The organism is Caulobacter sp. SSI4214, assembly GCF_012184455.1.
Lineage (GTDB): Bacteria > Pseudomonadota > Alphaproteobacteria > Caulobacterales > Caulobacteraceae > Caulobacter > Caulobacter vibrioides_E.
In genome coordinates, this window is the sequence record NZ_SZWJ01000005.1 from 57672 (window position 1) to 105564 (window position 47893).

The following is a 47893-nucleotide window of genomic DNA, read 5'->3' on the forward strand; positions in this document are numbered from 1 at the left end:
AGGTCGCTTCGCTGATCCTTCGCGGCATCTTCCTGGGAAGCCAGGAAGACCTACTCTACATGTACCAGGGCAACGCCGCGACCTTCGCCGAAAAGCCCTACGCCCTGACCGAGCCCGGCGCCTACATCGCCTATCCCGACGAGTGGAAGGCCTTCGTCGAGGGGATCGAGCCGGCTCGGCGCGGCGACATGATGGGCGCCTACAAGGCCATCTTCGACAGTCGTCCGACCAATGACGCCGAACGCGAGCGTCAGCTGCGCGCGGCCTTGGCCTGGTCGGTCTGGGAAGGCGCGATCTCGAACATGATCCCCGCCGACGAGGATCCGGGCAAGTTCGGCGAGGCCGAGTTCGCCCTGTGCTTCGCGCAGATCGAGGCGCATTTCTTCGCCAACAACCTGTTCCTGAAGCCGAACGAGATCACCGACAACGTCGCGCGTCTGAAAGGCGTGCCGGTGCATATCGTCCATGGCCGCTTCGATCAGGTGTGTCCGCTGACCCAGGCTTCGCGGCTGGTCCAGGCGCTGGAAGCGGCGGGTCAGCCGCCGACGACCTATGTCCGGACCGACGCGGGCCACAGCGCCATGGAGGGCCAGACGGTGCTGGCCCTGACGGCGATCATGGACGGCCTTCCGCCGCTCAACTGAGCCACGTCTGGCGTTGCCGCGCGTTTAAGTCTTCTCACTTGTCAGGAGGCTTCGCCATGCCCGCCAAATCCGCCGCTCAACAGAAGGCCGCCGGCGCGGCCTTGTCCGCCAAGCGCGGGGACACGCCCAAGTGCAAACTTAAGGGCGCGTCCAAATCGATGATGTCGATGACCGAGAAGGAGCTTGAGGAGTTCGCCCACACCAAGCGCAAGGGCAAGCCGGAGCACGTCTCGGACCGTTGATGCGGAGGAGGCTTACTCGCGCACCTCGGCGACCCGGCGCCGGAACGCGTCGAGCCAGACGGCGACCAGCGAACGCGTGACGCGGCGGTCCAGTCGCCTGATCGTTTCGAGGGGCTGGGTCTGGTAATAGACGCGGACAGAACGCTTGCCGCTCTTGTCCACGAGCGCCACGAAGACGAGCGCCCCGCCAGGCGGGACATCGCCTCGGGCATAGTCGGGCGCGTCCAGGGGGACGCCCAACGCCGCCGCCAGGGCCGTGACGTTGGTATCATGTCCCATGAACACGTCCACGCCGCCGGCTTCCGGAGCGTCGAGCGCCGCCAGCACGCGGCGTCCCAGCGGTCCGGCCTGACGCGCGTTCATATAAGGCGGCCGCGTGAAGACATCGAACAGCGCCGCGTGCAGCGCCCCGACACGCTTGAGGGCGGCCGGCTCGACCGCGCGCCAGTTCGATCGATCCGGCGAAAGGCCCTCGACATATTGCAGCAACAGCACTTGCGCCGTGCCGGAGGCGTCGCGGACGGGGCCGGTCAGGTCGATTCCGCGCCCATCGGTCGAGGGCTGGAGCTTCGAAGGGCGAACGGGCGAGCATCCCTTGGGCGCGCGGCAGTCCAGCACGCGATCCAGTTCGTCCAGTTGCGGCTTCAGGCGCGCGGCGAGCTGATCCACGCCGCCGGTATAGGCTTGGATCGAGGCGATGGCGGCGGCGGGATCGAACGGCGCGACCCCCGCTCCCAGCGGTTCGAACAGCGGATCCGTCTGGTTGGGGCCCAGATGGCCGATGGGTGTGTCGCAGCCGGGCGCGAGACCCTCGGCGAAGGCCTTGCCGCTGGCGATCGTGCGTTCGGCGGTGTTGGTCCAGACCCGAAGTTGGCCAGGGGCGGGACAGCCGCGCGCCGGCAGAACGCCCGAGCGGGCCAGCCATCGGCGGTCGACATCTCCCAGGATTTCGAGCGCTTTCTCCCCGTGCGGCGTCAAATGTTCCGGGGGAACCGGCCAGGTCGGCCAGGGCGCGCCGGTCAAGGTGTCTTCCGGCGCTTCACCGACGATCGGCGCGCGCACGCCGTGGCGCATGACCACGACGACCCGCTCGACGCGAAGCGGCGCCGCCTCGGAAGCGCCCGTCCAGATGAGCGCCGCGCAAGCCAGCAGGGCCGTGGCGACCGCGCGGGCGTTTAGGGTCTGTCGCATAATGGATGTCCTTCGTCTGGTCTGGCCGCGAACGCAACGATGCGCCCCCGGAGCCGGGAGCGCATCATCACGACCGATACGGGATCGCCGTGTCGTTAGAAGGTCTTCTTCAGCGTCAGCAGCGTGGTGCGGCCCGAGTCGACGACGTCGGACACCGCCAGGCTATGTTGGCCCACGTGCGCCCAGTAGCTGTAGTCCTTCAGCAGGTTGGCGACCGAGAGATCCAGCTTGAAGCCGTTGTCGAAGGCGTAGCCCGCGTGCAGGTCGACGCTGTGATGCGGCCGGACCCACAGATTGTCCCACTTTCCGGGCTGGTTGAGGGCGTCGTAGCCCGCCACATAGGCGCCGGTGTAGTGATAGATCACGTCAAAGCTGAAGCCGCCCTTCTGGTAGAAGAGCTGAGCGCTGCCCAGCCAGTCGGGCGCGTTCTGGATCCGGTTGTGGACGCCGTTCTGGATCCGGCTCTGGACGCTGTCGCCCAGGTCGACCAGGGTCCATTGGCGCGTCAGGTTCATGCCCGCGCCGAGACCGCTGAGCAGGCCCGGCAGATCCGAGAACTTCTGCCGCAGCTGCATTTCCAGGCCATAGACGTCGCCGCTGCCGCCATTGTTCGGCTGGCTGATCGAGGTCTTGCCCTCGGCGTAGCTGTCGGTGTTCACCGAGCTTGAGCCATTGTCGTAGATGTAGTCCGAGAGGCGCTTGTAGAAGCCGCCGAACATGGCGTAGCCGCCCTTGGAATTGCTCCACTCGCCCGAGAGATCCACGTTGAGGGCCTTGATCGGCTTCAGGTTCGGATTGCCGCGGGAGATCGAGACGTTGCCGTCGTCGCTGACCGAGCGGCGCTCGCCGCCGGCCAACTGGATGAAGGCTGGACGCGTATAGGAGCTCCAGATCGACCCGCGATAGACCGCCGCGCCGTCGGGGCGCCAGGTGACGAACACGCTAGGCAGGACTTCGTTGTACTTGGTGTGGCTTGTGGCCCAATTGCCGGGCTGTTCGCCGGCGCTCGTGGTGGGGATCGACCAGTAGAGATTGTCGATCTGGGCGTGTTCGTAGCGCAGGCCGGGCGAGATCTCGACGTCACCGAACTGATAGTCGGCCACGGCGTAGACCGAGGTGACGGCCTCGTCGCCCTTCTGGGTGTTGCAGTTGTAGTTGTTGATGTCCAGCGAGCCGCAGGTGTCGAACGAGGCGGCGGTCTTGTACTTGTAGAAGTACTCGAACAGCTTGCTCTGATTGACCTTCGGAACGCGCCAGTTGTACTGGCCCGGGAAAACTTGGTCGTAATAGCTGGTCGAGAGACCCAGGCTCTGCCAGGTCAGGCCGCCCTGGCCGATGGCGTTGGCGAAATGGTCGTTGGTCCAGTCGCGGTTAGTCACGCGACGGTGGCTGTCGATATACTTGCCGCCCAGCTTGATCCACTGCAGGGCCTGGCCTTCGAACACGCGCTTGGCGTCGAACTTGAAGCCGTATTTCTGCTGGCCGCTGAATTGCTCGGTCAACTGGCCGGAGCGGCGCGCCAGCAGGGCGGTGTTGGCGTTGTTGAGGTCGTCGTAGATCGTGCTGGTGAACAGCGGGTAGGGCAGGTTGTCGGCATAGCCGATCGACAGGCCGCCCAGCGGACGGGTCGGACCCTTGTTGTACTTGTCGCTCTGGTTGACGCGCTCGGAGGCCTCGATGTGGTTCGGGCGGTCGTTGTTGCCTTCGCTGAAGAAGATCTGCGGCGACAGCGTCCAGGCGCCGAGGGTCTTGTCGAAGCCGGCTTGCAGGGTGGCGAGATCGGCCTCTTCCGGATTGGTCTCGTACCAGACGCGGGTCGAGATCGCGTCGACGCTCAGGGCGTAACGACCGCTGCCGGGGACGGCTTCCTTGTAGCTCTTGCTGGTGCTGACGAACTGGCTCAGCGTCGAGTTCTGCTGGGTCTTGGCGTAGGCGTAGGAGCCGCGCAGATAGGCGTCCAGCGTATCGTTCGGGCGCCAGTTCAGGGTGAAGTTGCCGCCCCAGCGCTCGGTATAGCCATTCGAGACCCCGACATTGAGGCCCGTCTGGGTCATGTTCTTTTCGGGGTCCAGGCCAGGGTAGTTGGCGCCGTTGGCGTCCTTGATCAGGAAGCCCCAGCCGCCGTCGTTCTGCGCCGACATGACGCCGGCGACCTCGCTGTTGGCGTAGTTGCGCTTGTCATAGAAGGCGCTGGCGTAGACGCCGAAGCTCTGGTTCGGACCGAACTTCTTGGCCAGCTCGGCCGACAGACCGCCGCCGAGGCCCTGGTCGCCATAGTCGCGAGCGCGGCTCTCGATGCGGCCCGAGGCGGTGATGGAGCCGGTGAAGTCCCCGCGATAGTCGAAGGCCGAGGGGGTGCGGAAATCGACCGTGCCGCCGATGGCGTCGCCGTCCATGTCGGCGGTCGAGGTCTTGTTCAGCACGATGGTGTGCAGGCCGGACGGCGGCAGCAGGCTCAGCTGGACCTGGCGGCTGTAGGGCATCCCCTGGGCCACGGTCACGCCGTTGATCATGTTGACGTTGAACTCGGCGTTCAGGCCGCGGATCGACACGAACATGCCCTCGCCGCGCGAGGCGCCGTCGACGCCGCCGAAGAACGACGAACCGGTGTTCATCACGTTGACGCTGGGCATCATGCCCAGGGCTTCGGCGACGTTGTGCACGGCGGTGTGCTCAAGGTCTTCCGCCGACAGCACCGAGATCGCGGTCGCGGCGCGCATCTGTGTCTTGGTCGCGTCGTTGCGGTTGGCGACGATCACCAGGGAGTCGATGGTCTCGGAAGGCTCGGCCGTGGCCGCCACCGCCGCCGTCTCGGCATGGGCGGCGCTCGCGCTGATCAGGCCGAACACGCTCGCCAGGAGGGCCGCCTTCATCGATCCGCTGGCGCGCCCGCGCGCGCTTTCGCCATTCAACCTGATCATCATAACCCCCAGAACTCGTCAGCCCTTCGCGACGGCGGGGGTCTTAGTCAGGGTCTGAGACAAGGTTGTGACATTGATGTGCATTTTGGGCTAAATCTGCGAAGGTATCCTTGAGTTTCTCACACAAAAGGCTCAAGATTCGCGCATCTCGTTGATGGATATGGAGGAATAGATGGTCCGGCGTGAGGATCGGCAGCGAGAGATCCTGCGCAAGCTCAAGCTGCGGCCCGGCGAGAACCACGCCATCGGTCGGCTGGCTCAGGATCTCGAGGTCTCCGAGGAGACCATCCGCCGCGAACTACGGGTTCTGGAGGCGCGGGGAGCGGTCGTCTGGACGCACGGCGCGGTTCAGCTGGCCGCCGCGTCCAGCGAAGGGCCGCTGGACCGGAGAATGCAGGAGAACGTCGCCGAGAAGACGCGCATCGCCGCCGCCGCCGCCGAGTTCGTGCGCGACGGCGACATCGTCTTCATCGACGCGGGAACCACCGCCTGTTTCGTCGCCAGGGTTCTCGCGGGCGCCCGTCGCGATCTGAAGGTCATCACCAATTCCCTGGTGGTGGCCGAGACCCTTGGGGGCCGAAACGGAAACGCCCTGTTCCTGGCCGGCGGCGAGATGGACTACGACTACAGGGCGTTTTCGGACCAAGTGGCTCAGGCCTATGTCGCCCAGTTCACGCCGCACCTGGCCATTCTGACGGTCGGAGGCGTGCATCCCGACCATGGTCTGACCGACCGGCACGCGCGCGAGGCCGCGATGAGCCGAATTGTCTACGAGCGCGCCGACCGGGTCCTTCTCGCCGCCGACCACACCAAGTTCGGCCGTCTGGGCCTGATCTGCACCGCGTCTCCCGAGGAGGTCGACATCCTGGTGACCGACGCGCCGCTGGACGAAGCCTTCGCCCAGGCTTTCCGCCGGGCGACCGTCGTCATCGCGCCTTAGAGCCTGTCCGCTTCAAAAGGTGTCATCTCAAGCGAATAAACAGACCATAGATTCAGTTATTTAGAGCGCGTTCGAGCGATTTGGCCGCTCACGCTTAAACCTGACGCGCTCTAGGAAAAGCTATCTCGCCGCCTGATCGGCTGGCGCGCGCAGCCGCGCGGTCTCGCGCGCGCACAGCGTCTTGAGCCACTGGCGGACCAAGCGCACGCGCTTGGCGCCGCTGACCTCGTGGTGGGCGCTGAGCCAGAAGCGACGACGCAATCGCACCTCGTCCGGCAACACGCGCCTCAGCCCATCGGCCAGGAAGCACGGAAGCACCCCGACGCCGCCGCCCGCGGCGATGATCTCGCGCTGGGCCCGGATCGACGAGCTGGCCAGGTGGGGCTTCAGCCCCGGAGCGATCTCGTCGAGATAGCGCAGTTCCTGGGCATAGAGCAGGTCGTCGACATAGCCGACGATCCGATGGCCATGCAGCTCCTCGACCGTCCGAGGCGCGCCGTGCGCCGCCAGATAGTCGTCGGCGGCGTAGAGCGCCAAGTCGTAGTCGGTCAGCGGCTCGACATCCAGCCGCGCGGCGTTGGGCGCGCTGAGCGTCACGGCCAGGTCGACCTCGCGACGGCTGGGCGAGAGAAAGCCTGAATTGGCCGCGAGCTCCACCCGGATCGTCGGCGCTTCCGCGGCCAGGTCCACCAAGGCCGGGGCCAGGATCACGGACCCGAAGCCCTCGGCGGCGCTGATCCGGACCGTGCCGACCGGTTGGTCCTGGCCGACTTCGGCCGCGGCGCCCATCGCCGTCTCGGCCTGCGTCACCGCTCGCAGGAACGACTGGCCGGCTGACGTCAGCTCCAGTCCCGTGGCGGACCGAGCCAGCAAGGTGGACTTCAGGGCGGATTCGAGCCGCGATACGCGTCGCCCAACCGTCGCGGGATCGATCCCCAGGCGCAGCGCCGCACGGTTCAGTGAGCCGGTGCGGGCGGCCTCGAGGAAGACGCGCGCGTCATCCCAGTCGAACATGGTGTTGCGTCCATACGGATCTTGCTCTGCATTTTTGCATTAGCAGGCGGCGAACGTCCGGTGCTAGGCCTTGGTTCAACGAAAGATCAGGGAGACGGCGATGCGGACCATCAGCCATTTCATCGCGGGCGCGGCCGTCGAGGGCGCTTCCGGTCGGTTCGGCGATGTTTTCAATCCCAACACCGGCGAGGTCCAGGCCCGCGTTCCGTTCGCGACCGACGTCGAGCTGGACGTCGCCGTCCAGGCGGCCGCCAAGGCGCAGGTCGAGTGGGCGGCGACCAACCCGCAGCGCCGCGCCCGGGTAATGTTCGAGTTCAAGCGCCTGATCGAGCGCGACATGAACGTCCTGGCCGAGATCCTGTCGTCCGAGCACGGCAAGGTCATCGCCGACAGCAAGGGCGACATCCAGCGCGGTCTCGAGGTCATCGAGTTCGCCTGCGGCATCCCTCACATCCTGAAGGGCGAATACACCGAGGGCGCCGGCCCCGGCATCGATGTCTATTCGATGCGTCAGCCCCTGGGCGTTGTCGCGGGGATCACCCCGTTCAACTTCCCGGCCATGATCCCCATGTGGATGTTCGGCATCGCCATCGCGGTCGGCAACAGCTTCATCCTCAAGCCGTCGGAGAAGGATCCGACCGTGCCGGTCAAGCTGGCCGAGCTGATGATGGAGGCGGGCGCTCCGGCGGGCGTGCTCAACGTCGTCCACGGCGACAAGACCGCCGTCGACGCCATCCTTACCCATCCGCTGATCCGCGCGGTCAGCTTCGTCGGCAGCTCCGACATCGCGCATTATGTCTACCAGACCGGTACGGCGAACGGAAAACGCGTCCAGGCCATGGGCGGGGCCAAGAACCACGGAATCGTGCTGCCCGACGCGGACATGGACCAGGTGGTCAAGGACCTGTCGGGCGCGGCCTTCGGCTCGGCCGGCGAGCGCTGCATGGCGCTGCCGGTGGTCGTGCCGGTCGGTCAGAAGACTGCCGACGACCTGCGCGAACGCGTGGTCGCCGAGATCGCGAGTCTTAAAGTGGGGATTTCCACCGATCCGGACGCGCATTATGGGCCGGTCGTCTCCAGCCAGCATCGCGCCAAGATCGCCGACTACATCCGTATCGGCCAGGAAGAGGGCGCCGACCTGGTGGTCGATGGCCGGGACTTCAGCCTGCAGGGCTACGAGAAGGGCTTCTTCATCGGCCCGTCGCTGTTCGACGGCGTCAAGAAGGACATGAAGACCTACCAGGAGGAGATCTTCGGCCCGGTCCTCCAGATCGTGCGCGCCGAGAGCTTCGAGGAGGCCTTGGCCCTGCCGTCCGCGCACCAGTACGGCAATGGCGCGGCGATCTTCACCCGTAACGGCCGCGCCGCCCGCGAGTTCGCCGCCCGCGTCAATGTCGGCATGGTCGGGATCAATGTGCCGATCCCGGTGCCGGTGGCCTATCACACCTTCGGCGGCTGGAAGCGCTCGGCGTTCGGCGACACCAACCAGCACGGCGTCGAGGGCGTGAAGTTCTACACCAAGGTCAAGACCGTGACGGCGCGCTGGCCCGAAGGCGAGGTCGGCGACTCCAGCTTCGTCATCCCGACCATGAAGTGATCCATCCCCAAGGACTGAACGCCATGCAGACGATCGCCTTCATCGGTCTGGGCAACATGGGGGGCGGCATGGCCGCCCGCCAAGCCGCGGCGGGGCGCCAGGTTCGCGCCTTCGACCTGAGCGAAGCGGCGCTGGCCCGCGCGGTCGCGGCCGGTTGCCTGGCCGCCGACAGCGTCGCGGCCGCCGTCGCCGACGCGGACGTGGTGATCACCATGCTGCCGGCGGGACCCCAGGTCGAACAGGTCTATCGCGAGCAGGTGTTCGGGGCCGCGCGCGCCGGCGCGCTGCTGCTCGACTGTTCGACCATCGACGTCGACACCGCCAGGCGGGTCGCGCGCGCGGCCAGCGAGGCGGGTTTCGTCTTCGCCGACGCGCCCGTCTCGGGCGGCACGGCGGCCGCCGAGGCCGGAACCCTGGCCTTCATGGTCGGCTGCGAGGAAGGCCATCTGCCAGCCGTCGAAACCGCGCTGGCGCCGATGAGCCGCGTCACGATCCGCGCCGGCGACTGGGGCGCGGGGCAAGCCGCCAAGATCTGCAACAACATGCTGCTGGGCGTCAGCATGATCGGCACGTGCGAGGCCATCGCGCTCGCCGAGAAGCTGGGCCTGGATCCCGAGCGGTTCTTCGAGATCGCCTCGAAGTCCTCGGGCCAGTGCTGGAGCGTGACCAGCTATTATCCCTGGCCGGGACCCGTGCCGGCCGCGCCGTCCAACCGCGACTATCAGGGCGGCTTCGCCACGGCGATGATGCTCAAGGACCTGAAGCTGGCCCAGGAGGCGGCGGCCCGCGCCGGCGCCAGCACGCCCATGGGGGCTCAGGCGGAGGCGCTCTACGCGTTGTTCGCCGGTCTTGGTCACGGCGGCCGCGACTTTTCGGCCATGCTGGCCTTGCTGCGAGGTCAACTCGCTACTCTGGAAGCGAGCGCCTAAGGGCAGCCTCGCGGACGGCGCGTTCAGGTGTCCTCGCCGTCTTGCCGTTGACGCGCTCGAAGAAGGCGCGTGATCGCTTCGCCGATGAGTATTTCCACCGCGCGCCGCGACAGGCCGAGCCGGTCGGCGATTTCGGTTTGGGTCAAACCCTCGAACCGATGCAGCCGGAATACTTGTCGCGTCATCGGGGGCAGGGTGTCGAGGGTTCGAACCCAGGACGGGTCTCGGGCCGCCGCGCGCGGGCGATCGCGCAGAAGGCTCGACGCCAGGTGGTACAGCCGGACCGACGGATCCTCGATCGCCTCGCCATCCGCTTGCCGGGCCTTGTCGAGAAGCCGCCGCATCAGGGTTTCGACGTCTTCCCGCCCGCCGGTTCGAGCGCGAAAGAAGCGCCGCATCTCCTCCCGCCGCGCCAAATAGGCGAGCATCAGCGGTGATCGTGGCGTGTTCATCGGCGCTGGCTGTTCGGGTCGGAAGACCGGACGCGCGATGTTGTTCGCGGCCCGCGGAAGCGGGGTGTGGAGGGACGCGGCGTCACAGCATACGGCCCAGCACGTCGCTGTCTCCGCGGCGATCAAGGAGACGGTGCTTCAACGCCCCGATCACGTGCAGCGCGATCAGGCCCAGCAGCGTGTAGGCCAGGACCCGATGCAGCCATTGGAAAACGGCGAAGCCGGGACCGCTCTTGGGGAGGAGCTCGGGCAGCTTCATGAAAAGGAACGGCACGCCGTCGCTGTCGACATAGGTGCTGGACATCGCATAGCCCATCAACGGCACGAGCACGGCCAGCACCAGCAGGGCGCGGTGCGTGACGTTGGATAGGACGGCTTCCCAGCGCGCGAGCCCGACCGGGGCGGCCGGACGGGAAGCGCGCGCGCGAACGATCATCGCGACGATGGCGATGATGAAGACGGTGACGCCCAGCTGTTTATGCACCGGGTAGAGCATGAACTTCATGGGCGCCGCGTCGGGAAGGGCGGTCATGAACCAGCCGAGGGCGATCAGGCCCAAGAGCATCGTCGCGCGCAGCCAGTGCAGACCCCGCATGGCGAAGGGATAGCGCTGGGGCGTCGCGTCGCGGTTTGGAACGAATGTCATGGCGTTCACGGGTCTTTCTCCGTCAAACCGTCGGGTCTAGCCCGCCGCCGAGCGCGGCATAGAGCGTGACCATGGCGGCGAGTTGGTCGTGTCTGAGCGACAGCAGCGCTTGCCGGGCGGCGTAGTGGGCGCGCTGCGCGTCAAGCAGTTCCAGCCGCCCGTCCAGCCCGGCGCGATAGCGAAGGTCGGATAGGCGCAGGCGTCGCCGCGCGGCATCGACCACGCCCTCCTGGACATGTACTTGGCCGGCGAAGGTGGCCTGGGCGGCGAGGCCGTCGGCCACCTCCCGAAACGCGGACTGGATCTGGCGCTCATAGGCGGCGACGGCGATCGACTTGCGCGCCTCGCTCAAGGTCACGGCGCCGCGCAACTGCCCGCTTCTGAAGATCGGCTGGGTGATCTGCGGCGTGAACGACCATGCCCGGCTACCATGATCGAAGAGGGCGCCGAGATCCGAACTGGCCGCGCCGAACGTCCCGGTCAGGGATATCCTGGGCAGCAAGGCCGCGCGGGCGGCGCCGACATCGGCGTTGGCGGCGCGCAGCATATGCTCGGCCTGGGCGATGTCGGGACGCAGGGTCAATAGATCGGCGGGAAGACCAGGCCGCAGCCGTGTCGGGAGCGGCTGGTCGGCCAGGGGCATCGCGGCGGGCAGCGAGGCGGGCGTCGGCGCGCCGACGACCAGCTCCAGGGCGTTGCGAGCCCGGGCGACGGCGCGGCGCCCGGCTTCCTGGTCGGCCTCTGCCTGGCGGACCAGCCCTTCGGCCTGGGCGACGTCAAGGCCGCCGGCCTGGGAGGCGGCCTTGAGCCGCCGCGCGATGTCGAGCGAGGTCCGCCAGTCCGCCAGGGTCGCCTCGGTCAGCGCCAACTGCTCCTCGGCGAGCCGTTCGTCGAGATAGGCGGTCGCGACGGCGGAGATCAGCGCGATGCGCGCGGCGCGCGCGCCGGTCTCGCTGGCCAGGTAACGCTGATAGGCGGCGTTGGACTGGGCCCTAAGGCGCCCGAACAGGTCCAGCTCGAAGGCCGTCAGCCCCAGATTGGCCGCGTAGGTATCCGAGCGGCCCTGGGTCGGCGAGCGCTCCTGGGCGCGCGACAGGTTGGCGTCGAGGCTGGGACCCAAGGCGGCGCTGGCCAGGCGGCGCTCGGCGCGCGCGGCCTCGACGTTCAGCAGGGCGGCGCGAAGGTCCCGATTCTGGTTCAGGGCGCGGTCGATCAGGGCCCGCAGCCGGGGATCGCCATAGACTTGCCGCCAGTCCAGCGACCTGGCCTCGGGAATGTCCGCCGCCACGCCGCCCTCGACGACGGGGTAGGTCGCGGCCACCGGCGCGGCCGGAAGGTCGAGGCGAGGGGTGACGGAACAGCCGCCGAGCAGCACGGCGCCGCAGATCATCAGATGGCGCATCGATCAGGCCTCCGCCGCCGGAGCGGCCTTTCGGGGCGTGGACAAGCGTTCGGCCGCGCCGATGACCACGACGAAGAAGACGGGAACCAGGACGACGGTCAGCAGGGTGCCGGTGATCATCCCCCCGAAGACGCCGGTGCCGATGGCGTGCTGGGTCTCGGCGCTGGCGCCCGAGGCGATGACCAGGGGAACGACGCCCAGGGCGAAGGCCAGGCTGGTCATCAGGATCGGGCGCAGGCGAAGCTTGGCGGCATGGATGGCCGCTTCGGTCAGGCCCAAGCCCTTGGCGCGGTTGGCCTTGGCGAACTCGACGATCAGGATGGCGTTCTTGGCCGACAGACCGATGATGGTGATCAGCCCGACCTTGAAGAAGACATCGTTGGGCAAGCCCCTGAGCATCACCGCCGCCAAGGCGCCGATCAGGCCCAGCGGAATGGCCAACATGACCGACAGCGGGATCGACCAGCTCTCGTAAAGCGCGGCCAGCACCAGGAACACGACCAGCATCGACAGGGCGAGCAGGGCCAGGGCTTGCGCGCCCGCCAGCTTTTCCTGCAGCGACTGTCCGGTCCAGGCGATGGCGTAGCCTCGGGGAAGCTGGGCGGCCAAGCGCTCCATCTCCGCCATGGCTTGCCCGCTGGAGGCGCCCGGCGCGGGCCACCCCGTTAGACGAACCGACGGATAGCCGTTGAAACGCGTCATCTGCGCGGGGGCCTTGGTCCAGACCGGGCTCACCACCTCGGACAGCGCGACCATCCCGCCGGTGTCGTTGCGGACGTAGAGCTTGAGCACATCGCCGAGCTGCATCCGGAAAGGCGCGTCGGCCTGAACGATCACCTGCTGCAAGCGCCCAGCGTTGGCGAAGTCGTTGACGTAGCTGGAGCCCAGGGCGGTGGACAGGGTGTCGGCGATCGCCGCGAAGGACACGCCCAACGCCTGAGCCTTTTGACGGTCGATATCCAACCGCACGGTCGAGCCGGGTGGCAGGCCCTCGGGATAGACGCCGGTCACCAGCTTGCTGTCGGCGGCCAGGGCCAACAGGCGGGCCTGGGCTTGCGCCAGCGCTTCGGGACCGCGATTGGCGTGGTCTTGCAGAGCGAGCGTGAACCCGGACGAGTTGCCCAGCTCGTCGATCGAGGGCGGCATCAGCGACATGATCTCGCCCTCGCGCTGGGCCTTCATGGCCTCGGTCGCGGCCTGGACCTCGCCGGCGCTTGTCGCGCCGTCGCGCGTCTTCCAGTCCTTGAGCATCGAGAAGATCATCGCCGTGTTCGGGCCCTGGCCGGCGAAGCTGAAGCCGGTGACGGCCTGGGTCGTTTCGATCGCGGGGCGCGTGCGGGCGTAGTGCTCGAAGCGCGAGACCGCTTCGCGCGTGCGCTGCGCCGTGGCGTCGGCCGGCAACTGGAAGGACGTGATGAAATAGCCCTGATCCTCCTCGGGGAGGAAGGCGGACGGCAGGACCAAGAATGCGCCCGCCGTGACGGCGACGACCACGCCGAACGCGGCCATCGCGCGGCCGCCGCGCCGCAGAACCTTCGCCAACAAACGCTCGTAGCCGTCGGTCAGGCGCTCGAAGTGTCGGTCGAACCAGCCGAAGAAGCCCGTCTTCGGCGCGTGGCGGTCGACGGGCTTGAGCAAGGTCGCGCAGAGGGCGGGCGTCAGCGACAGCGCCAGGAAGGCCGAGAACAGGATAGAGACCGCCATCGACAGGGTGAACTGCCGATAGATCGCGCCGACCGAACCATCAGCCAGGGCCATGGGAATGAAGACGGCCGCCAGCACGGCGGTGATGCCGATGATGGCGCCGGTCATCTCCGACATGGCCTTGCGGGTCGCTTCCTTGGGCGACAGGCCCTCCGCGGCCATGATCCGCTCGACCGCCTCGACCACGACGATGGCGTCGTCGACGATGATGCCGATCGCCAGCACCATGCCGAACATGGTCAGCACATTGATCGAAAAGCCCGCCGCCAGCATCACCGTGAACGCGCCCAGCAGGGCGATCGGCGCGACGATGGCGGGGATCAGGGTGTAACGGATCTTTCCCAGGAACAGGAACATCACCAGGAACACCAGGGCCATCGCCTCGGCCAGGGTCTGGACGACCTTCTCGATCGAGACACGGACGAACGGCGCGGTGTTGAAAGGAATGGCCAGCTTCATGCCCGGGGGCGTGGACTTTTGCAGTTCGTCGAGGCGGGCCTGGATCGCGGCGGCGGTCCGCACCGCGTTGCCGCCGGGCGAAAGCTGAACGCCCAGGGCCGTGGCCGGCTGGCCGTTCTCGCGCGTGGCGAAGTTGAAGTTCGCCGAGTTCAGTTCGATGCGGGCGACGTCGCCCAGGGTGACGCGCGACCCGGAGGTGTTGGCGCGCAGCACGATGGCGGCGAATTGCTCGACGGTCTGGAGCTGGCCGTTGGCGGTCAGGGGCACGGTCACCCGCTGATCCTTGACCGTCGGCTCGCCACCCAGCACGCCGGGCGCCAGTTGCTGGTTCTGCGCCGCGATCGCCGCCGTGACGTCGCTCAGCGCGAGATTGAAGCCGGTCAGCTTGTTCGGATCGATCCAGATCCGCATGGCGCGCTCGGAGCCGAACATCTGCACCCGACCGACGCCAGGAACGCGCTTCAGCTCGTCGGCGATGTTGCGGACCATGTAGTCGCTGAGGGCGACCTCGTCGTCCCGCCCGTCAACGCTCCGTAGGCTGACCATCATCAGGAAGTTGGACGCGGCGCTCTCGACGCTGACGCCGGTCTGGCGAACGGTCTGGGGCAGGCGAGGCTCGACGGTCTTCAGCCGGTTCTGAACGTCGACCTGGGCCAGCTCGGGATTCGTGCCCGGTTTGAAGGTGGCCGTGATCGTGGCCGAGCCGGACGTGTCGGTCGAGGACTCGAAATAGAGCAGATTCTTGACGCTGGAGAGCTCGCGCTCGATCAGGCTCACGACGGAGTCGTTCATGGCCTGGGGCGTCGCGCCGGGATAGCTGGCGTATATGCTGACGGTCGGCGGCGCGACGACGGGATAGCGCGCCACGGGCAGGCGGGGGATCGCCATCAGGCCGGCCAGGACGATCGCGATGGCGATGACCCAGGCGAAGATCGGCCGTTCGATGAAGAACTTCGGCATCGGCCTAGCGCCCCGCCATCTGGAACGGAACGGCCTTGACCAGGACGCCGGCGGAGACGCGGTCTTGCCCCTCCACGATCACCCGGTCGCCGGCCTTCAGGCCGCGCGTCACCACATAGTGGCCACCCACGACATCGCCGACCTCGACGGCGCGGGTCTCGACCCGGCCCTTGGCGTTCACCAGGCTGACGATCGGCTTGCCGCCGCTGTCGCGCAGCACGGCCTGCTGGGGCGCCAGCACCGCGTTCTGGATCGGCGCGCGCGGCAATCGGGCGCGGACGAACATCCCGGGAAGCAGCGCCCGATCGGGATTGTCGATCTGGACGCGCGCCACCGCGTCGCCGGTCGCCGGATCCACCGTGACGCCCGAAAACAGGATCCTGCCCTTGCGCGGATAGGGCGCGCCTGAAGGGGTCAGGATCTCCACTTCGAGACCCGCGCCGCCGCCCGTCATGGCGCGGAGGGCCTCAAGGCGCGCGGAGGGTTGGCGCACGTCGATATAGACTTGGTCGATCTGCTGGACGGTGGCCATCGGACCGCCTCCGCCGGCGGCGACGAGCGCGCCTTCGGTGACCTGCGCCTCGCCGATCCGGCCGGAGATTGGGGCGGTGACGGTCGCGAAACTCAGCTCGACGCCGCGACGTCGCAGCGTCGCGCGGGCCGCGTCCAGATCCGCCTCCGCCTGGATCTTGGCCGACACCGCGTCGTCATAGCTCTGGCGACTGATGGCGTCGGCCTCCACCAGCGGCCCCAGGCGCGAGACTTGGGCCTTAGCGCGATCAGCGACCGCGATGGCGCGAGAAAGCGCGGCCTGGGCGCCGGCGGCCTCGGCTTGGTAAGGCGCGGGATCGATCTGGAACAGCGGCTGGCCGGCGCGGACTTCGCCGCCCTGCGTGAAGAGCCGCCGTCGCACGACGCCGGACACCTGAGGACGGATCTCCGCGGTCCGGAACGCCACCACGCGGGCGGGCAGGTCGTCGACCGGCGTCACGGTCGCCAGCTCGGCCGCAGCCACGGCGACCTCGGGCGGCGGCGCGCTCGCGCCGACCTCGCGCCGACCGCAGGCGGCCAAGGTCGAGGCGCTCAGGATCAAGGTCGCGGCGAGGCGAAGACGATGGCGGTGCATGAAAGGGGCGGCTCCCGAGACGCGCCTTTCGAAGGCGCCGGCGGCCTATGCCCGAGGGGGGCTGCGCGTTCGTGGAGACTATGTTGCGACTTCGTGGAGGGCGCTGGCGGGGGGCGCGGAACGATGATTAGTGCCAGGACCATTCGGTCGCGGCCCCATTGGAGACCTCGTGAACGCCCTGGTTCTGATCGTCGAGGACGAGCCCGAGATCGCCGAGATCCTCGTGGGCTATCTGGAGCGCGAGGGGTTCAGGACCGTCACCGCGCGGGACGGCCAGACGGCGGTCGAGCTGCATCAGGCCCTTCGCCCCGACATCGTGTTGCTCGACGTGGGGCTGCCCAAGCTGGACGGCTGGGAGGTCCTGGCGCGGCTCCGCCTGCGCGGCGCGACACCGGTGATCATGCTGACCGCCCTGGACCAGGATCTGGACAAGCTGCAGGCGCTGCGGATCGGGGCCGATGACTATGTCGTCAAGCCCTTCAACCCGCTGGAGGTGGCCGCCCGCGCCAAGGCCGTGCTGCGTCGCGCATCCGGGCGAGACACAGCGTCGGTGGCGCGGGCGGGCCTTCTGGATGTCGATCCCGTCAATCACATCGCCACGGTGAACGCCCCGGACGGTCCGCGCCGTCTGGCCCTGACCCTGACGGAGTTTCGGTTGCTGCTGCACATGGCTCAGGCGCCGATGCGGCTCTATACGCGCGCCGAGTTGCTGGACGCCTGCCTGTCGGGCGGTGACGCGTTGGAGCGGACCGTCGACAGCCACTTGAGCAAGCTGCGCAAGAAGCTCGAAGCCGCCGGCGCGCCAGGGATGCTCGGCAACGTGCGAGGGCTGGGCTATCGCCTGATGGGGGACCAATGAAAGCGCAGAGCCTTTCCCAGCGGCTCAACTGGACCATCGTCGGCATGACCCTGGCGACCCTGGTCTTCAGCCTCACATTCGTGATGGCGGCTTACAGCCTGCTATTCCAGTTCGCGCCCAAGCTGCTGTCGGCCGAGGACGCGATCCTCCCCGGGCCGGTCGAGTGGGGCATCTACTCGGTTTGCATCGTGCTAGGCGGCATAGCCGCGAGCGTGGTCGCCACGCGCGTCGCCCGACGTATGGTCGAGCCGCTGGAGGCGCTGGCCGAGGCCGCGCGCGAAATCGCCGGCGGAGACTTGTCGGCCCGGGCGGTCCTGTCCGCTCCGGCGCCGACCGAGGCCAGCCAGATGATCGCCGACTTCAACGCCATGGCCGACCGCCTGGAGAAGGCGGTGGACGACATCGTCACCTGGAACAGCCTGATCGCTCACGAGCTGCGAACGCCCGTGACGATCCTGAAAGGCCGCCTTCAGGGGCTGGCCGAAGGCGTGTTCCAGCCAGAGCCCACGCTACTGCGGTCCCTGCACCACCAGGCCGACGCCCTCGCGCGGCTGGTCGAGGATCTGCGGGTGGTCAGCCTGCTCGACAGCGGCCGCCTGCAATTGCGGTCCGTCGAGATCGATCTGGCCGCCGAGATCGAAGGGCTCGCGCGTCTCGTCGAGCGGGATCTCGCCAAGGCCGGCTTTGGTCTGCGCATGACCCTCGCGAGCGGTCGGTGCGTCGCCGATCCCGTTCGCTTGCGCCAGGCGGTGCTCGCGCTTGTCGACAACGCCGTGAAGTACGCCGCGCCCTGTGTTCTGGAGATCGTCACGCGCGTGTCGGAAGCCGAGGTCGAGATCAGCGTCATCGACCGGGGCCCTGGAATGCCCGACAGCCTCGCGCGGCGCGCGTTCGAGCCCTTCCGGCGCGGCGAGGATGTCGACGTCAAGAGCGGCTCTGGTCTGGGCCTCGCCGTGGTGCGTGGCATCGCCGAGGCCCACGGAGGGCAGGTGAGCTATGCGTGGCGCGATGGTCTTTCCGTCTTCGCGATCACGATGCCCAGACGCCCCTCGACCTGAGCCCGCGATCGGCAAGTCGGAAAAGACCGACAAAGGTGACGCGTTCGTCATTTGATAGTTGAAACTATCGAAATATGTGGCATCGTTCCGGTGCGCGTTGGGTCGAGGGCGGGCGAACCGCTCCAACGCGTCCCAAGAACTTGAATCTAGAGCCCTTTTTCTGGTGTCGATGTTTCATTCCGGACCTAGATGGGCTCTAGGCGTCGCTGTGAAGGAGGAGTTCATGCGCGCTTTCGGAGGCCCCGCGGACCTGGAGATCAAGCCGCGTAACGTCGAATTTGGACGCGGCGTCAATTATGAGCGCTGGTGGTGTGGCGGTGATCCGGTCGTCACCGCCTTCTTCAACGCGCTGTCACTGACGTTCCCGCAAGGGGAGTCTTTCTTCGTCAACAGCGTGCGTCGATATCTTCCGGAACTGTCCGAGCCGCTGCGCGGTCAGGTCGAGGAGTTCGCGCAGCAGGAAGCCTACCATTCGCGCGAGCACATGGCCTTCAACCGCCAGGTCGCGGCGGGCGGCTATGAGACCAAGGAAATCGATGCGCTGATCCGCAAGGATATCCAGGTCAGCAAGGACGCGGGTCCGGAAGTCGAGTTGGCCGTGACCGCGGCCCTCGAACATTTCACGGGCATCTTCGCCCATGCCTGGCTCAGCGATCCGCGCCACTTCAAGGATTTTCCGGAAGACCTGCGCCGGCTCTGGCAATGGCACAGCATCGAGGAAATCGAGCACAAGGGCGTGGCTTTCGACACGTTCCTTTTCGCGACGCGCGATCTTTCGCCGTTCCAGCGCTGGCTGTTCCGAACGATGGTCATGGGCAAGGTGACGTTCGAATTCTGGAAGGAGCGCTTCCGCGACATTGGCCTGCTGCTGAAACAGGACGGCCTAGATAACGCGACGAGCTGGCGGCGTCTGATCGGCTATCTGGTCGCGCGGCCGGGTCTCTTCCGGCAGGTGTTGGGGCCCTATCTAGCGTGGTACGCGCCTGGCTTCCATCCGTGGCGGCATGACGACCGCGCGCTCGCCGCTCAGGCCGAGGCCAGTCTCTCCCTCGTCCCCGCGCGTTAGAAACGGTCAGGCTTCAAACTTGCGATCGGGATCGTTGTGGTAGTAAAAACTATTCAATGATCCCGGGTCGGTCGCGTCGCCGCTTCCACGAAGGCGCCGCGGTCGCTGGGACTGTCGAGACCGCGCGGGATGGAGGAAACGAATGCTGGCTTGCTATACGGATCGCTTGAGCGCTCGCCCAGGCGAGCGTGTCTCTCTCCACGCCAGCGGCGACGGTGGCTCTTGCCGGCTTTCGATCGCCAGGGTCGGGGCCCAGCGCCGCGCCGTGCTTGAGCTCGACGGCCTGCGAGTCGATCATCATCCGGTTCCGCCGAACGCTGATCGCGACGGCTGCGGCTGGCCCGCGGCGTTCGAGATCGAGATCGGCGAGGACTGGGCCTCGGGCTATTACGACATTGTCCTGACCGATGGAACCGGGGCCGAGGCCCATCACTTCGTCGTCGTCAAGCCGCCCGTCGGCGTGCGTCGCGCGACCGCCTTGATGGTGCTGGCCACCAACACCTACCAATCCTACAACTATTGGGGCGGCGCCAACGCCTACTCCAACGTCACGGGGCTGATGAGCGGCCAGGTTCCGTTCGTCGAGGCGATGGACCAGGCGATCGGCTTGCTGTCGACGCAGCGACCGTTCCCGCCGCTGATCGTCGCGCCGCCGCCCAATCCGCCGCGCCTGATCAACCTGCGAAAGCGCGGCTTCGAGGAAGCGCCTTGGGCCGCCGACATGGCCTGGATGGTCGAGCATCGCGCCTCGCCCTATGACGGCTCGGCCGGTTTCCTGCATAAATGGGAGCACGCTTTCGTCGCCTGGGCGGAGTCCAACGGCTACGCGCTGGATTTCGCCACGGACTACGACCTGGACGTCGAACAGGACCTCCTGGACGGCTACGCGGCCGCGCTGTTCGTCGGCCATAGCGAATACTGGTCCGGCCCCCAGCGCGACCAGGTCGAGCGGTTCGTCGACGCGGGCGGCAAGGCGGCGATCTTCTCGGGGAACAGCTGCTTCTGGAAGGTTCGCTGGGAGAACGACGGCAAGACCTATGTCTGCCACAAGTGGAAGGGTTTCGAGGCCGAGGACGTGCCGCCCGAGAAGGCCACGCACCTGTGGTCGCACCCGGCGTTCCAGCGTCCGGAGGCCGCGCTTACGGGCCTCAGCTTCGTCTTCGCCGGCTATCACCGGCTGGGCATGTGCGTGTCGCGCGGCCAGGCGGGCTTCACGATCTATGACGATCGGCACTGGGCTCTCGAGGGCTCGGACCTGTTCTATGGCGACGTGATCGGCGGCGAGCTGCCGCTGATCGGCTATGAGAGCGACGGCTGCCGCTTTCAGTTCGGCGACGACGGCCTGCCCAAGGCCGTGCCGATGCTGGGCGTGCCCGAGACCCTGGAGATCATCGGCGTCGCGCCCTGCGCGTTCGGTGAGGAGGCGGGTCGGGGCTATAGCCCGATCATCCCGCCCGAGAAGTTGGACGTTATCGCCCAGGTCACCTACGGCGACGCTAGCCCCGAGGCGCAGGCCAGGGTCATGCGCGGCCACGCCGTGCTGGCCAGCTTCAAGCGTGGCGAGGGCGAGGTGTTCAACAGCGGCACCACCGAATGGGCTCACGGCCTGGCCGCGCGCGACCCGTTCATCGAGGTCATCACCCACAATGTGCTGCGGCGCTTCGGCGTCACGCGCGCCGCCTCGGCCTGAGGCGAAGGCCGTATCGTCGACGAAAAAGAAGGGCCCCTCCGAGGAGGGGCCCTTTCCATGAGCGTTACGCCGCCGGAGACATCGCGGGAAGGGCGCTCGGGGCAAGTCCGGGCACCCGTGTCGGGCGGGCGGTCGCCCCCGCGTTTCCGCGAGGGCGGGCCGTCAATCGACCATGGAATGCAGGAAGGCCAGTTTCTCGACCGGGGGCAGGGGGCCGGCGGCCTTCAGGAGCTTGAAGGACTCATCGGCCGCCTCGACCGTGTGGTCGATGTCGGCGTCGGTCATGGCCGTGGTCATGAACATGTTGTGCCAGGGGTGGAAGTAGACGCCGCGCTTCAGCAGGGCGTTGTTCCAGAAGTAGGCCTTGGCCCCGGTGGGGTCGTCGTCGAACATGATTAGGGGCATCTGGGCCGGACCTGTCTGGCGCAGGGCGAAGCCATGGCGGCCGGCGGCCTCGTCGAGGCCCGCGCGTAAGCGCTCGCCCAGCGCGATGGTGCGTTCCAGATAATCGGTGTCGCGGATCAGCTTCAGCGTCGCGAGGGAGGCGGCCATGGGCGCGGCCGAGAACCAGAACGAGCCGGTCGCATAGATGGTCGCGGCGGCGAAGCGAGCTTTTTCGGCGCCCAGGAGGGCCGAGATGGGGTGACCGTTGGCGATCGCCTTGCCCCAGGCCGACAGATCCGGCTTGACCCCGACCAACGACCAGCTGCAGTCACGCGCCAGGCGGAAGCCGGCGCGAACGTCATCGACGATCAGCAGCGCCTCGTGCTCGTCGCACAGTTCGCGGGCGCGTCGGGCGTAGGCCGGATCAGGCAGTTCCTGGTCGACGAAGGTGTCGTGCTTGATGGGCGAGGCGAAGATGGCCGCCAGGTCCGAACCGGCCGCCTTGACCGCCGCTTCCAGGCTTTCGACGTTGTTGTATTCGTAGAACACTTGGTTGGCGCGGTCCGCTTCGGTGACGCCGTTTTTCAGCGGCGTGCACCAGGGCGCGGCGCCGTGATAGGCGCCCTTGGCCAGCACGATGGTCTTCTTGCGGGTGAAGTTGCGGGCGATCATCATCGCCATGGTCGTGGCGTCGGTGCCGTTCTTGCAGAACATCGCCCAGTCGGCGTGGCTGACCTGAGCGGTCAGGGCCTCGGCCAGTTCGACCATGGCCTGGCCCGGACCCGTCATGGTGTCGCCGCGCTTCATGCGGTCGACATAGGCCGCGTCGATCGCCTCATGCCCATAGCCGAACAGGTTCGGGCCATAGCCGCACAGGTAGTCGATGTAGCGGTTGCCATCGGTATCCCACAGATAGGCGCCTTGGGCCCGATCGTAGAACTGCGGATAGTCGTCGGGCAGCAGCATCACGGACTGGTGGCCGTACATCCCGTTGGGGATCACCGCCATGGCGCGTTCACGCAGCGCCGCATCCTTGCTGTTCGTCCAGGCCATGCCTTGTCCCCTATAAGATAGTTTTGACTATTATAATGGCCGAGGCATATTGTCTGTCAATGCATTGGGAGGACCTCTGATGAAGAAGAACGGATTGGCGTGCATCGGGCTGACGACCCTGGACGTGGTCGCCCGCGCCATAGATGAGCTGCCCAAGGTGGAGGGGACCGGCCTGATCGAAGGCATCGCCTGCGCGCCCGCCGGGACCGCGGGGGCGCCGGCGCTGCTGGCGGCGCGTTTGGGCGTGCCCAGTCGGCTGATCTCGGCGGTGGGCGACGACCTGACCGGCCGCTTTATCCGCGCGGCACTGAGCGACGCCGGCGTCGATGTCTCCGACCTGGAGACCTTGCCAGGCCTGCCTAGCTCGACGACCCTGCTGGCCGTCTCGTCCAGCGGCGTGCGTCCTGGCTTCCATGCCCTGGGCGCGGGCATGCTGGCCCGGGTCACGCCAGGCGCTCTCCAGGCGGCCTCGGAGGTCGGCTTCCTGCACTATGGCGGCGTCGGCGGTCCCAAGCTCGATGGCGGCGAAGGGCTCTCGATCGTTCAAGCGGCCTCGCGCGCGGGCGCTGTGGTCACTTGCGACCTGATCGCGCCGCAGCCTTCGGCGATCGAAGAGGTTCGGCGCTTGCTTCCCCACGTCGACTATTTCCTGCCGAGCGCCGCCGAGGCGGTGTTCCTGACTGGTCAGCAGGACCTTTTCGCCGCCGCCGAGACCTTCCGGTCCTGGGGCGCCAAGGCCTGCATCATCAAGAATGGCGGTCGGGGCTCGGTGGTCGTCCTTGACGATGTCAGCACGACCTTGCCCGCCTATGCGATCACGCCGGTCGACACGACCAGTTGCGGGGATTCCTACTGCGCCGGCTTCATCGCCGCCCTGTCACGCGGCTGGGCGCCTCTGGACGCCGCGCGCTTCGGGACGGCCACCGCCGCGCTGGTCGCCCAGGGCCTGGCCACGCTGGGCAAGGTCGAGAGCTTCGAGGCCACCGAGGCGGCGATGCGCCAGATGACCCTGAGCGAGGCGGCGTGATGAGCGGGATTCCTCAAGAAGTCGCCCTGCGCGCGCGCATGGTCGAGGTGATGCAGGCCATGGACGCACGGGGCCTCAACCGGGGCACGTCCGGCAATGTCTCGGCGCGCTGCGGTCCCGACATGCTGGTCACGCCCAGCGGCGTCCCGGCCGGGCGGCTGACCGCCGAGCACATGGTTCTGATCCGGCCCGACGGCTCCACGCCCGAAGGAGCGCTGAAGCCGTCCAGCGAATGGCGGATGCATCAGGGGATTCTCGATCGCCGTCCCGATGTCGGCGCCGTGGTCCACTGCCATTCGCGCCACGCGACGATCCTGGCCTGCGCTGGTCGGCCGATCCCGGCCATGCACTACATGGTCGCCGTCAGCGGCGGCAGCAGCGTGCCGGTCGCGCCCTACGCCACCTTCGGTTCGGTCGAGTTGGCCCAGGCGGTGGTGGAGGCGCTGGACGGCCGCTATGCCACGCTGATGGCCAATCATGGCCAGATCGTCGCCGCGCCCAATCTCGATTTCGCCCTGGCCATCGCCGAGGAGGTCGAGGAGCAAGCGGCCGTGTATTGGGGAACTCTGGCAATCGGCGGGCCCAGCCTGCTGGCCGAGGACGAAATGGACCGCATCCTGCTGCGGTTCAAATCCTACGGGCAACGCTGATCGCGGAGACGCTTAAGCCGACGAACATGTTGTAGAGCCGCCCAGCCCTCGCCGGGCGGCTCTTGTCTTCTAGTAGTGGTAGCGCAGGAACACGCCCAGGCTTCTGGGGCGGTTGTAGGTGAGGAGATCCTCGCCGAGGCTGTCGATATTCGAGATCGCGACCGTGTAGGTCTTGTCGAACAGGTTGCGGGCGAAGGCGCCGGCCTCGATCTTCTGGTCCGGGGAGCGCCAGCTGAGCTGAGCGCCGGCGATCCAGACCGCGCCCTGCGACAGGCGCGGCGCGTTCGAGTTGTCGAAATAGATCTTCGACGAATAGTTGGCGTCGACATTGGCCACGATCGAGGCGCCGTTCGCCAGGGGCGCGACCCAGGTCGCGGCGGTGTTGAACGTCACCTTGGGCGATTGCGGCAGCCAGTTGCCGGTGAAGTTGTTGCCTTCGGAGATGTAGTCGCCGTACTTGGCGTGCAGCAGCGACAGGCCAGCGGTCAGGGTCAGCGGCTGGATCGGACGAGCGGTGATCTCGGCCTCGCCGCCATAGACCTTGGAGTTGGCGGCGTTGCTGAGCACCAGCACCGTCAGGCCGTTGCGGGTCGCCTGGGCGAAAACCTGTTGGTTCTTATAGTCGTAATAAAAGCCCGACACGTTCAGGCGGACCCGACGATCGAAGAACTCCGACTTCACGCCCAGCTCATAGGCGTCGAGCGTTTCGTTCTTATAGGGCTCCATCTGGGCGGCCGTCGTGGCCATGCCGCCGAAGAAGCCGCCGCTCTTATAGCCCCGGTTATAGGTGGCGTAGACGTTGGTGTCGTCGCTCACGGCGTAGCGCAGGCCAAGACGGCCCGACACGGCCGAGAAGGTCTTGCTCTGCTTGGAGGTCAGGATGACGACGGCGCCGTCATCGGCCTGGCTCCTGTAGTCGATGGACTTGTCGTCGGCGGACCAGCGAAGACCCACCGTGCCGGTCAGCCTGTCGGTCAGCTTATAGTCGGCCTGGCCGAAGACGGCGTAGCCCTTGGTCTTCTGGGTGTAAGGATAGCCGAAGACGGCGACGCTGTTATCGAGGCTGAGGCCGGTCGGATTGTCGGGCGTTGTGAATAGCGGCCGCAGAGCGCGCAGCACGTCCTGACGGGTGTTGTCCTGAACCTGCTCGTCCATGAAGTACCCGCCGAGCACCCACTTGAAGCGCGCCGCCTCGTCGTCGGACTGAAGGCGCACCTCCTGGGTGAACTGGTGCTGACGCGACCGGTAATTGATCTCGAGCATCTGCAGGGGACTGGCGTCGGTGTTCTCGAGGTCGTTGCGGTGCGCCCACTGCCACGCCGTGACCGAGATCAGGGACATGCCGCCCAGTTTCCAGGTCGCCTGGCTGGACGCGCCGAACAGGTCGACCTTGTCCTTGCCTTCCAGATTGGCGTCCGTCGCGCGAGTATTGTTGTCGGTGTCGGCGTAGCCGAGCAGGTCGGTGCACTGGCCGCTGGAATAGGCCGAGGAGGCGCAGAAGCCGTCGGGGCCGGTGGCGGCGGCGGTCTTCGGGAACAGCGCCCTGTGCTGAGGAGCGGTGGCGTCGCCGCGATTGACGTAGCGGTTGACCTGCGCCAGCAGCTCGAAATCCGAGCTCGGCGTGTACAGCATCGAGAGACGACCCGCCCAGTGGTTGGCGGCGTTGAGGTCGTGACCGGTGACGCGATTGTAGGTGTAGCCGTCATCCTTGACGTATTGCGCGGCGGCGCGGAACGCCAGCTTGTCGGCCACGATCGGGCCGCCGACGCCGAGGTCGGCCGTGACGGCGTTGAAGCTGCCGTACTCAAGCGACGCGTCCGCGCCGAAGGTCTGGCTAGGGCGCTTGGTGGTGATGTTGATCGCGCCGCCATTGGTGTTTCGACCGTAGAGGGTGCCTTGCGGACCGCGCAGCACCTCGACCTGGGCGAGATCGAAGAAGCCCGCCATCTGGGCTAGGGGCGAGCCGATATAGACGCCATCGACATAGACGCCGACGCCGCTGGAGGCGTTCGGGTTGAAGTCGCTCAAGCCCACGCCGCGAATGTAGATCTTGGGATTGGCGGCCGCGTCGGCGGAGCTGATGCGCATCCCAGGCGCGAGGTTGTTGAGGGCCAGGACGTCCTTCACGCCGCGCGCGGCGAGGGCGTCGCCGGTCAGGGCGGTCACCGACACGGGCACGTCCTGCAGGTTTTCGGAACGCTTTTGGGCGGTGACGACGATTTCCTCGATCGCCGTGCTGTCCTGCTTGGCGGGCTGGCTCTGAGCCGCAGCCGCCCCGGCCGACAGCGCCAGAACGGCGCAGCCCAGGAACATAGACGCTTTCATGTTCTTCTCCCCATACACCCAGTACTCCGACCGGTCCCGGCCATTACGATAATAAAAACTATCGCGATGCAAGGGGGATGCGCGCAAGCCGTCGCGAGGCCGCGCGACGCGCGGCCGTCATGGCGCCCAGTTAACGGGCGAAAACTGGGTAAAAAGCGTTCGCGCGGAATTGGAAGGTCCGCTCGCGAGGTTCCGCCCGCGAGGTCGGCCATATCGATCCGGCCACGATCTGGGCCGCGCCCGGATCAGTCCTGGGCCAATTGCGACCGTCGGGGGAGGTCGAAATGGTAGCGGCCGATCATCCAGGCGACTTCCTCGATGACCATGTCCTCATCGAGCTCGGGGTCCTCGACCAGCATTTCCATGGCCGCGTAGCCCATCAGTTCGGAGACGCGCATCGACAGCTTGAGCCGTTCCTCGTCGACCGCGGGACCGTCCTGCAGTCGGAAGGCATAGATCCGATCCAGCACCGCCGTGCGCGATTGGGCGCGGACGTCCTGCAGCGGCGGCAGGGCGCGGATAGCCCTCAGGATCCAGAGCCCGCCGGGGAAGGCGCGGGTGACGGTGATGATCTCTTTCTGCAGGCGGATGTGGCTCTCCACGGCGGCGGAAAGCGTCGTCCAATGGGCGCCGCCCGCCTCGACCCAAGCGAAGACGACCTGGTCCTGGGCGTCCATCAGTCGCCGGGTCAGCTCGGTCAGAAGCGCGTACTTGTTGGGGAAGTAACGGTAGAGGGCCGGCGGAGTCAGGCCCGCCCGCTCGCAGACCAGATTGGTTGTCAGCCGCTCGAAGCCCACCTCGGCCAGGAGCTCTCCGGCGGTCGCCAGGATGGCTTCGAAGGTATTGATGCCGTTGCGCCGCGACGGTCGCGACTTGGCTTCGAGTTCGGGATTGCTCACCAGGCGTCCTTGAAGAGGGCCGCGGACCAGCGACCTCCATCGTCAGATAGCAATACCGACGCTTGAAGAGAACCTGTCGCGGCGAGGCCGCGCCCGAGAACGGTCTTGAAGCCGTCCGCCAAGCGCCGGCGGCGTGGCGGAAGAGGCGAGGTGACGCCAATGAAAGCGGCATGTCCTAGGATCATCGCTCCCAAGACCGATTGACGATGGCCTTGCGATAGCAAAAGCTAACATTAAGGCGCGCGGGCGGAGACCCGGTAAGTTTCATCCGAGCCTAGGAGGAATTTCATGTCGGCCGAGGACACCCAAGCGCGCGCGTCGAGGGCCCATGACGGCTGGATCGGTCAGCGACCGTCGGCGGCGCGGATCGCTGCCTTCCTCGCGGTTGGCTCGATCGCCCTGATCATGGCCGGCGTCCAGCCCGTGGTGCTGGGCGGGCTGGTCACCGCGGGGCGCCTCGATGTCAGCCAACTGGGCTGGAGCGTGACCATCGAGTTTCTCGCCATCGGCGTGGGCGTTGGCCTGGCAGACGCCCTGTTGCCGCCCCGCCGCCTCAAGCTGATCGGCCTGACCGCGGCGCTCGTTCTGGCCGCGATCAATTTCGCCGCGTTCGAGGTTTCCGGGCTTGGCGTCGTGGTGACGCGCGGTCTCGCGGGCTTGGCCGAGGGCGCCATTGTCTGGCTGACGACGCTGATGATCGTCCGCTCGCCGACCCCGGGACGCTGGAGCGGGGTGTTCCTGGTCAGCCAGGCGGTTCTGCAGGTCGCGTGCGCGGCCGGCATACCGATCCTGGTCTCGCCCGCGCTGGGCGCCAACGCGGGCTTCGCCACCCTGGGAGCCAGCGCCGCGCTGGCGGGGATCATCGCGCTCGTCTTGCCAGACCGCCTCGCGCCCTTGGCGGGCAACCGGAGCGACGAGCCGGTTCTGGCCGAGCCGATTCCAAAGGCGGCCTATGTCAGCCTGGCGGCGGTCTTCCTGATCTTCTCGTTCTTCATCGGCTTCCTAGCCTATGTGGAGCGGCTGGCGGGGCAGGCGGGGCTGACGCCCGTCCAGGGAGGGTTGGCCGTCGCCCTGGCCTTGGGCGCTTCGATCGCGGGCTCGGGTCTGGCGGCGGTGCTGGCCGACAAGATCGCCTATCATCGCGCCTTGCTGGTCTGCGCGCCGATCTTTCTGGCGGTGCTGGTCGGTCTGTGGGGGCTCCCCGGTTCGGGCGTCTTCTTCGTCCTCGCGGGTCTCCATGGACTGGCCTGGGGCTTCCTGCAGGCCTTGCAAGCGCCATTTGTCATCGAGTCCGATCCCTCGCGGCGCGCGGTGCTGCTCGCGCCCAGTGTTCAGGCGGTGGGCGCGGCCGCCGGCCCGATGCTCTGCTCGTTCTTCGTGACCGTCCAGGACGCGCGAGGCGTGCTGGTCGCCTCGGGCGCCTGTCTGGCCCTCTCGTTCGTGTTGGCGATAGCGCTGTGGGTCTCGCGTCGCCGTCGCCAGGCAAGGTCCGCGCTGGCCGTCGTCTGAAGGAGGGCGGGCGAGACCGCGAATGACCTCGCAAACCCGGCTTGACCAGTGGTGTTATATAGTAACATTGTTGGCCATGAGCACGATGGTTGAGGGGCGGTCTTGACGCTTGGGTTGCGATATCGAGCCGACACGGCGCGTGGCGCCGGTCAAACGCTGGCGGCCATGGCGAAGGCCTAATGGGCCTCTACCCGGCCGCTTGACGCTCAAAACGACCTCTTTCCTTGATTAATGACGGCGAGAAGGGCCTCCTCTTTCGCCTGGACCACGGCGGCTGACGCCGCTGAACGGAGACTTCGACATGCGCAATCTCTTCCTGGGCGCCAGCGCGGCCTGCCTGGCCGCTTTCGCCTCCAGCGCCGCCCTGGCGGACGAGGGCATGTGGACCTACGACAATTTCCCGGCCGCCCAGGTCAAGGCGACTTACGGCGTGACGCTGGACAAGGCCTGGCTGGATCATGTGCAGGCCAACGCCGTGCGTCTGTCGACCGGTTGCTCGGCCTCGGTGGTGTCGGCGCAAGGGCTGGTTTTGACCAACCACCACTGCGTTTCGGACTGCGCTCAGGACCTCTCGACCGCGACCAGCGACCATCTGAAGACCGGCTATGTCATCGCCAACCGCGAGGAGGAGCGCACCTGTCCGGGGATGCAGGCCGAGGTGCTGCTGTCCATCAAGGACGTGACCGACACGGTCAAGAGCGCCGCCTCGGGCAAGGCCGGCGGCGAGTTCGTCAAGGCGCGCAACGCCGCCATCGCCGACATCGAGCGCACCAACTGCGCGGGCAAGGAGGCGGTCCAGACCTGCCAAGTGGTCAACCTTTACCAGGACGGCCAGTACAAGCTCTACACGTTCCGCAAGTTCTCGGACGTCCGGCTGGTCTTCGCGCCCGAGCTGGCGACGGCCTTCTTCGGCGGCGATCCCGACAATTTCAACTTCCCGCGCTACGACCTCGATATGTCGTTCGTGCGCCTGTACGAGAACGGCAAGCCGGTCGCCACGCCGGGGCACCTCGTCTGGAATCCCGCGCCGCCGAAGGATGGCGAGCTGACCATCGTCGCGGGCAACCCCGGTACGACCAACCGTCTGCTGACCGCCGACCAGCTGGCCTTCCTGCGTGACGTCAGCTTCCCGATGACCCTGACCCAGCTGGCGGAACTGCGCGGCCGCTTGATTGAGTTCGGCAAGCGCGGTCCGGAACAGCAACGCGTCGCCAGCCACGAACTCTTCGGCATCGAGAACAGCTACAAGGTCTATGTCGGCCAGCTACAGGCCCTGTCGGGGCCGGGCTTCCTGGACGGCAAGCGCCAGGCCGACGCCGAGCTGAAAGCCAAGGTCGCCGCCGATCCCAAGCTCGCGGCCGCGACGGGCGATCCCTGGGCGAAGATCGCCGCCGTCCAGACCGAGCGCGCCGGCCTCTATGCGCCCTACGTTTTGCTGGAAGGCCGCGCGGGCTTCTTCTCGCCGCTCTACGGTTACGCCGTCGAACTGGTCCGCGCGGCCCAGGAGCGCGCCAAGCCGAACACCGAGCGCCTGCCGGAATACGCCGACGCCCGCCTGCCGCTGCTGGAAAAGGAAATCACCGACGCCAAGCCGGTCGACAAGGATCTCAACCAGCTGCAGATCGAGTTCTGGCTGCTGAAGGTGCGCGAGGTGCTGACCGCCGACGCGCCCCAGACCAAGCTGCTGCTGGGCAAGGACTCGCCCGAGACCATCGCCGCGCGGCTTTCGGGCTCGACCCTGGCCGATCCGGCCGTGCGCAAGGCGCTGTGGGACGGCGGCCTGCCGGCGATTCAGGCGTCCAAGGATCCGCTGATCCAGTACGTGCTGGCCACGGACGGCGCCGCCCGCGCGGCGCGCAAGGCCTATGAGGAGCGGGTCACCGGGCCGAGCGGGCAAGCCGCCCAGAAGATCGCGGCCGCGCGCTTCGCGGTCTATGGCGACAAGGTCTATCCGGACGCCACGTTCAGCCCCCGCCTTAGCTACGGCAAGGTGGCCGGCTGGACCTATCGCGGTCAGACGGTTCCCTACGCCACCACCTTCAAGGGGCTGTGGGAGCGCGCCACCGGCCAGGATCCGTTCGCTCTGGCGCCGCGCTGGGAAGCCGCGCGCGGAAAGCTCGCCGACGATACTGTGTTCGATTTCGTCACCACCAACGATATCACCGGCGGCAATTCCGGTTCGCCGGTCCTGAACGCCAAGGGCGAGGTGATCGGCGCGGCCTTCGACGGCAACATCCACTCGCTGGGCGGCGCCTTCGCCTATGACGGCTCGATCAACAGAACGGTCGTGGCGTCCACGGCCGCCGCGACGGAGGCTTTCGTCAAGGTCTACGGCCAGCAGGCCCTGGTCGACGAACTGCTGGGCAAGCCCTCCAAGAAGGGCGGTCGCTGACGCGCCGGAGGGCGGGTTGGGCTTGGACTTTTAAGGTTGGATCATAGTGATGCGTAAGCGTTCGACGAGCGATCAAGGCGGCGTCGCCGATGGCGGCGCGCGGGGGCGCCCTTCGCGTCGGGGCCTTCTTGGCGCGTTGGCCTTGGCCGGGGCGGGCGTGTCGGCCCAGGCCGCCGGGGCCGCGCCGACGCGGACATCCCGCGCCGAGATCGACCGCCGACTGGGCGAGGCGATCGACACGGTCGTGGTGATCTATGCCGAGAACCGGAGCTTCAACAATCTGTTCGCGGGGTTCCCGGGGCTCGAGCGGCCGCTGGCGGCCGAACCGCCCGAGCGCGTCGAACAGCGCGACCGCGATGGACGGCCCCTGGCTCACCTGCCGCCGGTCTGGGGCGGCATGGTTCCGCACGAGCAGGTCGTGGAGCACACGCGCTACAAGATCGGCGAGGCGGACCTGCCGCGCCTTCCCAACGCGCCGTTCGCCCTGGCGACGCCCAGCGGGGATCCTCTGCCGCACGGGGTCGTCACGCGCGACCTCGTGCACGCCTTCTACCAAAACCAGATGCAGATCAATGGCGGCGCCAACGACCGGTTTGTCGCCTGGGGCGACAGCGGCGCGCTGGTGATGGGCCACTATGGCGACGCGTCGGTGAACCTGCGCCTCTGGCGGTTGGCCGAGCGCTTCACGCTCTGCGACAACTTCTTCATGGGCGCGTTCGGCGGTTCGTTCCTGAATCACCAGTACCTGATCGCGGCCCGGCCGCCGTTCTACCCCGACGCCGACAAGGGCCCGGCCAAGGGGTTGCTCGCCACGGTCGAGGGGGGCGACCCCAAGGGCGCGCGGCTCAAGCCTCTGGTCGGCAGTCCGGCCAGCGCCCTGGATGGTCGGCCGCGCTTCGGGCCAAGCACGCTGACGCCGGATTTCTGGGCGGTGAACACCATGATGCCGCCCTACGCGCCCAGCGCCAGTCGCGATCCGAACGATCCTCGCCTGGCCGACGCCAAGCAGCCGTTGACCCTGCCGCCGCAAGGCCACGAGACGATCGGCGACCGGCTCTCGGCCAAGGGCGTCGAGTGGGCCTGGTACGCCGGTGCTTGGGCGCTGGCCCTCGCGGGGACCGGCGACGACGCGGCGCTGTTTCCGGCGCGGCCCAATTTTCAGGTTCACCACCAGCCGTTCAACTATTTCGCCCGCTATGCTCCGGGCGCTCCCGGACGTGGGCGGCTGCGCGACGCGGGCTTCGGCGACAGCGCTCGCACCAATCGGTTCATGGCCGACGCCCAGGCCGGGCGACTGCCGGCCGTCAGCTTCTACAAGCCGCAGGGCGATCTCAACATGCACGCCGGCTATTCGGACGTGGACGCCGGCGACCGCCACATCGCCCGCGTGATCGACGCCCTGATGAGCGGTCCGCAGTGGGCCAAGATGCTGGTCGTCGTGACCTTCGACGAGAACGGCGGCTGGTGGGATCATGTCGCGCCGCCGAAGGGGGATCGTTGGGGACCGGGAACGCGCATCCCGGCGCTCGTCGTGTCGCCCCATGCCCGACGCGGTCACGTCGACCACACGGTCTATGACACCGGCTCGATCCAACGCCTGCTGAACCGCCGGTTCGGGCTGGCGCCGTTGCCCGGCGTCGTCGCGCGGGACCAGGCGATGATCGCGGCCGGCGGCGTCGCGCCCGGTGATCTCACGCAGGCGCTGGATCTGGGCTAGCTGAAAGCGCCCGCCGCGGGCGCGCCTGGCCGCCAGAGGGGAGGCTTTGGCGGTGGTCGATCGTTGGGGGCTGCATCGAAGCGAACCCGCGGCGGGACAGAGGGTTTAAATCATATATGTTATAACATAACAATACTTGCGAGGGCGGGTTGGCGCGCGCTATCGATGTTATATTATAACATTTAGAGGCCGCCATGACCGTCGCGACAAATCCACAGTCCCGCCGCGTGGACCGGCGGCTGCCGGTCACGGTGCTCTCGGGCTTTCTTGGCGCGGGCAAGACCACGCTGCTGAACCACGTCCTGGCCAATCGCGAGGGCAAGAAGGTCGCGGTCATCGTCAACGACATGAGCGAGGTGAACATCGACGCGGCCTTGGTCGCCGAGGGCGCTGCCGACCTGTCGCGCACCGATGAAGCCCTGGTCGAGATGTCCAACGGCTGTATCTGCTGCACCTTGCGCGAGGATCTGCTGAAGGAGGTGCGCCGTCTGGCCGCCGAGCGTCGGTTCGACTACCTGCTGATCGAGTCCACGGGTATTTCGGAGCCCATGCCCGTGGCCGCCACGTTCGACTTCCGCGACGAAGACGACCAAAGCCTGTCGGACGTGGCGCGGTTGGACACGCTGGTCACGGTGGTCGACGCCTTCAATTTCCCGCGCGACTACGGGTCGCGCGATCGTCTGGCCGATCGTGGCGAGACGGCGGGGGAGGGCGATGATCGCACGGTCGTCGATCTGCTGGTCGAGCAAGTCGAATTCGCCGACGTCATCGTCCTGAACAAGACCGACCTCGTGTCCGCCGAGGACCTCGGGCGGCTCGAGGGCGTCATCGCGACCTTCAATCCGCAGGCGCGGATCGTTCGCGCGGCGCGGGGCGCTGTCGCGCTGGACGACGTGTTGGATACCGGTTTGTTCGATCCCGTTCGCGCCGAGGGCGCGGCGGGCTGGCAGAAGGCGCTGATGGGCCAGATGCTGCCCGAAACCGAGGAATATGGGATCAGCCATTTCGTCTATCGCGCCGCGAAGCCTTTTCATCCCGAGAAGCTTAAGGCGTGGCTGAATAGCGAATGGCCCGGCGTCATCCGGTCCAAGGGCTTCCTCTGGCTGGCCACTCGCCATGACCGTGTCGGCGGCTGGAGTCAGGCCGGCGCCATCACACAGTTTGGTCCGCAGGGCCGTTGGTGGGCCACGGCCCCGCGCGAGCGCTGGCCGGATGATCCGACCTGGCGCGCCGCGATCGAGAAGGTGTGGCGGCCGATACATGGCGATCGGCGCCAGGAGATCGTGCTGATCGGGCAGAATATGGATCGCGGAGCGCTGGAGAGGGGCTTCGACGCCTGCTTGGTGTCCGACTTGCAGTTCGGCTTTGGCCCCAAGGCCTGGGCCAAGCTCTCCGATCCGTTTCCCGCATGGGACTGATGGCGCCGGAGACCGACGTCGAGGATATCTATGCCGAGCCGTCCGCGGCATGGGTGGCCAAGCGGTTCGGCCTCACCTTCGATGAAGCCGAGTGGGTCTTGGTCCTCTACCGGTTCCAAGCCCTTTATCCGAACGGCCCCTTACCCGGGCGCTTCTTTTGCGAGGCCCTGTGAGGTTCCGCCGCTGACCAGATGGGCCCTAGAGACGCGAACTTTCCGCGGCCAGCGTGACGGAACCCCGGCCCTCGTGCATCTATCTCTTTAGAGTGTGCGGCGGTGAGGAGACGTGTTGGAAGGGCGGGCCCGCGTTACGATCTGGTTGGGGCGGCACATCCTTCCCCACGAAGCGGACCTGCGCGTCTGGCTCAAGCAGTCCTTCGCCAATGCTGGGGATGTCGACGACATTATCCAGGAGACCTATTGCAGGTTGGCGGCCTTGACCCAGATCGATCATATCGAGCATCCGAGGTCCTATTTCTTCCAAGCGGCGCGCAGCGTGGCGCTGGAACAGCTTCGGCGCGCGCGCGTGGTTCGGATCGAAACGGTTAGCGAGATGGAGAGCCTCAATCTCATCCTCGATGACCCTTCCGCCGAGCGTGTGGTTTCGGGTCGGCGCGAGCTTGAGCGCGTTCGGGGGCTGATCGCCGCTCTGCCGGACCGTTGTCGACGGATCATCGAAATGCGCAAGATAGAAGGCTTGCCGCAACGCGAGATCGCCCGCCGGCTGGGCGTGACCGAGAACATTGTCGAGAACGAGTCCGTGAGGGGGCTGCGCGCCATTCTCGCGGCCATCACCGAACAGGACGCTCCAGCGAGGGCGAAGAGACCGAGAGTGAGTAGTGATGGTCGATCGCGAAAGCGCCGCTGACATCGACGCCGCCGCCGCCCGATGGGTGGTCCGGGCGGACCGTGACGGGGACGATCCCGGTTTCCAGGCCGAGCTCGAGGCCTGGCTGGCCGCCGATCGTCGCCGAAGCGGCGCCTATGCGCGGGCCCAGGCGGGGTGGAAACATCTGGACCGTTCCAGCGTGCTGGCGCCGACGGTGTCCGGGGGATCGCGCCTGCGGCGGCGGAGCATCATCGCCGGGCTGGGCGCCGTGGCCGCCGGCGTGACCGCGGCGGTCGTGGTCCCGCGGCTGCTGGTCCGACGCTACGGCACCACGCTTGGCGAGATCCGGCGAGTGCCGATGGCCGATGGCTCGGTGGCGGCGATCAACACGGATTCCGAAGTGGAAGTGTCTTTGCGTCCTCGCTTGCGCGCGGTGAGGCTGGCGCGCGGCGAGGCCTGGTTCGAGGTGGCGAAAGATCCCGTCCGTCCTTTCGTGGTCGAGAGCGGGCCGGTTCGGGTTCGGGCGGTGGGCACGGCGTTCTCGGTGCGCCGACGCGAGGGCGGCAGCGATGTGCTGGTCACCGAAGGGGTGGTCGAGGTCTGGACGCGAGATGGTGGCGCGCCGCCGCGACGCGTGTCGGCCGGTGAACGGGTGTTCGCCGAGAATGACGCGGGCGTGCTGACGCCGCCGAAGGCCGACGCGGATCTAGGCCGCCAGTTGGCGTGGCGCGACGGGCAGATCGTGCTGGACGGCCAGACGCTGGCCGAGGCCGCCGCCGAGTTCAATCGCTACAACGATCGCAAGATCGAGGTGGCCGACGCGCGCTTGGCCGACAAGCGCTTTGTCGGCTGGTTCCGCATCAACGATCCCGAGGGCTTCGCCCAGGCGGCGGCGGCGACCTTCCACGGCCAAATCACTCAGCGGGAGGACGCCATCATCCTCCGAGCCGCCTCGGGATCCTGACAAATTTATCAAATTTTCTGACGGAACCTGTCTCCCGGCGCATCCCTACTATTAGGCGCTCCGAGAAGCGTCGATTTAAGCAACGCTAAGGGAGGGGGCTCATGCGGACGCAGGGCGGCCACTATAGATCCTATTTGATGCTCGCAACGAGCGCCGTGACCTTGATGGTCGCCGCTGGCGCCGAGGCCCAGGTGCGCAAGTTCGATGTTCCCGCGCAGCCAGCCACGACCGGTATCCCCCTGTTCGGCAAGCAGGCCGAGACGCAGATCCTCGCGCCGCAGAGCGCGATTCAAGGGCAGCGCGTCAGCGCGGTCCAAGGCACCTACACTGTCAGCGAGGGGCTGGAGCGGCTGCTTCGGGGGTCCAATCTGCAGGTGGTCTCCAACAACGGCCGCACTATCGTTCTCGACCAAGGCGCTCGGCCGGCGGATCCGGCCGCCGCGCCCCAGGCCGAGCCGACGACCGTGGACGAGGTCGTGGTCACCGGGATGACGTCCCGTAATCGCCCGCTGATCACGGCGTCCGCCGACATCACCTACGCCACCCGTGACGACCTCGAGCGCAAGGCGCCGCGCTCCACCGCCGATCTGTTGGAGATGGTGCCGGGGATCTTCGTCGAGGGCACGGCGGGCGAGCTTTCGAACAACTATTCGGTCCGTGGCCTGCAGGGGGGCGGTCAGCGCTTCATCCAGCTGGAGGAAGACGGCCTACCGGTCATCTACCAGGGCGGTGGCGCGGACTTCTTCTTTTCCGAGGACATCACGATCGACCGTCTCGAGGCGGTCAAGGGCGGCACGTCGGGCATTCTCACGGTCAACGGCGCTGGCGCGACCATCAACTTCATCTCCCGCAAGCCCAACTTCACCAAGGCCGAGGGCGTCGCGCGCCTGACCGGTTACAATTACGGGCTTAAGCGGGCAGACGTCTATTATAGCGCCCCGATCACGGACAAGCTGGCCTTCAACGTCGGGGGTTATATCCAGTCGAACCCCGGCGTGCGCCACAACACCTTCGACTATGACGGCTATCGCTTCAAGGCGATGCTGGAATACCGTTTCGACGGGGGCGGCTATGCGCGGCTGACCGGCAAGGTCGGCGACGTCAAGGCGGCGTACTATGCGGACCAGCCCTATGCGTATAGAAACGGCAAGCCCGGCGCGATCCCCGGCCTGGACACCCAGTTCGACAATATCGGCGGCGACGCCTTCGCCAGGCTTTCGGTCCCGGTCTCGACGGCCGTCGAGAGCGACGGATTTCGGGATTTCCGGTTCTCGGAAGGCGTGCGGGTCAAGACCAAGCAACTGCGGCTCGATATCGAGAAGCCGATCAGCGACTCTTTCGAGGTCTTCGCGCGCGCCCGCTATCTCGATCTGAGCGACGATTTCAACGGCCTGTTTCCGGGCTCGGGCACAGGCAACGCCGGCTTGGCCAGCGCGGTCGCCTATCTGACGCCGGGCGCGGGCTCGCCGATCAATGACCTGCTCACGCTGGGACAGGCCGCCTATCCGACGGCCGCGCGGTTCGGGATCAAGAACCTGCGGACCGGCGTCGTCGTCGGCGCCAACCAAGTCGCCACGCTGAACGCGCTGAACGGCAATGGCTTTCTGCAACAGACCACCCTCAACCACGACTACCAGTCGGGCCACGACCTGGCCGTCAATGTCGGAGGGCGCTGGGAGCAGCGGGGCGAGGGTTATCAAAACTCGCTGACCGCGGGTCTGCAATATTACGATGTGAGCCGCTCGCAGAACCAGTCGGCGGTCGCCTCGGTGGTCAACGATGTCCGGAACAAAAGTGACATCTACGACATCGTCGCGCTGAACAGCAGCAACGCCGTCGTCGGCACGCTGAGCGACAACGGCATGATCTCGTATGGCAATTGGGGCGCCGGGATGCGCCGCAACGAGGACAAGTCCGTCTCGGTCTACGCCAACGACGAACTGGCGATCGGTGAGAAGATCCACATCGATGGCGGCGCGCGGTGGGAAAGCGACGACGCCACCCACTTCGACGGCAACACCGCGGCGGTCAATCAGCCGGTCCAGCCCGGCGTCGTCGGCGTGGTCCGCACGGTCGGTTCGACCTTCGACGGCACCTATTCGGTGACGCGAAAGACGCGCGCCAAAGTCGCCTGGACGCTGGGGGCCAGCTATCTGTTTACGCCCAGCCTCTCGGTCTATGGCCGTTACGCCAGCGGCTTCCAGACCAACAACACCGATCCCATGACCAAGATCGAGCTGTACGAAGCCGGGGTTCGGTTCAAGCGCGGCGATCTGATCAACGCCTCGGCCACGGTGTTCCGCACCAACTTCAACAATCAGTTCTACAACTTCATCGATCCCGCCGACCCGACGAAGCAGACGAGCTTCCTGGCCGACCTGCATACCAATGGGATCGAGCTGGATGCGATGATCCGTCCCAACGCATGGTTTTCGGTCGATATCGCGGGCGTGCTCCAGAGGCCGCAGCTGAACAATCTGAGGCTGAATGGCGTGGCCCAGCCAACCTATGACGGCAACCGACCCGAGCGGACGCCTGCCCGACTCCTCACGATTACGCCGACCGTCAAGCTGCCCAACGGCCTCGGCGAGATCTACGCGCGATACAAGTACATCGGCAAGATCTACGCCGACTCCGGAAATGGCGTGGCCCTCCCGTCCTACGGCGTGACCAGTGTGGGGATCTCCCTGAACGTCAAGGACAACATCCAGGTCAGCTTCAACGCCGACAACATCTTCGACGTCGTGGGCCTGACCGAGGGCAATCCGCGCCAAGGCCAAACCCAGAACGCGGCGTCGGGTTACTTCTACGCGAGAGGCATCGCCGGCCCGACCTATGGCGGGTCGATCACCCTACGCTTCTAGGCCTGTCTGGTTTGGATGGAACCACCTAAACCAGATAAAACAGGATTTATCTTCAAAGGTTTAGAGCCCTTTCGAATGCTTTGGACGGTTCCATCTAAAGCTAGAGGGCTCTAGCCGCCTCCCCTGAGGGCGTAACTCGCGGACGCCGAGGTTCGGCGTCCGCTTTCCTTTCCAGAACGGTAGCGTCATGAAAACTCTGACCCGCGCCGCCGTCACGGCCGCCTTGGCCTTGACCCTCGTCTCGCCAAGGATCGCCGCGGCCGCTGGCCCGGAACTGGCCTATCGCCTTACCGAGGGGCAGAACCTCAACGCTTTCATCCGTGATGGAGCGGTGGCCGCGCACCTGCTGCTGCGCAACGGCGTGGACCCGAGGATCCTGGTGGCGTTCCCCGCTGGCAACAGCGGAACGGGTCTGTGGTTCGAGCGGCTCGATCGGTCGGCGGAATGGCGCTTGGACGCCGCGCCGAAGCCCGTGCGCGAAGGCGTGTCGCGTGGGATCGTTTTCTCGGCGGAGATCACGACCCCCAGGCTCGTCCCGCGCCAGGCGGTGCTGTCGAATGTGCGCTATCTGCGCGACTATCAGTCCGTCGGCCGCTTCCCCCCGGAAGTCGCCGTCAAACCCTCCATTGCCGGAGATACGATTACTTACCGACGCCCGCGTCTTGATGGCGCGCCGGGCTATGGCTTGGCGCTCCGCGTGATCGAAGGCCGCATCGACCAAGGCGCGATCATCGCGGGGGTCAAGGGCAAGATCCGGCTGGAGGTCACGGCGCTCACTGGCGATGCGCCGTTGACGCCTCTGCCTGTTCCGCAATTGCTGAATGCTCGCGCCGCGAAGGATCCGGCGGCCCGAAACGCCCTGGCCTTCCTGAGCTACCGGGAGAAGTTCCTGGCCGGCTCCTGGCGCTTCAACACCTATTTCGGCCGGGACACCCTGATGTCCACGCGGCTGTTGATGCCGGCGCTTCGGCCCGAGGCGACCGAGGCCGGACTCAATTCGGTCCTGGCCAGGCTTTCGGCCGAAGGCGAGGTCGCCCACGAGGAAGGCATCGGCGAGTTCGCCATTCTCCAAAACCGCAAGGCGGGGCGCCCGGGCGACGCCGCCGAGCTCGACTACGGAATGATCGACGGCGACTACATGCTGGGCCCGGTCGCGGCCGACTATCTGCTGGGACCTGGGCGCGCGCGGGCGGCGGGTTATCTTGCGACCACCCTGGCCAGTGAATCCAGGCCAGGAGCGCGAGAGCCCGTCGGAGCCTTGCTGGTCAGAAACCTGCGCTTTGTCCTCGCGGCGGCGGCGCCGTTCGCCGAAGCGCCCGGCAAGGCGAAACTGATCGCGCTCAAAGCCGGCCGGATGACCGGCGAATGGCGCGACAGCAACGAGGGGCTGGGGCGGGGGATCTACGCCTACGATGTCAACGCCACCTTGGTCCCGGCGGCGTTGGAGGCGGCCGATCGGCTGCTGAAGGCCGGTTTGCTGGATCCCTATCTGTCCGACCAGGAGCGGCTTCGGTTCAAGCGCGCAGGGGAGGCCGCTCGTGTTTGGCGCGCCAAGGCGCCCCCATTGTTCGACGTAAAGCTCGACAACGACCAGGCGCGCCGGGCTATCGACACCTACGCCGCGTCGATGGGCGTTCCGGCGACCCCGGCGCTGACCGCGCTTGGCGGCTATTCCCTGACCTTCCACGCGCTGTCGCTGGACGCCGAGGGGCGACCCGTGCCGATCGTCAATTCGGATGAGGGTTTCCTGCTCCTGTTCGGCGCGCCGTCGGCCCGCGACCTCGACACCTATCTCGGCGCGATCATGCGGCCGTTCCCGGCGGGCCTGATGACCGATGTCGGCCTGGTGGTCGCCAACCCCGCGTTCGCCGGCGATGAGGTCAAGACGCGCTTCTCGCCGGCCGAGTATCACGGCGCGGTGGTCTGGTCGTGGCAGCAGGCCCTGCTGGCGGCGGGCATCGAGCGGCAGCTGGCGCGCCGCGATTTGCCACAAGCGACGAAGGTCCGGTTGAAGGCGGCTCAGGCGAGCCTGTGGCGCGCCATCGACGCCACCCGGGCGTTGCAGAGCTCCGAACTCTGGTCCTGGACCTTTCGCGATGGACGCTACCAGGTGGTTCCTTTCGGAGCCGGTAAGGCCGATGTCGACGAGTCGAACGCCGCCCAGCTTTGGAGCACGGTATACTTGGCGGTCCGCCCTCCGGCCGGAAAGTAGGAGACGCCATGAACCGTATCTCTCGGGTCGTGATCCTGGGCGGGGGAACCGCCGGCTGGATGACGGCCGCCGCCTTGTCCCGCTGTTTCGGCCGAACCGTGCGGATCGAGCTCGTCGAGTCAGAGGCGATTGGCACGGTGGGAGTCGGGGAGGCGACCATCCCGACGATCCATTGGTTCAACGCGCTCATCGGCCTGGATGAGGCGGAGTTCCTGCGGGCCACGAAGGCTAGTTTCAAGCTCGGCATCGAGTTCGTCGACTGGGCGCGACCCGGCCATCGCTATTTCCATCCGTTCGGGCGCTATGGCGTCGAGCTGGATCAGGCGCCGTTCCACCAGCTCTGGCTCAAATCCCGGGCGGACGGTTCGTCCCGTCCGCTGTCCGATTTCTCGCTCGCGACCGCCCTGGCCGCCGCCAATCGTTTCGCCAAGCCGGCGGAGGACCCCCGTTCGATCCTTTCGACCCTGGGCTACGCCTACCATTTCGATGCGGCGCTGTACGCGTCCCATCTGCGCGGCTTGGCCGAGGCGGCGGGCGTGGTTCGTCACGAGGGCAAGGTGACGGCGGTGGAGCGGGATCCGGAGAGCGGTTTCGTCGTCGCCTTGTCCACGGACCGCGGCGAGCGGATCGAGGGCGAGCTCTTCATCGACTGCTCGGGGTTCCGAGCGCTGCTGATCGGCGAGGCGCTGGGCGCGCCCTTCGAGGACTGGTCTCACTGGCTGCCTTGCGACCGCGCGGTGGCCGCGCCTTGCGCGCGAAGCCGCGAAACCACGCCCTACACCCGGTCGACCCTTCGCCCGGCCGGCTGGCAGTGGCGCATTCCGCTGCAGCACCGCACGGGTAATGGCTATGTCTATGCCAGCGCCTTCATCTCCGACGACGAGGCCGCCTCGACCCTTTTGGCGAATCTGGACGGCGAGCTTCTGGCCGAGCCCTGCTTCCTGCGCTTCAAGGCCGGATTCCGGCGCGAGAGCTGGCGAGGCAATGTAGTGGCGATCGGGCTCTCCGCCGGCTTCCTGGAGCCGCTGGAGTCGACGAGCATCCACCTGATCCAGAGCGGCATCGCCAAGCTGATCTCGCTGTTTCCGGATCGTGACTGCGACCCAAGCCTGGCGCGCCAGTTCAACGCCCTATTTGGCCGCGACATGGACGGCATTCGCGACTTCCTCATCCTGCACTACCACGCGACGGAACAGCACGATCAACCGCTGTGGCGCCAAGCCCGCGCCATGGCCGCGCCCGACTCCCTGAGCGAGAAGATCGCCCACTACCGCCGCTCGGGCCGCTTGATGCTCTCTCAGGACGAACTCTTCCGCGAGGCCAGCTGGCTGGCCGTGTTGGAGGGGCAGGGGATTGTCGCTCAGGGATACGCGCCGCTCGCCGATACGCTCGACCCCGCATCGAACCTGCGGCGTCTAGACGACCTCGCGGCGCTGATCGCTCGGGCCGCGCCGACGCTACCGAACCATGACGCGGTGATCGCCGAATTGGTTGGGGGATGAGATTGGCCCGACTTTCGATGGGGAGTGGCGCGCCAACGCCCTTGAGCGCCAGGAGGCCGCACATGAGTCGTCTGATCTTCGCGACGCTGGCCGTCACGGCCCTGGCCTCTACGGTCGGGGCGCAAGAGGCGACCCAGAAGGCCTCGACGATCCCGACGCCGGCGGACACCTATCAGGCGCTGTTCCAAGCGGTTCAGATCCGTCGGATCTTCGCGGACGGCAAGACCTTTGTCGACGCGGTCCCCAAGCGGCCGGCGGACCGGATCATGGCCGACTACCGCGCGCATCGCCGGTTCACCGACGCCGAGCTGGCGCGCTTCGTCCGCGCCAACTTCATCTTACCCGAAGCCGGCGCGACCCCGACGCCGAGCAAGGCCCGGCCGCCGATCAAGGCTCATATCGTGGCCCTATGGCCAAGGCTGACGCGACCGCCGGTCAAGCCCGTCGCGGGCGGCTCGGCGCTGGCCATGAAGAGGTCCTTCGTCGTTCCGGGCGGGCGCTTTCGCGAGATCTATTACTGGGACAGCTATTTCACGATGCTTGGCCTGAAGGCCGACGGACGCGATGATCTGGTCGAGAGCATGATCGACAATTTTGGCGACCTGATCGGAACCTACGGCCATGTGCCCAACGGCGCGCGGACCTACTATCTGAGCCGCTCGCAGCCGCCGTTCTTCTTCGCCATGGTCGGACTCTCGAAGGCGACCGATCCCAAGACGCTCAAAACCCGCGTCGACCTGATGCGGCGCGAGCACGCCTTCTGGATGGAGGGCGCGGACGGCCTCAAGCCCGGTCAGGCGCACCGTCGCGTGGTGGCCCTTGCCGGCGGCGAGGTTCTGAACCGTTATTGGGACGACCGCGCCACGCCGCGCGACGAATCTTATCGCGAGGATCTCGAAACGGCCGCCCAGAGCGACCGTCCAGCGCCCGACGTGTTCCGCGACCTGCGCGCCGGCGCCGAGAGCGGCTGGGATTTCTCCTCGCGCTGGATGGCCAACGGCGAAAGCCTCTCTACGATTCAGACCACATCGATCGTGCCGGTCGATCTCAACAGCCTGATGTACGGTCTCGAAAAGGCGATCGCCGAGGGCTGCGCCAGATTGGCCGACGCCGTTTGCGCGCGCGAGTACGGCGACCGGGCTGCGGCGCGGGCCAAGGCGATCAACCTCTACCTCTGGGATTCGGCAAAGGGAGCCTTCCTCGACTACCAGTGGACGACCGCTCAGCGGCTGGACCGGCTAAGCGCGGCGACCCTCTATCCGTTGTTCGTGGGCGCGACCGACGCGCGCCAAGCCCACATCGTGGCCCGGAAGGCCTGGGACGAGCTGCTCGCTCCCGGCGGCCTGCGCACCACCACGGTCCGCACTGGCCAGCAGTGGGATGGTCCCAATGGCTGGGCGCCGCTCCAATGGGTCGCGGTGTCCGGTCTGCGCCGCTATGGCGAGGACGCCCTTGCCGCCGAGATATCCAAGCGCTGGCTGGCCACTGTCGAGCGCGAGTACGCGGCCAGTGGCAAGATGCTGGAGAAGTACGACATCGAGGAGGCCAAGGCGGGCGGCGGCGGCGAATATCCCACTCAGGACGGCTTCGGCTGGACCAACGGCGTCACCCGCGCGCTACAGGAGCCTTTGGCGACCGTCCGTCAAGCGCCCTCCGGTCGCTAGGGCCGCCCGGCTTGCGTCTGGAGGCCCGAGACAGTGGCGCCCCAGACGCCAAGTGACTTTCAAAGCCGCGCCGGGCGCGGATGCGCGCCTGTTCGGCGGTAGCGTGCTAGACCTCACCGCCGCAGGTCCGATTTCGGACTCGGATCTGCTGGCGCGTCCTTAGATCGGGGCTCTCAACCGAAATCTGAGGATTTTTCGCTCTGTAATCGATGGTTATGGGGTGTCGCTACCCTAGCACTGAGGTCGTCACGCCGCGCCCGTGTTCCTTCTGGTCGGGATTCTCGTTTAACAGGCCTTACCAGATTTGGGTTTACGCTCTGCATTTCGCGCGGTCCGCCCTGATCTGGGGGAGGGCGTGTTTCCGCCGTCGCGCCCGGCTGGCGATACGCGGCGGGCTAGGTCGCGTCAGCGCCAATGTTTCCGTTTTATGGCGGCGTGCTCTATAGGTGCGGGCGGTGATAAAGCCGAGGGGGCGAGCGCGAAACTCGATCCAAGAAATTTGAACCTGGTTGGATTGGTCTCGCTGTCGGGCCGGCTATAAAAGTGAATACATTTCAAGCTCATAGATTTTCCGTCGCGCCGATGATGGACTGGACGGACCGGCATTGCCGGTCCTTGCATCGCGTCCTGTCGTCGAGGGCCTTGCTCTATACCGAGATGGTGACGAGCGGCGCGGTCGTGCATGGCGATCGGGAGAAGCTGCTGAGCTACGATCCGGGGCAGCATCCGGTGGCGGTGCAACTGGGCGGGTCGGATCCGGCCGAGCTGGCCCTGGCCGCGCGGATCGCCGAGGACTTCGGCTATGACGAGATCAATCTGAATGTCGGCTGTCCGTCGGACCGCGTGCAGAGCGGCCGTTTCGGCGCTTGTCTGATGCGGGAGCCGGACCTCGTCGCCGCGTGCATGGCGGCCATCAAGGACGCGGTGAAGGTTCCGGCGACGGTCAAGTGTCGGATCGGCGTCGACCACCAGGACCCGGAGGAGGCTCTGTTCGGCCTGGTCGACGCTTGCGCGGCGGCCGGGATAGACAGCTTCGTCGTCCACGCGCGCAAGGCCTGGCTGAAGGGACTGTCGCCCAAGGAGAACCGCGACATTCCTCCGCTGGATTACGGCCTCGTCTACAGGCTCAAGCGCGAACGACCGGACCTGACCATCGCCATCAATGGCGGCGTGCCGAGCCTCGACGCGGTGCTGGAGCATCTGGCCAACGGCGTTGATGGCGTGATGCTGGGCCGGGCGGCCTATCACGAGGCCGGCCTGCTGGGCGAGGTCGACCGGCGGATTTTCGGGATGGACGTCGCGGATATCGACAGCTTCGAGGCGGTGGAACGCTACCGGCCGTACATGGCGCGTGAATTGGCCGCCGGGACGCATCTGGCGGCCATGACCCGGCACATGCTGGGCCTGTTTCATGGTCTGCCGGGCGCCCGCGCGTGGCGGCGCGTCCTGACGGTCGAGGGCGTCAAGGCCGGGGCGGGGCTGGAGGTCGTGGATCGGGCGTTGGAGGCCGTGCGCGCGGCCCTGGCGGCGCGTGACACGCGCGCCGAGGCGCCGGCCGCCTGAGGTCCTGATCTAAGGGTGCAGGATCAGTGAGTTCGGGGTGGCCTCGAACCGAGACAGGCGGCCCAGATAGCTCATGCCCAGCAGCGAGTTCTCGAGACCCTTCTCGATGACCAGGGCGTCGACGTCGCGCACCTTGGCGCCGGCGATGGCGACGCTGGCCAGCTTGACCGAGGCCGCGCGGGTGCGGCCGTCGGCGGTGATGACGTTGTAGTCGTAGTTCAGCTTGCTAGTGTCGATGCCCAGGCGCTGGGCGTCGGCCATGCTGAGTGAAACGGCCGTCGCGCCCGTGTCGACGAGGAAGCGCACGGCCTTGCCGTCGACCGAGGCCTGGGCCCAGAAGTGGCCGTCGTCGCCCTTGGTGATCTGGGCCGCGCCGCCCTCGGCGCCGCCGAGCGTGGCCGTCGCGGCGGAGGGGGCGCGAAGTTCGGGGCGGCGCAGATCGTCCAGCGACACGACCGCCTTGGCCGCGCCGACCGCCGACAAGGCGCCCACGAGAGCGATCGCCGCGAACCTCAACATCAGACACCCCGCCATACAGGCTTTGAGACCGCTTCTGCGATCGTTGCCTCGATTATCGGCGGGCAGGCGTTTTCAAGCCGTGAATCAAAAGCGGCGATTTTCAGATCGTGGTTAACAATTCGACATCAAGTATATGTCGTATTGGTGCGAGTTTAATTACGCGGATTTAATGAGAAATATTACATACAGGTAATGGCTATCATGTCTTGGAATTAACTTCGAAGGCCTCAGCGTCGACGCTATCTATCCCCCGGGCAATAGAGAGCCCGTGAGGGATGAAGTCATGAAAGCGTTTGTCATCGCGGCCGTCGTCGCCGCCTCGGTCGCGGGCGGGGCGCAGGCCGCCGGCTCCGGCCTCAGCGATCTTCAATTCCTGAAGGCCGCTCGCTGCCGTGGCCTGGCGAGCTCGGAAAACCTGGGCAAGCTGGACACCGCGTCGCTCGACGCGCTGCTGCGAAGCGAGTCCGCTCAGCGCGATCTGCCCGTGCAGACCTCGGCGAATGGGCGGATGACGTCCGCGCGCAAGGAGGCCGACGCCGCCACGGGCGACAAGAAGGCCAAGCTGATCGCCGAGCGCGATGAGGTCTGCGCGCCGTTCATGAGCGGCGCGAAATAGGCGTCAGCGTCCGCTGGCCGCCATCAGGCTGGCCATCGGATCCGGGCGATCGGGGAGGGCGGCCATGATCGCGGCGCGCTCCTCATCGCCAAGCCGGGCCCAGCCCGCGATCTCCGGCAGGGTGCGTCGGCATCCCAGGCAATAACCGGTGACGCCGTCGACCGCGCAGACCTTCACGCAGGGCGTGGCGATGGGGCGGGGCGGCTGGGCGGCGGTGGTCATCTCGTTTTCGATTTTCGGCGTTCGGCCGACGAAGCGCAAGCGTCGTCGGCGTGGCGCGGTCTTGTCCAATCGCAAGGAGTGTCCCATGCGCAAACTTATCGCTGTCCTCGCGGTCGCCGGAGTGTCCTTGGCCGCCGCGCCGGTATTCGCCGGAGAGCCCGCCTGGAGCGACAGCGAGTTTCTGAGCGCGAACCGCTGCCTGGGGCTGGCGCAGTCCAAGGATCTGGGAGTGGTCGATGCGACGGCCTTGATCGCGAAGATCAAACAGGAAGGGCGGGGACGCATAGGCTATGTTCGCGATCGCGCCGATGAAATGCGTAGCGCCGCCCTGCGCGATGGGCGCACCCGCAGCGAAACCGTGAGGACCAAGCTGGCGGCCGAGCGAGATGGCGTCTGCAAGGCTTATCTCGGCGCGACGGTCGCGGCTAACTGATCCGAGGGCCTTGGGGGTTGCTTTGAGCGCGGAGCGGTTTAAGTCCGCGCGTCATGACGTTCGAGACCGCTTCGCCCTTCGCCGACATCCGTCAACTGGCCGCCGCGCCGCCCGCGCCGGGGCCGTCTCCGACGCTGGAGCAAGGCGGACGACTGGCCGAGATCTCGGCCTGGCTCAGCGCCTGGAGCGGCAAGACCCCGCCCGCCGTCAACCGGCCGGTCGTGGCGCTGTA

38 protein-coding genes and 1 pseudogene (1 of these 39 running past the window's edge) are annotated in these 47893 nt (G+C 67.0%); 26 read left to right on the plus strand and 13 right to left on the minus strand.

Annotated features, from left to right (window positions below):
- Positions 1-644: the 3' portion of a prolyl aminopeptidase gene (gene pip / locus FCU40_RS02675; RefSeq protein WP_168072722.1), read on the plus strand. 445 nt of this gene lie to the left of the window's left edge; 644 of the gene's 1089 nt are visible here — the last part of the coding sequence; its start codon lies beyond the left edge, outside the window; it ends in the stop codon at positions 642-644.
- 56 nt (positions 645-700) lie between these two features.
- The gene (locus FCU40_RS02680) at positions 701-886 is read left to right on the plus strand and encodes a DUF3008 family protein (RefSeq protein ID WP_168072724.1); all 186 of its coding nucleotides are present in this window, start codon (positions 701-703) and stop codon (positions 884-886) included.
- Positions 887-898: 12 nt separating this feature from the next.
- Here the strand turns inward: FCU40_RS02680 and FCU40_RS02685 are convergent, their stop codons facing one another.
- The gene (locus FCU40_RS02685; protein WP_168072726.1) at positions 899-2077 is read right to left on the minus strand and encodes a histidine-type phosphatase; all 1179 of its coding nucleotides are present in this window, start codon (positions 2075-2077) and stop codon (positions 899-901) included.
- A 95-nt stretch (positions 2078-2172) separates the two neighbouring features.
- Positions 2173-4950 carry a TonB-dependent receptor gene (locus FCU40_RS02690; protein WP_241693534.1) on the minus strand — a complete coding sequence of 926 codons (2778 nt, stop codon included), beginning with the start codon at positions 4948-4950 and terminating at the stop codon, positions 2173-2175.
- A gap of 220 nt (positions 4951-5170) precedes the next feature.
- Between FCU40_RS02690 and FCU40_RS02695 the strand changes: the two genes are divergently transcribed.
- Positions 5171-5938, plus strand: a complete 768-nt coding sequence (locus FCU40_RS02695) for a DeoR/GlpR family DNA-binding transcription regulator (protein WP_168072729.1) — start codon at positions 5171-5173, stop codon at positions 5936-5938.
- Positions 5939-6058: 120 nt separating this feature from the next.
- Here FCU40_RS02695 and FCU40_RS02700 read toward each other — a convergent pair whose 3' ends face one another.
- The gene (locus FCU40_RS02700) at positions 6059-6952 is read right to left on the minus strand and encodes a LysR family transcriptional regulator (RefSeq protein WP_168072730.1); all 894 of its coding nucleotides are present in this window, start codon (positions 6950-6952) and stop codon (positions 6059-6061) included.
- A gap of 100 nt (positions 6953-7052) precedes the next feature.
- Between FCU40_RS02700 and FCU40_RS02705 the strand changes: the two genes are divergently transcribed.
- Positions 7053-8549 (plus strand): CoA-acylating methylmalonate-semialdehyde dehydrogenase, encoded by a 1497-nt coding sequence (locus FCU40_RS02705; RefSeq protein WP_168072731.1) that lies wholly within the window; start codon positions 7053-7055, stop codon positions 8547-8549.
- Between the two features lie 23 nt (positions 8550-8572).
- Positions 8573-9478 (plus strand): 3-hydroxyisobutyrate dehydrogenase, encoded by a 906-nt coding sequence (gene mmsB / locus FCU40_RS02710; RefSeq protein WP_168072732.1) that lies wholly within the window; start codon positions 8573-8575, stop codon positions 9476-9478.
- Positions 9479-9501: 23 nt separating this feature from the next.
- On the opposite strand, the gene FCU40_RS02715 is transcribed toward mmsB, so the two are convergent.
- The 5 genes from FCU40_RS02715 to FCU40_RS02735 form a co-directional block, all read right to left on the minus strand.
- Positions 9502-9906: a sigma factor-like helix-turn-helix DNA-binding protein gene (locus FCU40_RS02715; RefSeq protein WP_206677291.1), complete on the minus strand. Its 405-nt coding sequence runs from the start codon at positions 9904-9906 to the stop codon at positions 9502-9504.
- Positions 9907-10012: 106 nt separating this feature from the next.
- Positions 10013-10576 (minus strand): cytochrome b/b6 domain-containing protein, encoded by a 564-nt coding sequence (locus FCU40_RS02720; protein WP_168072779.1) that lies wholly within the window; start codon positions 10574-10576, stop codon positions 10013-10015.
- A gap of 22 nt (positions 10577-10598) precedes the next feature.
- Complete coding sequence (locus FCU40_RS02725) at positions 10599-11978, minus strand: efflux transporter outer membrane subunit (RefSeq protein ID WP_168072734.1); 1380 nt, start codon at positions 11976-11978, stop codon at positions 10599-10601.
- A 3-nt stretch (positions 11979-11981) separates the two neighbouring features.
- Entirely contained in the window at positions 11982-15101 is a 3120-nt protein-coding gene (locus tag FCU40_RS02730) for a multidrug efflux RND transporter permease subunit (protein WP_168072735.1), read from the minus strand.
- 4 nt (positions 15102-15105) lie between these two features.
- Positions 15106-16227, minus strand: a complete 1122-nt coding sequence (locus tag FCU40_RS02735) for an efflux RND transporter periplasmic adaptor subunit (RefSeq protein WP_168072737.1) — start codon at positions 16225-16227, stop codon at positions 15106-15108.
- 169 nt (positions 16228-16396) lie between these two features.
- On the opposite strand from FCU40_RS02735, the gene FCU40_RS02740 reads away from it, so the two are divergent.
- The 4 genes from FCU40_RS02740 to FCU40_RS02755 all read left to right on the plus strand — a co-directional run bounded on the left by FCU40_RS02740 (position 16397) and on the right by FCU40_RS02755 (position 20900).
- Positions 16397-17086, plus strand: a complete 690-nt coding sequence (locus FCU40_RS02740) for a response regulator (RefSeq protein WP_168072739.1) — start codon at positions 16397-16399, stop codon at positions 17084-17086.
- Positions 17083-18144: a HAMP domain-containing sensor histidine kinase gene (locus FCU40_RS02745; protein ID WP_168072741.1), complete on the plus strand. Its 1062-nt coding sequence runs from the start codon at positions 17083-17085 to the stop codon at positions 18142-18144. Before FCU40_RS02740 ends, FCU40_RS02745 begins: the two co-directional genes overlap by 4 nt.
- Before the next feature lie 58 nt (positions 18145-18202).
- Positions 18203-19210, plus strand: a complete 1008-nt coding sequence (locus FCU40_RS02750; RefSeq protein WP_241693535.1) for a metal-dependent hydrolase — start codon at positions 18203-18205, stop codon at positions 19208-19210.
- A 265-nt stretch (positions 19211-19475) separates the two neighbouring features.
- Positions 19476-20900 (plus strand): N,N-dimethylformamidase beta subunit family domain-containing protein, encoded by a 1425-nt coding sequence (locus FCU40_RS02755; RefSeq protein ID WP_241693536.1) that lies wholly within the window; start codon positions 19476-19478, stop codon positions 20898-20900.
- 162 nt (positions 20901-21062) lie between these two features.
- On the opposite strand, the gene FCU40_RS02760 is transcribed toward FCU40_RS02755, so the two are convergent.
- Entirely contained in the window at positions 21063-22337 is a 1275-nt protein-coding gene (locus tag FCU40_RS02760; protein ID WP_168072745.1) for an aminotransferase class III-fold pyridoxal phosphate-dependent enzyme, read from the minus strand.
- A 79-nt stretch (positions 22338-22416) separates the two neighbouring features.
- Between FCU40_RS02760 and FCU40_RS02765 the strand changes: the two genes are divergently transcribed.
- Together FCU40_RS02765 and FCU40_RS02770 are read left to right on the plus strand one after the other, a co-directional pair.
- Complete coding sequence (locus tag FCU40_RS02765; RefSeq protein ID WP_168072746.1) at positions 22417-23364, plus strand: carbohydrate kinase family protein; 948 nt, start codon at positions 22417-22419, stop codon at positions 23362-23364.
- The gene (locus FCU40_RS02770) at positions 23364-24014 is read left to right on the plus strand and encodes a class II aldolase/adducin family protein (protein ID WP_168072748.1); all 651 of its coding nucleotides are present in this window, start codon (positions 23364-23366) and stop codon (positions 24012-24014) included. Before FCU40_RS02765 ends, FCU40_RS02770 begins: the two co-directional genes overlap by 1 nt.
- Before the next feature lie 69 nt (positions 24015-24083).
- Here FCU40_RS02770 and FCU40_RS02775 read toward each other — a convergent pair whose 3' ends face one another.
- Together FCU40_RS02775 and FCU40_RS02780 are read right to left on the minus strand one after the other, a co-directional pair.
- Complete coding sequence (locus FCU40_RS02775; protein ID WP_168072750.1) at positions 24084-26339, minus strand: TonB-dependent receptor; 2256 nt, start codon at positions 26337-26339, stop codon at positions 24084-24086.
- Positions 26340-26584: 245 nt separating this feature from the next.
- Positions 26585-27238, minus strand: coding sequence for a TetR/AcrR family transcriptional regulator (locus FCU40_RS02780; RefSeq protein WP_004616741.1), 654 nt, complete (start codon positions 27236-27238; stop codon positions 26585-26587).
- A gap of 288 nt (positions 27239-27526) precedes the next feature.
- Here FCU40_RS02780 and FCU40_RS02785 point away from each other — a divergent pair, with 288 nt between their 5' ends.
- The 12 genes from FCU40_RS02785 (at position 27527) to dusA (ending at position 45871) form a co-directional block, all read left to right on the plus strand.
- Positions 27527-28747, plus strand: coding sequence for an MFS transporter (locus FCU40_RS02785; RefSeq protein ID WP_168072752.1), 1221 nt, complete (start codon positions 27527-27529; stop codon positions 28745-28747).
- A gap of 301 nt (positions 28748-29048) precedes the next feature.
- Positions 29049-31139: a S46 family peptidase gene (locus FCU40_RS02790; RefSeq protein WP_168072754.1), complete on the plus strand. Its 2091-nt coding sequence runs from the start codon at positions 29049-29051 to the stop codon at positions 31137-31139.
- A 49-nt stretch (positions 31140-31188) separates the two neighbouring features.
- Positions 31189-32856 (plus strand): acid phosphatase, encoded by a 1668-nt coding sequence (acpA, locus tag FCU40_RS02795; RefSeq protein ID WP_168072756.1) that lies wholly within the window; start codon positions 31189-31191, stop codon positions 32854-32856.
- Positions 32857-33050: 194 nt separating this feature from the next.
- Positions 33051-34274, plus strand: coding sequence for a zinc metallochaperone GTPase ZigA (zigA, locus tag FCU40_RS02800; protein WP_168072757.1), 1224 nt, complete (start codon positions 33051-33053; stop codon positions 34272-34274).
- Complete coding sequence (locus FCU40_RS02805; protein WP_004616732.1) at positions 34274-34447, plus strand: hypothetical protein; 174 nt, start codon at positions 34274-34276, stop codon at positions 34445-34447. Before zigA ends, FCU40_RS02805 begins: the two co-directional genes overlap by 1 nt.
- Before the next feature lie 112 nt (positions 34448-34559).
- Positions 34560-35141, plus strand: coding sequence for a sigma-70 family RNA polymerase sigma factor (locus FCU40_RS02810; RefSeq protein ID WP_168072759.1), 582 nt, complete (start codon positions 34560-34562; stop codon positions 35139-35141).
- Positions 35116-36066, plus strand: coding sequence for a FecR domain-containing protein (locus tag FCU40_RS02815; protein ID WP_168072760.1), 951 nt, complete (start codon positions 35116-35118; stop codon positions 36064-36066). Before FCU40_RS02810 ends, FCU40_RS02815 begins: the two co-directional genes overlap by 26 nt.
- Positions 36067-36203: 137 nt before the next feature.
- Positions 36204-38930 carry a TonB-dependent receptor gene (locus FCU40_RS02820; RefSeq protein WP_241693537.1) on the plus strand — a complete coding sequence of 909 codons (2727 nt, stop codon included), beginning with the start codon at positions 36204-36206 and terminating at the stop codon, positions 38928-38930.
- Between the two features lie 187 nt (positions 38931-39117).
- Entirely contained in the window at positions 39118-41142 is a 2025-nt protein-coding gene (locus FCU40_RS02825; protein ID WP_168072764.1) for a hypothetical protein, read from the plus strand.
- An 8-nt stretch (positions 41143-41150) separates the two neighbouring features.
- A complete protein-coding gene (locus tag FCU40_RS02830) occupies positions 41151-42644 on the plus strand; it encodes a tryptophan halogenase family protein (protein ID WP_168072766.1) in 1494 nt (497 codons plus the stop codon).
- A 62-nt stretch (positions 42645-42706) separates the two neighbouring features.
- Positions 42707-44308 carry an alpha,alpha-trehalase TreF gene (gene treF / locus FCU40_RS02835; RefSeq protein ID WP_168072767.1) on the plus strand — a complete coding sequence of 534 codons (1602 nt, stop codon included), beginning with the start codon at positions 42707-42709 and terminating at the stop codon, positions 44306-44308.
- A gap of 537 nt (positions 44309-44845) precedes the next feature.
- Positions 44846-45871 carry a tRNA dihydrouridine(20/20a) synthase DusA gene (gene dusA / locus FCU40_RS02840; RefSeq protein ID WP_275052037.1) on the plus strand — a complete coding sequence of 342 codons (1026 nt, stop codon included), beginning with the start codon at positions 44846-44848 and terminating at the stop codon, positions 45869-45871.
- Positions 45872-45880: 9 nt separating this feature from the next.
- Here dusA and FCU40_RS02845 read toward each other — a convergent pair whose 3' ends face one another.
- Entirely contained in the window at positions 45881-46390 is a 510-nt protein-coding gene (locus FCU40_RS02845; RefSeq protein ID WP_004620267.1) for a TIGR02281 family clan AA aspartic protease, read from the minus strand.
- 283 nt (positions 46391-46673) lie between these two features.
- Here FCU40_RS02845 and FCU40_RS02850 point away from each other — a divergent pair, with 283 nt between their 5' ends.
- Positions 46674-47006 (plus strand): hypothetical protein, encoded by a 333-nt coding sequence (locus FCU40_RS02850; RefSeq protein WP_004620265.1) that lies wholly within the window; start codon positions 46674-46676, stop codon positions 47004-47006.
- Positions 47007-47009: 3 nt separating this feature from the next.
- Here the strand turns inward: FCU40_RS02850 and FCU40_RS02855 are convergent, their stop codons facing one another.
- Positions 47010-47228 (minus strand): DUF1289 domain-containing protein, encoded by a 219-nt coding sequence (locus FCU40_RS02855; protein WP_168072771.1) that lies wholly within the window; start codon positions 47226-47228, stop codon positions 47010-47012.
- A 127-nt stretch (positions 47229-47355) separates the two neighbouring features.
- Here FCU40_RS02855 and FCU40_RS02860 point away from each other — a divergent pair, with 127 nt between their 5' ends.
- Entirely contained in the window at positions 47356-47661 is a 306-nt protein-coding gene (locus FCU40_RS02860; RefSeq protein WP_168072773.1) for a hypothetical protein, read from the plus strand.
- Positions 47662-47714: 53 nt separating this feature from the next.
- Positions 47715-47893, plus strand: a pseudogene (locus tag FCU40_RS02865) (nicotinate-nucleotide--dimethylbenzimidazole phosphoribosyltransferase); the annotation flags it as partial.

Bases quoted from the DNA above. Each gene is read 5' to 3' on its own strand.
- FCU40_RS02680 (WP_168072724.1), top strand. From the start codon at position 701: ATGCCCGCCAAATCCGCCGCTCAACAGAAGGCCGCCGGCGCGGCCTTG.
- FCU40_RS02685 (WP_168072726.1), bottom strand. From the start codon at position 2,077: ATGCGACAGACCCTAAACGCCCGCGCGGTCGCCACGGCCCTGCTGGCT.
- FCU40_RS02690 (WP_241693534.1), bottom strand. From the start codon at position 4,950: ATGAAGGCGGCCCTCCTGGCGAGCGTGTTCGGCCTGATCAGCGCGAGC.
- FCU40_RS02695 (WP_168072729.1), top strand. From the start codon at position 5,171: ATGGTCCGGCGTGAGGATCGGCAGCGAGAGATCCTGCGCAAGCTCAAG.
- FCU40_RS02700 (WP_168072730.1), bottom strand. From the start codon at position 6,952: ATGTTCGACTGGGATGACGCGCGCGTCTTCCTCGAGGCCGCCCGCACC.
- FCU40_RS02705 (WP_168072731.1), top strand. From the start codon at position 7,053: ATGCGGACCATCAGCCATTTCATCGCGGGCGCGGCCGTCGAGGGCGCT.
- mmsB (WP_168072732.1), top strand. From the start codon at position 8,573: ATGCAGACGATCGCCTTCATCGGTCTGGGCAACATGGGGGGCGGCATG.
- FCU40_RS02715 (WP_206677291.1), bottom strand. From the start codon at position 9,906: ATGCTCGCCTATTTGGCGCGGCGGGAGGAGATGCGGCGCTTCTTTCGC.
- FCU40_RS02720 (WP_168072779.1), bottom strand. From the start codon at position 10,576: ATGACATTCGTTCCAAACCGCGACGCGACGCCCCAGCGCTATCCCTTC.
- FCU40_RS02725 (WP_168072734.1), bottom strand. From the start codon at position 11,978: ATGCGCCATCTGATGATCTGCGGCGCCGTGCTGCTCGGCGGCTGTTCC.
- FCU40_RS02730 (WP_168072735.1), bottom strand. From the start codon at position 15,101: ATGCCGAAGTTCTTCATCGAACGGCCGATCTTCGCCTGGGTCATCGCC.
- FCU40_RS02735 (WP_168072737.1), bottom strand. From the start codon at position 16,227: ATGCACCGCCATCGTCTTCGCCTCGCCGCGACCTTGATCCTGAGCGCC.
- FCU40_RS02745 (WP_168072741.1), top strand. From the start codon at position 17,083: ATGAAAGCGCAGAGCCTTTCCCAGCGGCTCAACTGGACCATCGTCGGC.
- FCU40_RS02760 (WP_168072745.1), bottom strand. From the start codon at position 22,337: ATGGCCTGGACGAACAGCAAGGATGCGGCGCTGCGTGAACGCGCCATG.
- FCU40_RS02765 (WP_168072746.1), top strand. From the start codon at position 22,417: ATGAAGAAGAACGGATTGGCGTGCATCGGGCTGACGACCCTGGACGTG.
- FCU40_RS02770 (WP_168072748.1), top strand. From the start codon at position 23,364: ATGAGCGGGATTCCTCAAGAAGTCGCCCTGCGCGCGCGCATGGTCGAG.
- FCU40_RS02775 (WP_168072750.1), bottom strand. From the start codon at position 26,339: ATGAAAGCGTCTATGTTCCTGGGCTGCGCCGTTCTGGCGCTGTCGGCC.
- FCU40_RS02785 (WP_168072752.1), top strand. From the start codon at position 27,527: ATGTCGGCCGAGGACACCCAAGCGCGCGCGTCGAGGGCCCATGACGGC.
- FCU40_RS02790 (WP_168072754.1), top strand. From the start codon at position 29,049: ATGCGCAATCTCTTCCTGGGCGCCAGCGCGGCCTGCCTGGCCGCTTTC.
- acpA (WP_168072756.1), top strand. From the start codon at position 31,189: ATGCGTAAGCGTTCGACGAGCGATCAAGGCGGCGTCGCCGATGGCGGC.
- zigA (WP_168072757.1), top strand. From the start codon at position 33,051: ATGACCGTCGCGACAAATCCACAGTCCCGCCGCGTGGACCGGCGGCTG.
- FCU40_RS02805 (WP_004616732.1), top strand. From the start codon at position 34,274: ATGGCGCCGGAGACCGACGTCGAGGATATCTATGCCGAGCCGTCCGCG.
- FCU40_RS02815 (WP_168072760.1), top strand. From the start codon at position 35,116: ATGGTCGATCGCGAAAGCGCCGCTGACATCGACGCCGCCGCCGCCCGA.
- FCU40_RS02820 (WP_241693537.1), top strand. From the start codon at position 36,204: ATGCTCGCAACGAGCGCCGTGACCTTGATGGTCGCCGCTGGCGCCGAG.
- FCU40_RS02825 (WP_168072764.1), top strand. From the start codon at position 39,118: ATGAAAACTCTGACCCGCGCCGCCGTCACGGCCGCCTTGGCCTTGACC.
- FCU40_RS02830 (WP_168072766.1), top strand. From the start codon at position 41,151: ATGAACCGTATCTCTCGGGTCGTGATCCTGGGCGGGGGAACCGCCGGC.
- treF (WP_168072767.1), top strand. From the start codon at position 42,707: ATGAGTCGTCTGATCTTCGCGACGCTGGCCGTCACGGCCCTGGCCTCT.
- FCU40_RS02845 (WP_004620267.1), bottom strand. From the start codon at position 46,390: ATGTTGAGGTTCGCGGCGATCGCTCTCGTGGGCGCCTTGTCGGCGGTC.
- FCU40_RS02850 (WP_004620265.1), top strand. From the start codon at position 46,674: ATGAAAGCGTTTGTCATCGCGGCCGTCGTCGCCGCCTCGGTCGCGGGC.
- FCU40_RS02855 (WP_168072771.1), bottom strand. From the start codon at position 47,228: ATGACCACCGCCGCCCAGCCGCCCCGCCCCATCGCCACGCCCTGCGTG.